The sequence below is a fragment of the Bacteroidota bacterium genome (assembly GCA_018698135.1).
Lineage (GTDB): Bacteria > Bacteroidota > Bacteroidia > CAILMK01 > JAAYUY01 > JABINZ01.
The window spans coordinates 1-57,671 of record JABINZ010000028.1 but is presented as its reverse complement, the minus strand read 5'-3'; the positions used below and the strand labels follow the sequence as shown (position 1 = coordinate 57,671).

Annotated in this window: 57 protein-coding genes (1 of these 57 running past the window's edge); 42 read left to right on the top strand and 15 right to left on the bottom strand. The window is 34.4% G+C overall.

The features are described 5' to 3' along the window. The 3 genes from HOG71_02195 to hypB form a co-directional block, all read right to left on the bottom strand. Positions 1-599, bottom strand: the 5' portion of a protein-coding gene (locus HOG71_02195; protein MBT5989639.1) for a T9SS type A sorting domain-containing protein. 79 nt of this gene lie to the left of the window's left edge; the window shows 599 of its 678 coding nt (coding positions 1-599); it begins with the start codon at positions 597-599; its stop codon lies off the left edge, out of view. A gap of 234 nt (positions 600-833) precedes the next feature. Then, positions 834-1,457, bottom strand: coding sequence for a redox-sensing transcriptional repressor Rex (locus HOG71_02190; GenBank protein MBT5989638.1), 624 nt, complete (start codon positions 1,455-1,457; stop codon positions 834-836). A gap of 110 nt (positions 1,458-1,567) precedes the next feature. Continuing rightward, positions 1,568-2,356 (bottom strand): hydrogenase nickel incorporation protein HypB, encoded by a 789-nt coding sequence (gene hypB / locus HOG71_02185; GenBank protein MBT5989637.1) that lies wholly within the window; start codon positions 2,354-2,356, stop codon positions 1,568-1,570. Between the two features lie 286 nt (positions 2,357-2,642). Here hypB and HOG71_02180 point away from each other — a divergent pair, with 286 nt between their 5' ends. The 8 genes from HOG71_02180 to HOG71_02145 all read left to right on the top strand — a co-directional run bounded on the left by HOG71_02180 (position 2,643) and on the right by HOG71_02145 (position 11,716). Further along, complete coding sequence (locus tag HOG71_02180; GenBank protein ID MBT5989636.1) at positions 2,643-3,353, top strand: Crp/Fnr family transcriptional regulator; 711 nt, start codon at positions 2,643-2,645, stop codon at positions 3,351-3,353. A gap of 242 nt (positions 3,354-3,595) precedes the next feature. Further along, positions 3,596-5,398: a CoB--CoM heterodisulfide reductase iron-sulfur subunit A family protein gene (locus HOG71_02175; GenBank protein MBT5989635.1), complete on the top strand. Its 1,803-nt coding sequence runs from the start codon at positions 3,596-3,598 to the stop codon at positions 5,396-5,398. Further along, positions 5,395-6,585, top strand: a complete 1,191-nt coding sequence (locus HOG71_02170) for a 4Fe-4S dicluster domain-containing protein (GenBank protein MBT5989634.1) — start codon at positions 5,395-5,397, stop codon at positions 6,583-6,585. Before HOG71_02175 ends, HOG71_02170 begins: the two co-directional genes overlap by 4 nt. Before the next feature lie 10 nt (positions 6,586-6,595). Next, positions 6,596-8,320, top strand: a complete 1,725-nt coding sequence (locus tag HOG71_02165) for a CoB--CoM heterodisulfide reductase iron-sulfur subunit A family protein (GenBank protein MBT5989633.1) — start codon at positions 6,596-6,598, stop codon at positions 8,318-8,320. A gap of 28 nt (positions 8,321-8,348) precedes the next feature. Next, positions 8,349-8,774 (top strand): hydrogenase iron-sulfur subunit, encoded by a 426-nt coding sequence (locus HOG71_02160; GenBank protein ID MBT5989632.1) that lies wholly within the window; start codon positions 8,349-8,351, stop codon positions 8,772-8,774. A 9-nt stretch (positions 8,775-8,783) separates the two neighbouring features. Continuing rightward, positions 8,784-9,758, top strand: a complete 975-nt coding sequence (locus HOG71_02155; GenBank protein MBT5989631.1) for an oxidoreductase — start codon at positions 8,784-8,786, stop codon at positions 9,756-9,758. Next, complete coding sequence (locus tag HOG71_02150) at positions 9,752-11,218, top strand: Ni/Fe hydrogenase subunit alpha (GenBank protein ID MBT5989630.1); 1,467 nt, start codon at positions 9,752-9,754, stop codon at positions 11,216-11,218. The genes HOG71_02155 and HOG71_02150 overlap by 7 nt, the downstream gene beginning before the upstream one ends. Before the next feature lie 33 nt (positions 11,219-11,251). Further along, complete coding sequence (locus tag HOG71_02145) at positions 11,252-11,716, top strand: hydrogenase maturation protease (GenBank protein MBT5989629.1); 465 nt, start codon at positions 11,252-11,254, stop codon at positions 11,714-11,716. A gap of 3 nt (positions 11,717-11,719) precedes the next feature. Here HOG71_02145 and HOG71_02140 read toward each other — a convergent pair whose 3' ends face one another. From HOG71_02140 to HOG71_02130, 3 genes are all read right to left on the bottom strand, one after another. Next, complete coding sequence (locus HOG71_02140; protein MBT5989628.1) at positions 11,720-13,336, bottom strand: NAD(P)-dependent oxidoreductase; 1,617 nt, start codon at positions 13,334-13,336, stop codon at positions 11,720-11,722. 11 nt (positions 13,337-13,347) lie between these two features. Continuing rightward, positions 13,348-13,740 carry a hypothetical protein gene (locus HOG71_02135; GenBank protein MBT5989627.1) on the bottom strand — a complete coding sequence of 131 codons (393 nt, stop codon included), beginning with the start codon at positions 13,738-13,740 and terminating at the stop codon, positions 13,348-13,350. A gap of 131 nt (positions 13,741-13,871) precedes the next feature. Next, positions 13,872-14,213, bottom strand: coding sequence for a hydrogenase maturation nickel metallochaperone HypA (locus tag HOG71_02130; GenBank protein MBT5989626.1), 342 nt, complete (start codon positions 14,211-14,213; stop codon positions 13,872-13,874). A 272-nt stretch (positions 14,214-14,485) separates the two neighbouring features. Here HOG71_02130 and HOG71_02125 point away from each other — a divergent pair, with 272 nt between their 5' ends. Together HOG71_02125 and HOG71_02120 are read left to right on the top strand one after the other, a co-directional pair. Continuing rightward, a complete protein-coding gene (locus HOG71_02125; protein ID MBT5989625.1) occupies positions 14,486-14,893 on the top strand; it encodes a hypothetical protein in 408 nt (135 codons plus the stop codon). A 292-nt stretch (positions 14,894-15,185) separates the two neighbouring features. Continuing rightward, positions 15,186-15,551 carry a hypothetical protein gene (locus tag HOG71_02120; GenBank protein ID MBT5989624.1) on the top strand — a complete coding sequence of 122 codons (366 nt, stop codon included), beginning with the start codon at positions 15,186-15,188 and terminating at the stop codon, positions 15,549-15,551. Between the two features lie 21 nt (positions 15,552-15,572). Here HOG71_02120 and hypE read toward each other — a convergent pair whose 3' ends face one another. From hypE to hypF, 4 genes are read right to left on the bottom strand one after another with little or no spacing between them, the layout of a single operon-like run. After that, a complete protein-coding gene (hypE, locus tag HOG71_02115; GenBank protein MBT5989623.1) occupies positions 15,573-16,583 on the bottom strand; it encodes a hydrogenase expression/formation protein HypE in 1,011 nt (336 codons plus the stop codon). A gap of 4 nt (positions 16,584-16,587) precedes the next feature. Next, positions 16,588-17,670 (bottom strand): hydrogenase formation protein HypD, encoded by a 1,083-nt coding sequence (hypD, locus tag HOG71_02110; GenBank protein MBT5989622.1) that lies wholly within the window; start codon positions 17,668-17,670, stop codon positions 16,588-16,590. A gap of 46 nt (positions 17,671-17,716) precedes the next feature. Then, a complete protein-coding gene (locus HOG71_02105) occupies positions 17,717-17,980 on the bottom strand; it encodes a HypC/HybG/HupF family hydrogenase formation chaperone (protein MBT5989621.1) in 264 nt (87 codons plus the stop codon). A 13-nt stretch (positions 17,981-17,993) separates the two neighbouring features. Further along, positions 17,994-20,249 carry a carbamoyltransferase HypF gene (gene hypF / locus HOG71_02100; GenBank protein ID MBT5989620.1) on the bottom strand — a complete coding sequence of 752 codons (2,256 nt, stop codon included), beginning with the start codon at positions 20,247-20,249 and terminating at the stop codon, positions 17,994-17,996. 497 nt (positions 20,250-20,746) lie between these two features. Between hypF and HOG71_02095 the strand changes: the two genes are divergently transcribed. Genes HOG71_02095 through HOG71_02075 form a run of 5 tightly spaced genes read left to right on the top strand, consistent with a single transcriptional unit; the run spans position 20,747 to position 25,822 of the window. Next, positions 20,747-22,549: a hypothetical protein gene (locus HOG71_02095; protein ID MBT5989619.1), complete on the top strand. Its 1,803-nt coding sequence runs from the start codon at positions 20,747-20,749 to the stop codon at positions 22,547-22,549. A 30-nt stretch (positions 22,550-22,579) separates the two neighbouring features. After that, a complete protein-coding gene (locus HOG71_02090; GenBank protein ID MBT5989618.1) occupies positions 22,580-23,278 on the top strand; it encodes a 2Fe-2S iron-sulfur cluster binding domain-containing protein in 699 nt (232 codons plus the stop codon). An 11-nt stretch (positions 23,279-23,289) separates the two neighbouring features. Further along, positions 23,290-23,838, top strand: a complete 549-nt coding sequence (locus tag HOG71_02085; GenBank protein MBT5989617.1) for an NADP oxidoreductase — start codon at positions 23,290-23,292, stop codon at positions 23,836-23,838. Positions 23,839-23,853: 15 nt separating this feature from the next. Further along, entirely contained in the window at positions 23,854-25,305 is a 1,452-nt protein-coding gene (locus tag HOG71_02080; protein ID MBT5989616.1) for a Ni/Fe hydrogenase subunit alpha, read from the top strand. Between the two features lie 7 nt (positions 25,306-25,312). Further along, positions 25,313-25,822 (top strand): hydrogenase maturation protease, encoded by a 510-nt coding sequence (locus HOG71_02075; GenBank protein MBT5989615.1) that lies wholly within the window; start codon positions 25,313-25,315, stop codon positions 25,820-25,822. A gap of 170 nt (positions 25,823-25,992) precedes the next feature. Here the strand turns inward: HOG71_02075 and HOG71_02070 are convergent, their stop codons facing one another. The 4 genes from HOG71_02070 to nikR are packed head-to-tail and all read right to left on the bottom strand — an operon-like array spanning position 25,993 to position 28,153. Further along, on the bottom strand, positions 25,993-26,343 hold the full coding sequence (locus tag HOG71_02070; protein MBT5989614.1) for a hypothetical protein: 351 nt from the start codon (positions 26,341-26,343) through the stop codon (positions 25,993-25,995). A 12-nt stretch (positions 26,344-26,355) separates the two neighbouring features. Continuing rightward, positions 26,356-27,054: a hypothetical protein gene (locus tag HOG71_02065; protein ID MBT5989613.1), complete on the bottom strand. Its 699-nt coding sequence runs from the start codon at positions 27,052-27,054 to the stop codon at positions 26,356-26,358. Beyond that, the gene (locus HOG71_02060; protein ID MBT5989612.1) at positions 27,051-27,743 is read right to left on the bottom strand and encodes a formylmethanofuran dehydrogenase; all 693 of its coding nucleotides are present in this window, start codon (positions 27,741-27,743) and stop codon (positions 27,051-27,053) included. Before HOG71_02060 ends, HOG71_02065 begins: the two co-directional genes overlap by 4 nt. An 11-nt stretch (positions 27,744-27,754) precedes the next feature. Next, entirely contained in the window at positions 27,755-28,153 is a 399-nt protein-coding gene (nikR, locus tag HOG71_02055) for a nickel-responsive transcriptional regulator NikR (GenBank protein MBT5989611.1), read from the bottom strand. 274 nt (positions 28,154-28,427) lie between these two features. Between nikR and HOG71_02050 the strand changes: the two genes are divergently transcribed. From HOG71_02050 to HOG71_01965, 18 genes are all read left to right on the top strand, one after another. Next, positions 28,428-29,708 (top strand): peptidase, encoded by a 1,281-nt coding sequence (locus tag HOG71_02050; GenBank protein ID MBT5989610.1) that lies wholly within the window; start codon positions 28,428-28,430, stop codon positions 29,706-29,708. A gap of 100 nt (positions 29,709-29,808) precedes the next feature. Next, positions 29,809-30,384 (top strand): superoxide dismutase, encoded by a 576-nt coding sequence (locus HOG71_02045; protein MBT5989609.1) that lies wholly within the window; start codon positions 29,809-29,811, stop codon positions 30,382-30,384. Positions 30,385-30,811: 427 nt separating this feature from the next. Then, the gene (locus HOG71_02040; GenBank protein ID MBT5989608.1) at positions 30,812-31,423 is read left to right on the top strand and encodes a superoxide dismutase; all 612 of its coding nucleotides are present in this window, start codon (positions 30,812-30,814) and stop codon (positions 31,421-31,423) included. Positions 31,424-31,612: 189 nt separating this feature from the next. Then, complete coding sequence (locus tag HOG71_02035) at positions 31,613-32,044, top strand: SoxR reducing system RseC family protein (GenBank protein ID MBT5989607.1); 432 nt, start codon at positions 31,613-31,615, stop codon at positions 32,042-32,044. 163 nt (positions 32,045-32,207) lie between these two features. Further along, positions 32,208-33,188, top strand: coding sequence for a Fe-S cluster domain-containing protein (locus HOG71_02030; protein ID MBT5989606.1), 981 nt, complete (start codon positions 32,208-32,210; stop codon positions 33,186-33,188). Positions 33,189-33,210: 22 nt separating this feature from the next. After that, positions 33,211-34,548 (top strand): electron transport complex subunit RsxC, encoded by a 1,338-nt coding sequence (gene rsxC / locus HOG71_02025; GenBank protein MBT5989605.1) that lies wholly within the window; start codon positions 33,211-33,213, stop codon positions 34,546-34,548. After that, a complete protein-coding gene (locus tag HOG71_02020) occupies positions 34,548-35,609 on the top strand; it encodes an RnfABCDGE type electron transport complex subunit D (protein MBT5989604.1) in 1,062 nt (353 codons plus the stop codon). Before rsxC ends, HOG71_02020 begins: the two co-directional genes overlap by 1 nt. A gap of 26 nt (positions 35,610-35,635) precedes the next feature. Further along, a complete protein-coding gene (locus tag HOG71_02015) occupies positions 35,636-36,250 on the top strand; it encodes an RnfABCDGE type electron transport complex subunit G (GenBank protein MBT5989603.1) in 615 nt (204 codons plus the stop codon). Next, positions 36,250-36,855: an electron transport complex subunit E gene (locus tag HOG71_02010; protein ID MBT5989602.1), complete on the top strand. Its 606-nt coding sequence runs from the start codon at positions 36,250-36,252 to the stop codon at positions 36,853-36,855. Before HOG71_02015 ends, HOG71_02010 begins: the two co-directional genes overlap by 1 nt. A 4-nt stretch (positions 36,856-36,859) precedes the next feature. Further along, positions 36,860-37,432 (top strand): electron transport complex protein RnfA, encoded by a 573-nt coding sequence (locus HOG71_02005; GenBank protein MBT5989601.1) that lies wholly within the window; start codon positions 36,860-36,862, stop codon positions 37,430-37,432. A gap of 617 nt (positions 37,433-38,049) precedes the next feature. Beyond that, entirely contained in the window at positions 38,050-39,753 is a 1,704-nt protein-coding gene (locus tag HOG71_02000; GenBank protein MBT5989600.1) for a hypothetical protein, read from the top strand. Between the two features lie 100 nt (positions 39,754-39,853). Further along, positions 39,854-40,723: a 4Fe-4S dicluster domain-containing protein gene (locus HOG71_01995; protein MBT5989599.1), complete on the top strand. Its 870-nt coding sequence runs from the start codon at positions 39,854-39,856 to the stop codon at positions 40,721-40,723. Position 40,724: 1 nt separating this feature from the next. After that, the gene (gene nrfD, locus HOG71_01990; GenBank protein MBT5989598.1) at positions 40,725-41,990 is read left to right on the top strand and encodes a polysulfide reductase NrfD; all 1,266 of its coding nucleotides are present in this window, start codon (positions 40,725-40,727) and stop codon (positions 41,988-41,990) included. Then, the gene (locus HOG71_01985) at positions 41,969-42,679 is read left to right on the top strand and encodes a glycine cleavage system protein H (GenBank protein ID MBT5989597.1); all 711 of its coding nucleotides are present in this window, start codon (positions 41,969-41,971) and stop codon (positions 42,677-42,679) included. The genes nrfD (HOG71_01990) and HOG71_01985 overlap by 22 nt, the downstream gene beginning before the upstream one ends. A gap of 212 nt (positions 42,680-42,891) precedes the next feature. After that, positions 42,892-44,523: a HAMP domain-containing protein gene (locus HOG71_01980; protein ID MBT5989596.1), complete on the top strand. Its 1,632-nt coding sequence runs from the start codon at positions 42,892-42,894 to the stop codon at positions 44,521-44,523. 284 nt (positions 44,524-44,807) lie between these two features. After that, complete coding sequence (locus tag HOG71_01975; protein MBT5989595.1) at positions 44,808-46,292, top strand: HAMP domain-containing protein; 1,485 nt, start codon at positions 44,808-44,810, stop codon at positions 46,290-46,292. A gap of 9 nt (positions 46,293-46,301) precedes the next feature. Next, on the top strand, positions 46,302-47,645 hold the full coding sequence (locus tag HOG71_01970; protein MBT5989594.1) for a sigma-54-dependent Fis family transcriptional regulator: 1,344 nt from the start codon (positions 46,302-46,304) through the stop codon (positions 47,643-47,645). Positions 47,646-47,740: 95 nt separating this feature from the next. Beyond that, positions 47,741-48,268, top strand: a complete 528-nt coding sequence (locus HOG71_01965) for an archaemetzincin family Zn-dependent metalloprotease (protein MBT5989593.1) — start codon at positions 47,741-47,743, stop codon at positions 48,266-48,268. 2 nt (positions 48,269-48,270) lie between these two features. Here HOG71_01965 and HOG71_01960 read toward each other — a convergent pair whose 3' ends face one another. Beyond that, entirely contained in the window at positions 48,271-48,984 is a 714-nt protein-coding gene (locus HOG71_01960; GenBank protein MBT5989592.1) for a Crp/Fnr family transcriptional regulator, read from the bottom strand. A gap of 114 nt (positions 48,985-49,098) precedes the next feature. On the opposite strand from HOG71_01960, the gene HOG71_01955 reads away from it, so the two are divergent. The 9 genes from HOG71_01955 (at position 49,099) to HOG71_01915 (ending at position 57,482) form a co-directional block, all read left to right on the top strand. After that, positions 49,099-49,683 carry a molybdenum cofactor guanylyltransferase gene (locus HOG71_01955; protein MBT5989591.1) on the top strand — a complete coding sequence of 195 codons (585 nt, stop codon included), beginning with the start codon at positions 49,099-49,101 and terminating at the stop codon, positions 49,681-49,683. Positions 49,684-49,873: 190 nt separating this feature from the next. After that, positions 49,874-52,114 carry a molybdopterin-dependent oxidoreductase gene (locus HOG71_01950; protein MBT5989590.1) on the top strand — a complete coding sequence of 747 codons (2,241 nt, stop codon included), beginning with the start codon at positions 49,874-49,876 and terminating at the stop codon, positions 52,112-52,114. Continuing rightward, positions 52,108-52,644: a 4Fe-4S dicluster domain-containing protein gene (locus HOG71_01945; protein ID MBT5989589.1), complete on the top strand. Its 537-nt coding sequence runs from the start codon at positions 52,108-52,110 to the stop codon at positions 52,642-52,644. Before HOG71_01950 ends, HOG71_01945 begins: the two co-directional genes overlap by 7 nt. Positions 52,645-52,744: 100 nt before the next feature. Then, entirely contained in the window at positions 52,745-53,737 is a 993-nt protein-coding gene (gene nrfD / locus HOG71_01940) for a polysulfide reductase NrfD (protein MBT5989588.1), read from the top strand. Between the two features lie 24 nt (positions 53,738-53,761). Beyond that, positions 53,762-54,283: a YeeE/YedE family protein gene (locus tag HOG71_01935; GenBank protein ID MBT5989587.1), complete on the top strand. Its 522-nt coding sequence runs from the start codon at positions 53,762-53,764 to the stop codon at positions 54,281-54,283. 33 nt (positions 54,284-54,316) lie between these two features. Further along, a complete protein-coding gene (locus tag HOG71_01930; GenBank protein MBT5989586.1) occupies positions 54,317-54,907 on the top strand; it encodes a YeeE/YedE family protein in 591 nt (196 codons plus the stop codon). A 10-nt stretch (positions 54,908-54,917) separates the two neighbouring features. Then, positions 54,918-55,541 carry a rhodanese-like domain-containing protein gene (locus HOG71_01925; GenBank protein MBT5989585.1) on the top strand — a complete coding sequence of 208 codons (624 nt, stop codon included), beginning with the start codon at positions 54,918-54,920 and terminating at the stop codon, positions 55,539-55,541. 276 nt (positions 55,542-55,817) lie between these two features. After that, positions 55,818-56,447 (top strand): rhodanese-like domain-containing protein, encoded by a 630-nt coding sequence (locus HOG71_01920; GenBank protein ID MBT5989584.1) that lies wholly within the window; start codon positions 55,818-55,820, stop codon positions 56,445-56,447. Between the two features lie 18 nt (positions 56,448-56,465). Then, positions 56,466-57,482 carry a rhodanese-like domain-containing protein gene (locus tag HOG71_01915; protein MBT5989583.1) on the top strand — a complete coding sequence of 339 codons (1,017 nt, stop codon included), beginning with the start codon at positions 56,466-56,468 and terminating at the stop codon, positions 57,480-57,482. Positions 57,483-57,671 lie beyond the last annotated feature (189 nt).

Sequence of the window (57,671 nt, the reverse complement as noted above, 5' to 3'; positions counted from 1 at the left end):
GATTCAAACGAAACTCGCATCCGATCTGCATTCTGAACATCCTTAGTCAGTAATCGTCTTCCTAAAATATTGTATATTTCAATTGAATGACTTCCTTTCTTTGAAAATTGAATGTTTAAAATATCTCTAACTGGACTGGGATACATATTAAATGATAAGGAAACATTCTGTTTGATTCCAGTTGTTCCATTGCAGCATCCTGCAATAGTAATTCCTTCATTATAAGACCCTTTGGGATAGACGTAAACTTCTACGCATCCAGTACCTGCATTGTTATCGGGATAAAAATGAATATCGAATGAGCCTGAATCCATTCCTGTTAATTCAAATTCCTGACTATCTGCATTAAAATAACAATTGTTTTTATCGCAAATACCAATCGACCAAGTAGCAGGGATGTCAATAGCCTTCACTACCCAGATATAAGTTGTTGTGGTAGCAGTATTGTTGTAAATCCAATTATAAGAAACTAATTCAAATGTAGATGGTAAACCTTTAACATTACTGGTATCGTATTTTGAGGATAGCTTTTGAGCAAAAGCATTATCGACAGATGCAAATAAAAGGAATATTAGGATAAAGACGTAAAATTTCTTCATATGACTTTGTTACTATTGTTTTACAAATATACTACTCATTCAATGTGATTCAAAATTATTTTCAACAACATTGTGAATAATGCAAATAATATTCCATGCTTAATTCAATATACTTGAAAAGAAATTCTGTCAAAAAGGCTTAAAACGATGTATGGACTATGAATAAAGGATTTGGTGGGATTAGCTGATTAAAAACTTATAAAGTTTACTTATGTGAATAAAAGGTGGGAAACACTACTTTTCCTTTACAAAATACGCAACTTTTTCCAGAGAAGTAATGAAGTCGAATTCTTCTAAATAAATATTGTCAGGTACATTCAATGGTGCAGGAGTAAAATTAAGAATTCCCTTTATCCCATTTTCAACCAGCAATTCTTTAACATCATAAGCTGCATTGGCAGGAACTGTAATGATTGCAATTGAAATATCCATTTCTTTTACAACTTGTGGTAATTCATCCAAATGGTGACATTTTACTCCTGTAACACAATTACTTATTTTCTTGTCATCAATATCAAAACTAGCAACAATTTTGAGATACTGCCTTTTTCGTTCCACATATTTGGCAATAGCATTGCCTAAATTTCCCATACCAATTACTGCTGCATATTGACAATCTTCTGGATCAATAGTATTACCAATAGCCTTAATTAAGCGCTTAATATTATAACCTTTACTCGGGCTTCCAGTATAACCCATTAACATGAAGTCTCTACGAACCTGTACTGGAGTCAAATGTAGCAATTTGGCTATTTCATGAGAGAAAATAAACTCTTTGTCTTGGTCAAGCTTATTTAACAATACTCTTCGGCATTGACTTAAACGTTCAACTGTTTTCTCAGGAAGAAGATTTTTCATTTAATTCTGTATTGATAATAATTTAACAGCAATTATTAGCATGCAAATTAATACAAAATTTAAATAAATAGATATTTAAAACTGATATAGATAAAAAAAGCCAATAATAATTATGAATTAGCCTCTTCCTTTAACCATTTGTACCATTTATCAATTCCATCACCTGTTTTAACAGATAGCTCAATAAACTCCATGTTGTGATTTACTTGTAAGGCATATTTCTTTGCTTTTTCTATATCAAAATCAACATAAGGGCTTAAATCAGTTTTATTGATGATACATAATTGTGAACCCTCAAACATGTTTGGATATTTCAAAGGTTTATCTTCTCCTTCTGTAACGCTGATGATCACAACTCTTTTCTTTTCACCCAGATCAAACATTGCAGGGCATACCAAATTGCCAACATTTTCAATAATCAGCATTGAATCCTGTTTAGGGTTCAATTGTTTAATTGCCTTATTGATCATATCAGAATCAAGATGACAGCCATTCCCAGTATTAACCTGAACAACAGGAGCACCAGCCTGTTGTATACGGTTGGCATCATTTAATGTTTGCTGATCACCTTCAATGATATAAAAATCAATTTCGGCACCAAATTCTTTAATCGTTCTCTCCAGCAAGCTTGTTTTTCCTGATCCAGGTGAACTGACTAAATTGAGACAAGAAATGTTCTTAGCTTCGAAAAATCCACGATTTCGTTCTGCTAATAAATCATTTTTTTGTAAAACGTTTTGCTCCAGCTTTATTTCTCGACCACTTTCATCATGGTGATGGTGGTGATCATCGCCATGGTTATGTTGATGATCATGCTCATGATGAGAATGACTATGTTCTGTTCCTGGTTTTGTAATTCTAATACCATCTTCTTGGCCGCATCCGCAATCTCCACACATAATTATATTTTTTTATGAGCAACAAAATTATTTTATTGAAGGCATAAAAACGAATATTTATACTATTCTCTTCAAGAGATAGCTAAACATGATATAAATCAGCATATTAAGTATAAGATATGCAAAAACTGATCTAAGTCATGTTTTTTAATGATTTTTCTACTTAACTTTAACTTCAAGAAATGCCCACATTAGGCAAACTGAATGCATATCAATGCTTTATGAAACCGTAAGCCGATATATTTAGCATTTTAACATTTTTAATGACTAATTCAAATCTGAAAAAATGAAATCAGTATTTGAAAAACCAAGCTGCAAAGAATGTGATGTAAGGTTTAAAACCTATTTTAACATCCTTTCTGATGAGGATTTGCGTGATTTGAGTATTGAGAAAACCTGCACTCTCTACAAAAGAAACCAAACTATTTATCATGAAGGAACCAGTCCCAATGGTCTTTATTGTGTAAATAGTGGCAAAATAAAGAAATTTAGAAACGGGGAAAATGGCAAAGAACAAATAATACAATTTATTGCTCCTGGTCAGCTTTTTGGAATTAAAGCAGTTATAGAAGGTTCAAAATATACCACGACAACTACGGCAATTGAGGATTCATTGGTTTGTTTTATAAATAATAGGAAGATATTTCATTTGATTATGAAATATCCAAATCTAACAAACTATATGCTTATTTCATTAAGTAGAATGTTAGAAGAAGCGGAAACGCGCATGGCTTCTATTGCTTTAAAAACTGTTAGGCAGCGTGTAGCTGAATCGCTTTTGATTCTTGTAAACACCTATAAAAGTGACGATTCAAATACTCAGTTCGAACTTCGTATCTCTCGTGAAGATTTAGCTAATTCGGTGGGTTCAGCAACCGAAACCGTTATTCGAATACTTAAGGAATTCAAAGAAGCAAGATTAATTAGTATTAACGGAAGAAGTATTATCGTTCTTGATTTTTTTGGTTTAATGAAAATTAGCAATATTGATTGCTAAGTTATTGAAAACTACAGCTCTATAAATATTCATTTGGTTTTTCTGATTAATATCAGTTTTTTTTTTGAGACATGTCATTTTTAGACATGTGTTTTGATAGTAAAATTACGTTGGATTTTTAGTGTTAAATCCACTGTTATTTGAGAGAATTAACCTGATACCCTATTTAAGCTCAACCATATACCAATCCTTCCAAATCTCTCCATAACAAAATTGATATAAAATGAACTAAATATAGTTTTATGCGTGTAAAAATTGGTATTTGTTATTATGACTCCAATAGTGAATATGCCAGCTTGTTCAATAATGATGTCATCATCGAATATGCGAAATCCATTCCATCAGTTGAACAGGTATGGATAGGGAAAGTGTTAGAACTAACTGCTTCAGATCTTGCATCCTTATTTAAATCATCAGGTGTTGAAAAAATTGTTATTGCCGGTGATTATCCAGGATTGATTAAGAACAAAATTGACTTGGCGATGAAGTTAGCAGGCTTGGATCATAAAAAACTTGCTCTGGCCAGTTTTTCTGAACATGCTTTATTCAATGGGCAATCTACAGAAATGGCTAAAGCGGTATTACTATGCGCAGTAAATGGTTTGGATTTTCGAGAAGTTGCAAAACCAGGACATAATACTGTAAACAAAGATACTTTAGTAATTGGAGGAGGTATTGCAGGCATTCAGGCTTCATTGGAAATTGCAAATGGAGGTCAAAAGGTTTACTTACTCGAAAAATCAGGAACTATTGGAGGACACATGGCAATGTTCGATAAAACATTCCCAACGCTTGATTGTGCAGCTTGTATTTTAACGCCAAAAATGGTTGATGTCGGTCAACATCCTAATATTGAGCTAATCACTTATTCTGAGTTAAAAGAGGTACAAGGTGATGCTGGTGATTTTAAAGTTAAGATTAACAAAAAGGCAAGAAGAGTTAATATTTCTACATGCATAGGTTGTGGTAATTGTGCCGAAAAATGCCCCCGAAAGGCTGCTAGTGAATTTGATGCAGATACTAGCTTACGAAAAGCTATTTATATTCCATTTCCACAAGCAGTACCAAATAAGTATTTGATTGATGCTGATAATTGCACCTATGTTGAAAATGGGAAATGTGGAGTATGTGTAAAAATTTGTCCAGTTCCGGATTGTATCAATTTAGATGAGAAAGATTCTGAAATTGAGATTAATGTTGGGAATATCATTTTGGCTACCGGATTTAAAGTTTTCGATGCAAAAAAAATCGAACGATATGGATATGGTCAATTTCCCAACGTTCTGACTTCATTGGAATTTGAGAGGTTGATTAATGCTGCTGGACCCACAGAAGGTAATATCACTTATCGTAAGAAAGATAAAAAAGGAAATTGGGTTTTTAAAGAAGGCAATGGTGAACCCCAAAGTGTAGGCATTATTCACTGTGTTGGTAGCAGGGATGAAAACAATAATAAATATTGTTCGAAAGTATGCTGCATGTATTCATTAAAACTTGCTCATTTGGTGAGAGAAAAACTTCCAGATGCAATAATAAATGAATATTACATTGATATGCGCGCATTTGGAAAAGGTTACGAAGAGTTTTATGAGCGTATTAAAACTGAGGGAATTAATATGATCAGAGGCAAAACTGCAACAATAAAGCAAAAAGGTGAAAAGCTTTTGTTGAGAAGTGAGGATATGCTAAACGATCGAATGCTGGAAGATGAATTGGACATGGTAATTCTGGCTGTTGGTTTGGAACCAGCTAACAAAGCTTCTGAATTGGCAAAAATGCTAAAAATTACACAAGACGGTAATGGCTGGTATAATGAATCCAATTCCTTAAGCGATCCTGTGAATACAAACAGTGGTGGAGTTTCCATTGCCGGACTTTGTCAGGGGCCAAAAGATATTCCTGATACAGTAGCACAAGCATCTGCCGCAGCTTCGAGAGTATTGCAAAATATAATCAATAATAAAGTTGAAAAAAGTGTATTCGACCTATCATTTAAAGATATTGAAAATCGTGTCAATGAATTAATCACGGAGGTTAAATCATGAGGTATACTATAAATACAGATTTAAAAAAGGAATTAAAGTCCTATGGAATTAGTGAATGGAACGATTGCTTTCATTGTGGAAATTGTACAGCTATTTGTCCTTTAACAGAAAATGGATTTTTGTTTCCGCGAAAAGGAATTCGACAAATACAAATGGGATTGAAAGATAAGTTAACCATGAATGTAGATCCATGGCTTTGTTATTATTGTGGAGAATGCTCCCAAACTTGTCCACGCGATGCGAATCCGGGAGAATTAATGATGACATTAAGAAGGTATCTGACATCGGTTTATGATTGGACTGGTTTGAGTAAGAAATTCTACACATCTCATAAATGGGAATATGGATTTCTCGGCTTTTTTGCCTTATTGGTTATTGCTCTTTTTGCTGTTTTCCTTCCTCCTGCGAAAGCAATTTTTACAAATCCTGAATCGTTTATTAACGATCAAGGAGGAGTTATGATTAATAGTCTTGTAAACGGTATAACAAATATTGAGTTTTTACACTTTGTTGAAATTGGAGACCTTACAATGGCTATTTTAGTTGCATTGCTGCTTATCTCTAATATATTAAATATGTACAATAAAGTTATTTTAAAGGATAAGAGTATTAGAATACCGCTTTATTCCTACTTTGTGGAAGCCTGGCATTTGCTCTTCAACTTTGTAGCCCAACCAAAGTTCTCAAAATGTGATAAAAAGAATTATTGGATTGGTCATTTACTACTAATGACTAGCTATACAATCATGTTTACTGTAATTGTTGCGTTGCTTCCCAAGTTTCAAATTGAAGAAGTTAAGCCTTGGTATAACTGGCAAAGAATACTTGGTTATTATGCCACATTTGGATTGTTGTTCTTTCTGGTGTATACAGCAATAGGTCGATTTAAAAAGAGTGATGTGAAATTTGAATATTCACATGTATCCGATTGGTTATTTCTTATTCTTTTGGGTTTAACAACAATAACAGGGATTCTTATTCATATTTTTAGATTAACGGGATTACCTGTTGCCACATATTTTACATTTGTTATTCACTTAGCAATACTGGTTCCTATGATAGTTGTGGAAGTACCATTCTCAAAGTGGTCACACTTAGCCTATCGTCCTTTTGCGGCCTATTTTTCACGATTGAAGAAAGCTGCTTACAAGAGAAATCATAAAATTGAAATAGCTCAAGCTGCATAAAAATAGATGTATGGAAGAAATTAGAATAGGTGTATATGTTTGCTGGTGCGGAACCAATATTGCCAAAATGGTTGATGTTGAGAAAGTCTCAGAAGAAATTGCGAGCTTGCCCAATGTAGCACTATCAAAGACTTATAAATATATGTGTTCCGATCCTGGACAAGATTTAATTGTTAAGGATATTAAGGAGAATAAATTGAACCGAATTGTAGTTGCAGCATGTTCACCACGAATACATGAGCTTACTTTTAGAAAAGCACTGGAAAATGCCGGTCTGAATCCTTACATGTTTGAAATGGCCAATATTAGGGAGCAAGTGTCATGGGTACATTTGGATAGGGATGCAGCAACCAAAAAAGCTAAAAGTTTGTTAGCTGCTGCTATAAACAAAGTTCAATTCCATGAAGCTTTGGAGAAGCGATCTGTTGAAATAGATTCAAAAACCATGATTATTGGAGGTGGAGTAGCAGGTATATCTGCTGCTTTAGAGATTGCAAATTCAGGTAGACAGGTATATCTAATTGAAAAATCTGATAAGCTTGGAGGACATGCAAAAAACATTGATCTCACTTTTCCTTATTTTCAAAGTGCTCAGCAAATGCTAGCAATGATGATAAAGAGTGTTGAGAATAATGAGAAAATTGAAGTCTTTTTTAATTCTGAAGTTGACGAAGTATTTGGATATATTGGAAACTTTAAATCAACCATTAATAATCGGGAACTTGAATTTGGAAATGTAATAGTTGCAACAGGATTAAAATCTATAGATCCAACAAATCTAGGTAACTATGCCTACAACCGTCTCCCAGATGTATTGACATCGGTAGAGTTCGAAAAAATGCTTCAAAAAGGAGAAATCCTTACAAAAGAAGGAAAAACTCCTAAAAATATTGCTGTTATTCATTGTGTAGGATCTCGAAATGAGATTACACATGAGTACTGTTCAAGGAATTGTTGCATGACTGCTTTGAAATTCTCTAACCAGATAAAATCGACTTTGCCAGATACAAACGTATTTGAACTTTATTCTGATATGAGAGCTTTCGGAAAAGGATGTGAAGAATTATATACAAAAACATCCAGACAAGGAGTTGTTTTTCTGATGTTCGATCAGAAAGATGAAATGCCAACTGTTGTTAAAGCATCAAAAGGAAGTGATTGTTCCATGTATGTAATTATGGAAGAAAGACTCTCTGGAGAATCTGTTGAAGTACCAGCTGACTTAGTTGTCCTAATGGTTGGTGTTGAAGCACAGGTTGATGCAAAAAAAATAGCCCATGCGGTAGGAATTAGTATGTGTGGAAATGATTTCTACATTGAAAAGCATCCAAAACTTGATCCGGTTGCCACAACAACAGATGGTGTTTATATAGTGGGGGGCTGTCAGGGACCCAAAGACATTCCCGATTCTGTCAGTCAGGCAAAAGCAGCAGCTGCCAGAGTATTGGCAACCATAAATCAGGGAAAAGTATTTGTAGAGGTTACCACCGCAGTAGTAAATGAAGACCAATGTTGTGGTTGCCAAACCTGTGTAAATGTGTGTCCTTATACTGCAATCAGCTATAATGAAGAAAAAAATGTTTCTTATGTAAACGAAATCTTATGTAAAGGATGTGGTACGTGTGGTTCTGCTTGTCCAAGTGGAGCAATTGCCAGCAAACACTTTACAGATAAGCAAATAATGTCTCAGATTGAAGGTTTAATGGAGATGTATATTGCTGAAGAAGCGCTTTAATTGACTATTAATTTGAAAGGAGAGTAAAATGAGTTTTAATCCTAAAATTGTCGCATTTCTTTGCAATTGGTGTTCATATACAGGTGCTGATTTGGCAGGAACATCCAGAATGAAATATGAACCTAATATCAGAATAATCCGAATTATGTGTTCTGGGCGTGTTGATCCTACTTTCGTTTTGAAAGCATTCCGTCAAGGAGCTGATGGTGTGCTGATTTGCGGTTGTCATCCGGGTGATTGCCATTATCATGAAGGCAATTATAAATGCCTCAGAAGATTCACATTATTAGAAAAGTTTATTGATCAAATGGGGATCGAAAAAGATAGAATCAGGTTGGAATGGATTAGTGCTAGTGAAGGAAAAATCTTTTCAGCATTAGCAGACGAATTCACTGAGAATATCAAAGAATTGGGTCCTTGTAAAGTTAAAGAAGTCGTTGAAACATTAGCGTAAATTAGAAAAATGGTAGAAACAAAACCAAAAATAAAAATGGCAGTTTATTGGGGAGCAGCTTGTGGTGGCTGTTGTGTCTCTGTACTTGATGTTCATGAAAAACTGTTTACTGTAGTTGAACATGCAGATTTGGTATTTTGGCCAATTGCATTGGATATTAAATACAAGGATGTTGAAGCAATGCCTGATGGACATATTGATCTATGTTTGTTTAATGGAGCTGTTCGAAATAGCGAAAACGAGCACATGGCTAAATTGTTAAGAGCAAAAACCAAAGTATTGGTAGCCTATGGCAGTTGTTCTCATATGGGAGGAATTCCTGGATTAGCTAATTTTACCAGCAAAGAAGAATTGCTCAAACGTGTATATGAAACGACTGAATCAACTGTTAATCCAGATAACATTCGACCAGAACAAAAACACAAAGTGAAAGAAGGTGTCCTCGAATTACCGGAGTTCTACAATGATGTTCGTACGCTTGATCAGGTTGTTGAAGTAGATTATTACTTACCAGGTTGTCCACCTCAAACAGAACGCTTAGTTGAAGTGTTTTTAGCAATTGTTACAGGAGCTGAATTACCTCCAGCAGGATCAGTAATTGGGGCATTAAATAAGTCTCAATGTGATGAGTGTAAAAGAACGAAAACAGATAATAAAAAAATTAGAGAATTTAAACGCCCGATTGATATAGTAGATGATGGTGAAACTTGCTTCCTTGAACAGGGAGTTATTTGCATGGGGCCAGCTACTCGCGGAGGCTGCGGAGTTAGGTGCATTGAAGGAAATGCCCCCTGTCGGGGTTGTTATGGTCCACCCGAAGATGTACCTGACCCCGGTTCTAAAATGTTAAGTGCTGTAGCCACCATGATTGATGGTGATAAACCAGAAGAAATTGCTGCTGTTGTTGATACAATTGATGATCCTGCCGGAACATTTTATAGATTTAGTTTGCCCGGTTCAATTTTAAGGAGGAAAGTATTATGAAAAGAATTACTATAGATCCTATCACAAGGCTAGAAGGACATGGGAAAATTGAAATTTTCCTGACTGATGAAGGTGATGTCGATAATGTGTATTTTCAGGTTCCTGAATTACGTGGTTTCGAAAAATTCTGTGAAGGAAGACCTGTTGAAGAATTAGCTCAGATTGTAACAAAGATTTGTGGTGTTTGCCCTGGTTGTCATCACATGGCAAGTGGTAAAGCTGCCGATATGGTTTATGGTGTTGAACCAACTGTTACAGCAAAAAAACTGCGCGAATTATTCTATATGTCTCATTTTGTGCATAGTCATATTGCACACTTTTATGCATTGGCTGCACCCGATTTTGTAGTAGGTCCAACTGCCAGTCCGGCTGAAAGAAACATACTTGGTGTAATAGGAAAAGTCGGAGTTGAAATTGGAACAGAGGTTATCAAGCAAAGAAGAATTGCGCAGGAAATCCAGGCATTATTGGGTGGGCATCAAACCCATGTGGTGATGAATATACCGGGTGGAGTTCGTAAAGGCTTAACCGAAGAGCAAAGAGTTGATATTGTTGAAAAAGCAAAAGGTTTTATTGATTTTGCTAAGTTTTCATTGAAGATTTTTGATGATGTTGTTTTAGCCAATAAAGATTATGTAGATATCATAGTTAATGGTCCATATAATTTGAATATTCATTCAATGGGATTGGTAGATGAAAACAACAAAGTCAATTTTTATGATGGAAAGTTAAGAGTTGTAGACACAGTAGGGAAAGAATTGTATAAATATGCTCCAGCCGATTATAGGGATTATGTGGAAGAAAGGGTAGAACCATGGAGTTATTTAAAATTTCCTTATCTCAAGAAAAAAGGATGGAAAGGATTTGTTGATGGACAAGATTCAGGTGTATATCATGCCACACCATTATCTCGTTTGAATGCAGCAGATGGAATGGCAACTCCTTTAGCTCAAGCTGAATATGAAAGAATGTATCATATTTTAGGCGGAAAACCTGTTCATGCAACACTTGCCATGCATTGGGCCAGATTAGTTGAATTACTCTATTCAGCAGAATATGCACTTGAGTTAGCACAAGATCCTGATATTGTTGGCACAAATTTGAGACAAGAATTAACAAAAACTCCAACTGAAGGTGTTGGTACTGTTGAAGCACAACGAGGAACACTAACGCATCATTATTGGACCGATGATAAAGGCATTGTTACCAAGGCCAATATTATTGTTGGAACAACAAATAATAATGCTGCTATTTGCATGTCGTTGAAAAAAGCAGCTCAAGGCTTAATTAAGAAAGGAGAAACAGTTTCTGAAGGAATCTTGAATATGATAGAAATGGCATTTCGTGCTTATGATCCTTGTTTTTCATGTGCTACTCATTTTCAGCCAGGTAAAATGCCGATGAAGGTGAATTTCAGACAACCGGATGGTCATATTATTCGAACAATTCAGCGCAAGTAGTTGTGTAAAAATAGCAACATATTAATTGTAGGAATGGGGAGTGATATCCTAACAGATGATGGTGTGGGTGTGAAAATTGTCGATTATCTTTCCAGCGATCCTTATTTTCAAAATCATCATTACCATACAGAACTGCTCTTTAATCTTGATATGGGGAAAAAACTCTCAGAATATAACACAGTTGTATTTATTGATGGTACTATTCAAAGAACAAATCCTCCTGGATATATTGAAATAAATGAAATCACCAATTTTAAAGAAACACTCCATTTGACCAATATACACGAAATGAAATTTCAGGATTGTTTTACATTTTGGAAAAATATTGGATTTGAAATTCCTGAGAATGTGTTTGTGATTTCTATTGAAGTTGATGTATACTTAGAGTTTGGTTCTGAATTAAGCATTAAGCTTAGAGAATCATTCAATGAAATTTTGAATCAAGTGAAGCAATGGGTGCATCATATAAGTTTGAGAGAAAATCAAGTACTGGTTTAATTCTTATTCATTCTCCTGATAAAACGCACTTAGTTTTTCAATCATTATCGCTCTCATTTTCTGATCTTTTAAAGATCTTAATTTTGTTAATTTCTCAGGAGTTAACTTAATTTCCAGATTCTCATAGGTGTCAGCCATTTCATCAATAGCCATCTGAATACTCAGCTCTATACTATCATAAACTTCTTGTTTCAGTTTGCTTAATTCAGGTATTTGTAACATTTCTTCAACTATGATTTTATTAATGCATAGGAAGAAATCACTTAATTCTTCGAAATCAAAACCAGTTGCAAATCGGTCAACAGCAATATCTCCAATATATTCCAGCATCAAACTTCGGTCACTGCTTCGAACGGTTGCCATTATCAAATGATAAATCTGACTCACATATTGATCAAATTCCACTTTACCTAATGATCTGAAATTGGCAAATTCGGTTTTTTCTTCATCATCAATAATACAGATTCTTACCTTTTTAAGAATATGATCTTGCATTTGAAGCATATGCTCATAAATCTTTAAGCTAGGACGCATTGACCATCTATTCAGGCTGGCTTCATTCTTTGAGTCCCATTCTTGTTTGTGTGATTTCATATTGACTAATAAAAACAAGAGTCGCCTCAAAATGTGATATCGTGGAGTCGTATCCCAATTTAGTTCTTTTCTTGTTTTTGATGCATCGACTTTTAATTGGTCATTTATGTATTTCACCATCCACAATTGTTCGAAAGATGGTGGGGTAATTTTCAGCTTTCCCATCCAAATCCTAACAAGAATTCCAGGATATGCTAAGAATTTTGGAAGAAAAATTGGTCGTCTTTCTTTTCCAAAGTAATCCTTAGTCGATATTTTAAATAAATCAAGATGTGTAGAGCTACCATCTGGACTTGCCACATATGTTGAATCAATTGGCAATTCTTCATGTTTTTTCAGCACTGTTTTCATTAAGCGTGCTAAATCATAAATATGAATGTAACTTACTCCTGAAAATCCTTTACCTGCTAATATTCTGCTGTCATATCCTTTTTTTAACCAAGTACTTAGGAATTTATAAAGAGGAGGATATTCACACCAATCGCTAAAAACAGCCGCAAAACGTATTATAGAAATACTGAAATGAGGTGTGTAAAGTTTTACCAGTTCTTCTCCTTTCTTTTTACTAATCGCATAATCAAAATGTGCATCAGCTTCGGTTTCTTCATTAATTAGTCGATCTTTATTATCAAAACTACAAGCGGCTAAAGAACTTGAAAAAAGGAATCGTTTGATATTCAGCTTTTTGGCTAATTCCAAAACGTTTTTAGTCCCTAAAACATTTGTGCGTTCATATTCTGGGTGGTATTTATAGTTGAAATTATAGTATCCTGCTAAATGCACAATAAAATCAGCACATCCTTTTGCAATAATAAATCCCAATACCTGATTTAAAAATGAAGTATTTGCAATATCCCATTGTACCCAATGAATATTGGGGTGATAACTTATTCCTGATTCATTTTGGGATCTTCGTGCAATGGCAATAACATTGTATTCTTCTTTGATATAATCAATGAAATATTTTCCAACAAAACCAGAAGCACCAGTTACAATTATATTCTTTTGTTTTCTTTGTGAGATCACAAGTTTTGGATTTAGACTTTAGTAAATGAAGTTACTTTTGAAATCAGAAATAGTAAAATTATGCCCATGAGAAGATCGACTATGCCTGAAAGTAAAACACTTAAAATTGATTGGACAAAAAGGTAATATGAGAATAGAAATAAAAAAGCTGTAATCTTCGCAAAAATGGCGAAATTAATCAATAATCTATTCTGTATTGGATTTAAGGCTCCAGCAATATATGCAAAACAAACAATCAAATGAAAAACTCCACCTTGAACTTGGAAGAAGTTTTTATGAACTTCATTGAATCCAAAAATGCTAATAATTTCAGCAGGTAAAATAACGAGTAATAAACCAACGCAAAATGAATGAATAGCAACCAGATAAAGAAAAATTGAAGTAATCCTTTTGTAGTTCAACATATCTCTCTTTTAATATTGATTAACAGTGTTTCTTGTTAAATCTGTTAATTATTAAAGATAAGGAAAATTGGTGATTTTTCAAAGATGATTTTTAATTCAGTGTGTTAAAAATCATAGATTTAGACAAGTGGTTAATCAACAAAAAGAGAATTGATTTTAAGTTCTTTACCTTGAATGGTTTCGCACTGAGTATGATTGCATTTAGGACATATATCAAATATGTTTTCCGTAGCAAATATATGATAGCACTTTAAACATTTTGACTCACCTTCTATTTCATGAATTAATATTTCAGCTTCTTCTAACATCGAGTTTTTAACAGCTTCCTTTAATGCAAAGTCCAAAGCTTCATATACTACTCCCGAAAGTTTTCCAACAGCAAGTTCAATTTTCTTTATTTTAGTAGATCCAGCTTTTTGTGCTTCTTCTTCAGCAATTTCAACAATATTCATGGCAATGGATAGCTCGTGCATAGTCTGTTTTTAATGGTTTCAAAAATACAAAATGCCTGGTTTTTATTTGTATAATTAGAAGCATGATTGTTACATAGCAAACTAGCTAATAATATAATTCAAATTGTTTGAAAAGTCAATAATTTATTGTATCTTTAATTTGTATTTGTAAATTGATTGTACAGTCATTATAAAAGACTGTAATTAATTTATTATTAGTGTTTTAATCATATTATGGATTTGTATTAAAACTAAATTATTTATTACAATAGCAAATCTTTAAAATTAGAAAAATGTCTGAATTATCTTTTGAAGTCAACTGTCCATATTGCAAGAAAAGCTTAATGGATCCTTATAGGCTATTAAACAATAAGCCTAGTATTCGACTTAATATTGAGTTTGAAGGAAATAAAGGATTAATTCGATTATGTAGTATTTATGGCTGTTACGATTTCTTTTCTGATTTAGAAATAAAAGATGGCGATATAGCAAAATTTAGTTGCCCTCACTGTGATGAACATCTTTCCTCCAAAGAATTTTGTTCAATTTGTGAAGCACCTATGACCGATATGAAATTGGCTATCGGGGGAAAGGTAACAATTTGTACACGAAGTGCTTGTAAAAACCATTCCGTAGGCTTTGTTGATCTGACATCAGCACTAAATACATTTTACCATCAGCATCGCTATGGTGAACGTTAATATTTTTTCATTAATTATTTTTATTTACCCATTTAGCACAGATCAAATTCAAAGATTGTGCTGTTAATCATTTCACACAGCTTTAGTGGTTTAGCTTTTTTTCAGGTACTATTTTTTGCTTAATTATGAGCTTAATAGTAATAAAATTAAGTGTTTGTAATCTCAAACTCATCTCTTAAAAGTACTTGAAATTTGAAACATATAGTATATTTGATTGTCTTTAACAAAATTAGAAACTATGCCACAAAGTATTATTTTTGAAGTAAACTGTCCCCATTGTAAAAAATCACTGATGGATCCTTACAACCAGTTGAACAACTTTCCAAGTATAAAACTGGATATTGAAGGGAAAAGTGGAAAAGGGATATTGAGATTATGTTCCATTTATGATTGTTATGATCATCATGTTGGAATCGAAGTAGCAGAAAATGAGATTACTACCTTCAGTTGCCCAAGTTGTAATGAGAATTTGGCTATTGACTTAACATGTGAAGTATGTGATGCTCCTATGGTTCAATTTAAACTTGAAATGGGAGGTAAAGTAAACATTTGTTCTCGGCATGGATGTAAAAATCACAGTGTGTCTTTTGTTGATTTATCATCAGCATTGAACGTTTTTTATGATAAATTCGGATATGGTAATCCCATTGAAGACTAAACTTATTGCCGGGAGTTTGATTTAGCAAATTCTCGGCAATTGTTCTCCTGCCAGCATATCTATAATTCTCTTTCCACCAATTTCAGTTTGAACCCACCCTTTTCTTGGATGTTTGTCAGTTATTTCTCCAATGATAGCAGCATTCTTACCTAATTCATCTTTTCGTATCGTTTCCAATACCTGATCGGCATCATCTTTTCCAAGAACCATTAAAACGATGCCTTCATTAGCCACGTATAAAGGATCAAAACCAATTATTTCACACATCCCACGAACTTCTTCACGAATGGGGATTTCTGATTCAAATAGTTCAATTCCAAATTTATTGGATTCAACGAGTTCACTTAAAACGGTTGCCAGCCCTCCTCTGGTAGCATCGCGCATGAAATGGATGTTGTCAGATATTTCAAGTGCTTTTGATATTAAACTATTCAAGCAAGCACAATCCGATTGAATATTTGCCTTGAACCGGTTCAACTCCCTGGCTTTCAAAATCGACATACCATGATCGCCAATTGTACCATTGATAATAATTTTATCTCCTATTTCAATATTTTTTCCACTACCAATTTCCTTGAATTTGTCTTCAATTTCGCCAACACCAGTCGTATTAATAAAAACTTTATCACATTTTCCTCGATTCACAACTTTGGTATCTCCAGTAACTATATTAATTCCTGCTATTTTAGCCTCATTGGCCATGGAGATGACAATCCTTTCTAAATCCTTATAAGGCAATCCTTCCTCAATTATATAGGAGGCACTCATATATTTTGGTTTAGCACCCGAAACTGCCAAGTCATTTACCGTTCCACAAACCGCCAATTTGCCAATATCGCCACCAGGGAAAAATATAGGATCTACAACAAATGAGTCAGTTGTAAAGGATATACTTTTTGTATTAATTTCAAGAATAGCCGCATCAGTTTGTTGATCCAGAGTCTGATTATTAAAATGTTTGACAAATAAATCCTTGATTAAATCATGGGATAATTGTCCACCGCTTCCGTGACCTAATAATATTTTTTCCATTTATTTATTCTCTATTGTATTTATAATAGGCATGACAAGCACCTTCGGAGGAAACCATACATGCACCAACCGGATCTGAAGGCGTACAACCTTTGCCAAATAATTTGCAATCTTTCGGATTTTTCAATCCTTTCAAAATTTCACCACATAAACAACCTTTGTCTTCCCTTGTTGGCTCAACGTCCACTTGCAAAACACTTTCTGCATCGAAATCGGCATATTTATTCCTGATTTTTAATCCGCTTTTTGGTAGAATTCCCAATCCTCTCCACCAATCGTCTCTGAGTTCAAAAACTTCATCTAAGATTGCCAAAGCTTTCTCATTTCCTGACATTTTAACTGCTCTCCGATATTGTATTTCAACTTTTGGATCATTTTCTTCAACTTGTTTTACTAGCATATAAATGGACTGTAAAAGGTCGACTGGTTCAAAGCCGGAAATAACACAGGCTATTCCAAATTTTTTGGGAAAATCGAGGTAAATATTGTGTCCGGTTATGGTACTAACATGACCCGGGGCAATGTAGCCATCAATTTTAACTCCTTCATCAATTAATGCAGACATAGCAGGAGGCATAACTTTATGGGAGCTAAACAAGAGGAAATTTTTTAGATTTTCATTATAAGCTGTTACTATAGATGCTGCACTTCCGGGAGCGGTAGTTTCAAAACCTATTCCGAGGAAAACTATTTTTTTATCCAAATTACTTCTGGCAATAGCCAACGCATCCAATGGAGAATAAACTATGCGAATATCGGCTCCATTTGCTTTTTCTTTTTCCAAAGATGAGGTTGATCCAGGTATACGAATTAAATCCCCAAAGGTGGTAATAATTACATTTTCCATGCGTGAATAGGCGATGGCTTGATCAATATAACTTCTACTTGAAACACAAACAGGACACCCAGGCCCTGATAGAAGTTTAATGTTTAAAGGTAGGAGGGATGGTATTCCAAATTTTTGAATAGACATTGTATGTCCTCCGCACACTTCCATAAATCTGACTTCCTTTGTCGAAATTTTTTCAATCCTTTTCTGAAGAGATTGAACTATTTCTTTATTTCTATACTCATCAATATATTTCACGCTTTTTTGTTTTTATGCTTATATGGTAAAAATACATGGCGAGAGTTTAGGTAATTCGTTTGCCAGTTTCTTTTTCCTCTTCATCTAAACGTTGATTTAACTCTTCATACTCATCAAAAAGCTTTAGTGTTTCAAGAGCTTCTTTCTCACTGAGCTTCTGAATTGCAAAACCTGTATGTAGCAATACATAATCGCCAACATGAATATCTTCTACTATTTGAAGACTTGCTTCATATTCAGTTCCACCAACTGAAACTGTTGCCATTTCGCCTTTAATTTCCAATACTTTTGCCGGTATACTTAAACACATGATATCTATTTTATCAAATTAATTTTAATTCTCTTTTTTTAGCTGCAATTGCTAATTGCCCTAAAGCGATGCCTCCATCATTTGTAGGGATTTTATTTTGAGTATAAATCTCAAAACCATTTTGGCTTAATTTATTCTCAGTTTTTTCAAGTATGTATTTATTCTGAAAGCTCCCACCAGAAAGTGCCAGCTTATTTAAATTGTATTTTTCTCTAATATCCAAAGCAGTTTCACAAATTATTTCTATAATCGTATTATGAAATTTAGCAGAAATATTGGAAACAGAAACTCCTATATTGATATCCTTAATGATTTCAGAAAATGTTGATTTGAATGAAATAATATCAGTTTTTTCATATGAGTAGGAAGCCTCTTCATTAGTATCAATAACTGATTCCAATTTCATTGGTGCTTCAGCATGGAAATTTGATTCTGGGCAAATATTAAGTAATGCCGATACAGCATCGAATAATCTTCCTGCACTTGAACTAAGCGGACAATTTATTTTCCCCTTTATTAGATCAATAATCATTTCAATCTTCTCATTCCCTGGCGTTTTATAAAAATCAAGATTTAAGTCAAATAAATCTTCTCCAAAATAATGATAAAGATACGAAACTGCGGTTCGCCATGGTTCTTTTGTCGCTTTATCACCTCCCGGGATAGGTATATATTCCAGATGGCTTATTCTTTGGTAATCAGTAAAATCACATACAAAAAACTCTCCTCCCCAAATGTGACCATCATCTCCTAAACCTGTTCCATCAAAACTGATTCCAATAACAGGCTCATCTAATCCATTTTCCGCCATACAAGAAGCAATATGTGCGTGATGATGTTGAACTTGCAGGTAGTTAATGTTTAAGTTTTTCACATATTTTGAAGACAAGTAGTCGGGATGTAAGTCACAAACTGCTAACTGTGGTTTCCATCGGTATAATTTAGAAAACTGATTGATAGTTTCTGTATAGAATTCAAGTGTTTCAAGATTTTGCAAATCACCAATATGCTGACTTAAAATAACTTGTTCCCCTTTGCCAATAGCAAAGCAATTTACTAATTCCGCTCCTGCTGCAAAAATCCCATCGACAGCTAACTTGCTATAGATAGGTGAAGGAACAAATCCTCTTGATCTGCGAATCATTCTGCTTTTTTCGTTTGCTACGAAAAGAACAGAGTCATCTGTACGATTGAAAATATCTCTATTATAGGTTAAAATTGCATCACAGAGATTGCCAAACTGATTTTTCGCTATTTCATTATCAATTACAATTGGTTCGTCAGCAATATTTCCACTTGTTAAAACAATTGCTTTGGTTTTCAATTTTCCAAAAAGCAAATAATGAATGGGCATGTACGCCAGCATAACACCAACTGTACTTAGTCCATTTGAAACCGATGGTGCTAAATTATTTTGTGATGGAAGCAATACAATTGGTTTCTGCCAAGATGTTAATTCTTTTTTTGCAGTAGACGTAAGAACTGAATAGGTGGCAAGTGTTTCTAAATCAGCAAAGAGAACGGCAAATGGTTTTCCCTCTCTGAGTTTTAGCTGTCGGAGTTTAGAAACAGCAAGTTCATTGCTTGCATCACAAGCCAGATGATATCCTCCTTGTCCTTTTATGGCCAATATTTTACCATTGTCTAATAATCGGCTTGCTTTACTAATTATCGTATCAATATCAGAATATTGTTCATTATTAATGTCAAGCTGATAATTAGGTCCACATTGATTACAAGCTACTGGCTGGGCATGGAATCTTCTGTCACGAATATTGATAAATTCTTCTTTACATGTTTGACACATGGGAAAAATATCCATGGTTGTTTTTTCCCTGTCGTATGGTAAATCTTTAATGATCGTAAAGCGCGGACCACAATGAGTACAATTGTTAAATGGGTAATTAATTCTGTGTTTTTGCTTTCGAATATCTTTCAAACATTCATCACATACTGCAATATCAGGACTTATTTCAGTAATTTCATTGGATGTATTTACACTTTTAACAATTTTGAAGTCTACAAAACCACTATACTTTTCGTCCTTATTTGAAATGGAAAAAATATTGGAGGCAAGTGGGGCTTTTTCAGAAATCGATGACAGAAATTGATTCATGTTTTCTTTATCTCCTTCGGCTCTAATAATTACCCCATCGTTTCTATTTTCAACCGTACCCAATATTCCACAACTTTCGGCCAATAAATAAATGAATGGTCGGAATCCAACTCCCTGAACCAATCCTTTTACTTGTATGAGCCTTGAAATCATATTATTTTGTTGTTAATTAATGCAATTTAGAACATTTTTTCTGCTGCAAACTTATGCTTTTGAATGAATATACTAGTTTAGATTTTTGATTTAGAATGATTCTAGAAAATTGTAATTAACTTGGTAGAATTACGAGTCTAAAAAAAATCCAATTAAAGAAATAATGCAGTGATAAATAGTTATTTACAAAAATAGTTTTATAAATATGTGGAAGTATTTTTAAATATGTTGAAAATGCCATAAATCGCAAAATTCAGTTAATCAGCAACTTGTGTTGGGTAATATTTTGTATTTTAGAATTATTATTATTATTTAAAATATTTGGAAGAGAATTTCAAAAGATTTTATGTTTGCTGTGAATCAATTAACAGATTTAAATTGATTAAACTAGTTTGAAATATAATTTGTTTTATGATACGATTAGCAGCCATGTTTCTTTTACAAAAATATTCATGCATATCGAATCATCAAACCTTTAATAAATAAATTGTAGCTATATGAAATCTATTGTTCAACCCATACTTGACAAATACGGAAAGGATAAAACTAGAATCATGGATATTCTCATTGATATCCAAGAGGAAGTTGGTCATATTCCTGAAGAAGCTATTCAAATAATAGCTGAGCAAGTGAAATTGTCAAATGTGGATGTAATGCAAACTATTAGTTTCTATCATTTCTTTACCTGTGTGCCTAAAGGAAAATATTCTATCTACTTGAACGACAGTGCTGTTGCATGTATGTTGGGTAGGGATAAAGTAGCACAGGCATTTGAAGAAACAGCTGGCGGCCAATTTGGTTCAGTAACAGAAGATGGATTAATCGGCTTATTCAATACATCTTGTATAGGCATGAATGATCAGGAGCCTTCCGCAATTATTAATGGGCAAATTTTTACTAAACTCACTCCATTTCGAGCCAAAGAAATTATCAAAGACATGAAGGCTGGAAAACAAATGGATGAAATAGTGAACGAAGGAAATGGAGATGGTCAGAATGCCAATATACTCGTAAACTCCATGGTCATGAATAATATCAGAAAGAAAGGACCTATTCTTTCATCTGATTTTAAAATTGGAGATTCCATTAAAAGAATTACTTCGGTGAATCCAAAGTATGTAATTGATACAATTAAGAAATCGAATATTCGAGGTCGTGGTGGTGCTGGATTTCCGACTGGTTTAAAATGGGAATTTTGCAGCAGAAGTGAGGAAACTGAACGATATGTATTTTGTAATGCAGACGAAGGGGAACCTGGTACTTTCAAGGATAGGGTTATTTTAACCGAGAAAGCATACATGGTCTTTGAAGGAATGGTTATAGCTGGTTATGCAATTGGAGCCAAAACCGGAATTTTATATCTCCGTTATGAATATCGCTATTTGAAAGATTATCTAGAAAATATTCTTTACGATATGCGAAGCCAAGGATTTTTGGGTAAAAACATTGCAGGCAAAAATGGATTCGATTATGATATCCGTATTCAGTTTGGTGCCGGAGCATACGTATGTGGTGAAGAGTCAGCTTTAATTGAATCAGCTGAAGGGAAAAGAGGGGAACCTCGAGACAGACCTCCATTCCCGGTAGAAAAGGGATATTTAGGCAAACCAACTGTTGTAAATAATGTTGAAACACTTTGTGCTGCTGTGTACATCATGACAAAAGGTCCTGATGCATTTAAATCATTTGGTACGAAAGATTCTACTGGTACAAAAATCTTGAGTATTTCCGGTGATTGCACTTATCCTGGAATTTATGAAGTTGAATGGGGATTTAGTGCTGCTGATATGTTGGAAATGGTGGGTGCAGAAAATGTTCAAGCAATTCAAGTAGGTGGACCTTCAGGGACTTTAATTGGGGAAAACGAATTTGAGCGTACAATTTGTTATTCAGATCTTGGAACAGGTGGATCCATGATTATTATTGGTAAGGATAGGAATATATTAGAAGATGTAGTGCTGAATTTCACCGATTTCTTTGTTGAAGAATCATGTGGATCTTGTTCAACTTGTCGCGACATGACCTATATATTGCGTCAGACATTGAAAAAAATCATCGATGGGCAAGGTGTTCCACTTGATATAGAAAACTTGAAAGAATGGAGCAAGTACTTAAAAGCCAGTCGTTGTGGATTAGGCCAAACAGCTGCCAATCCAATTGTTTCGAGTATTAAGAATTTTAGAAGATTTTACGAAGAAAAAGTACAAATAGATAAGGAATTTGATTTCGGCTTTGATTTAGATAGAGCTGTTAGTGAATCATGTAAAGCAGTAAATCGTGTACCTAATCTTCATGAATAATTAATTTTTTGGACGATAAAATCATTAAAAATGAGCAACATAATTAAATTTACTATTGACGGGAAAGAATGTTTGAGCGAGCAAGGCAATTTTATTGTCAAGGCTGCAAGCGAAAATGACATTTATATACCGACTCTTTGTAATATTAAAGGGGTAAAACCAAAAGGAGCTTGTCGTATTTGTACAGTTAAGGTGAATGGCCGTTTAATGACTGCATGCACCACGCCTGTTTCTGACGGAATGGAAATTGAAAATACTATTCCAGAAATTGCAGACTTAAGAAACGCAATTATTGAATCAATGTTTGTTTCAGGAAATCACTTTTGCCCATCATGTGAAAAGAGCGGGAATTGTGAACTTCAGGCATTAGCATACAGATTTACGATGATGGTTCCACGTTTTCCTTTCGTTTTCCCGATTAGAACTATAGACGGTTCCAATCCTAAGATTATCAAAGATCAAAATCGATGCATACTGTGCAAAAGATGTATACGTACGATTAAAGATGAAGAGGGTCGCAGCCTGTTTGCTTATAGACGAAGAGGTCACCATGTGGAAGTTGTTCTGGATAAAGAATTAGGAGCTAATATTTCAGATGAATTAGCCAATCAAGCAATGGAAATTTGTCCGGTTGGATCTATTATTTATAAAGAACAAGGTTTCAAAACACCTATAGGAAAAAGGAAATATGATACAAATCCTATCGGTAGTGAAATTGAAAACAAATAAAGAGGAAAAAAATGATTAAACCTATTGTAGCTACCACATCTTTGGCAGGATGCTTTGGATGTCATATGTCTTTCCTGGATATAGATGAAAGAATCTTGGATCTTATTGAACTTGTTGAGTTTAATAAATCGCCAATTGATGATATTAAAACGTTTACAAAAAAATGTGACATTGGACTTATTGAAGGAGGATGTTGTAATAGCGAGAATGTTCACGTTTTGAAAGAATTTCGGAAGAATTGTAAAATTCTGATTTCGTTTGGGGAATGTGCCATCATGGGCGGATTACCAGCTTTACGAAATGGAATACCTGTGAAAGAATGTATTGATGAGGCCTATCTTAATGGACCAACTGTCAGATTAAACACAGAGAAAATCCTCCCTAATGATGATGAACTTCCCATGATACTGGATAGAGTATATCCTTGTCATGAGTTGGTGAAGATTGATTATTTCCTGCCTGGATGTCCTCCAAGTGCTGACCTTATTTGGAATGCATTGGTTGCATTAGTCACAGGAGATGAGATGAATCTTCCTTACGAAGTTGTAAAATTTGATTAATCTTAATGTAGAAAGATGACAAAGAAAATCACTATAGAACCAGTAACAAGAGTGGAAGGTCACGGAAAGGTTACTATTCACATGGATGAAAATTTAAAAGTAACTCAATCCCGACTTCATATTGTTGAGTTTCGTGGATTTGAGCGCTTTGTTCAAGGAAAACCATATTGGGAAATGCCTGTTTTGGTTCAAAGACTTTGCGGAATTTGTCCTGTTAGTCACCATTTAGCAGCTGCAAAAGCATTGGATGTTATTGTTGGTGCTGGATATGGAGAAGGATTAACTGCCACAGGTGAAAAAATGAGGAGATTAATGCATTATGGACAAATGTTCCAATCGCATTCTTTGCATTTCTTTCATTTAACCTCTCCTGATTTATTATTCGGTTATGATGCAAATCCAGCAGTAAGAAATGTGATTGGTGTTGCTATGGAATTTAAAGATCTGGCAGTGCAAGGAGTAATGATGAGAAAATATGGACAGGAAATCATCAAAGCAACTGCAGGGAAAAAAATTCATGGTACAGGGGCTATTCCTGGTGGAATTAACAAAAACCTTTCACTAGAAGAAAGAGATAATTTCTTGCATGGAGCTGATCCATTGAACATTGATCAAATGATTACATGGGCTCAGGGAGCATTGGATTTCTTCAAAGGATATCACAAAGGCAATGCTGAGTTTATTGATAATTTCTCCTATTTCGATTCAAACCATTTGAGTTTGGTTCGGAAAGATGGTGCTTTAGATCTTTATCATGGTGTAATCAGGGCCGTTGATGCTCAGGGTAATCGCATACTTGATGATGTTGATTATCAGGATTATAATAAGTATATCGAGGAAGAAGTAAGAAATTGGAGTTACATGAAATTCCCTTATCTCAAGCATCTTGGTAAAGAAAAAGGCTGGTACAGAGTGGGTCCATTAGCACGTTTAAATACATGTGACTTTATTCCTTCTCCACTTGCTCAAAAAGAATTTGAAGAGTACAAAGCATATACCAATGGAAAACCCAATAATATGTGTATGCATATGCATTGGGCACGCCTGATTGAAACGCTTCACTCTGCAGAAATGATGAAGGAATTACTGAATGATCCTGATTTACAAGGAAATGATTTAGTAACCAAAGGTGAAAAGATTAAAGAGGGTGTTGGTGTTATTGAAGCTCCACGAGGTACATTATTCCATCATTATAAAATTGATGACAACGATCAAGTGGAAATGGCTAATCTTATTGTATCGACAACAAATAATAATCAACCTATGAATAATGGGGTGAATTTTGTTGCCAATGCCATGATGAATAATCAAACGGAAATTACTGAACCGATGATGAATGCAGTGGAAGTAGTTATCAGAGCTTACGATCCTTGTTTGAGTTGTGCAACACATGCCATGGGTAAAATGCCTTTGGAAATATCACTTTTCAATAAGGATGATATTTTAATTGATCGAAAAATAAAGTAATTCAGCAATGTCTGAACTATTAATTTATGGATATGGAAACCCAGGTCGTCAGGATGATGGTCTGGGTAACTCATTTATTGAAGAATTGGATAAGTGGGTTGAAGCAAACAAACTGTCTCATATTTCTACAGATAGCAACTATCAGCTAAACATTGAAGATGCCGATGCTATTAAGGATAAACAAGTAGTTTTATTTGTTGATGCATCCATTGAAGAAATTGATGACTTTTGTATCTCCAGAGTTGAATCATCCGATTCGACCATAGAATTTACGATGCATGCTGTTTCTACTTCATTTGTATTAGACCTTTGCCAGAAGGTGTATAATAAAAGTCCTAAAACCTATTTGTTACACCTGAAAGGATATGAATGGGATTTTGCAGAAGGCTTAACAGATAAAGCCAAGGCAAATATGGACAAAGCTTTACGCTTGATACAAACTGTTATTCAGGAGAATGATACAAACAAAATCTGCTCTGAATTGGATAAATTGATTGCTGAGAAGCCCTGCCCTTAAAATTATAACATTAATCCTAGAATTCATCATCCTGAACTTGATTCAGGATCTTATTGCCATTTGCCTTGTTGGTGTTGTCACCAACAATATGAAATTAGTTTAACTAGTTTGGTAATATGTTGAGAATGCCAAATTGCGTATTTGGTTAATAAGCATCGTGAGATTCTGAACTACTCAACCTCAAGCCCTTTAACCAAGTCACTCAGGTCAATACCCGTACTTTCAGCTTTCTTTTTAACAATAGCAAGTTGATTATTTAGTTCATCTCCAATATTCTTGCTTTCAATTTTCCAGATATCATGCGCTTTCAGAATCAGCTCCTTGTCGAAACGTATAAATTGATAGGCATCTTTAATATTCCCCAATTTTGAGAGTAAACTTGCGATCTCATGATCTTTATCTTTTATACGAGCTATGAGTTCAATTCGTTGAGAATAGTTTGTGTATAAATCAATTTCTATTTCGAGTGCATTTGCAAATGCACAAATGATTTGTAAATAGGTGTCATCTCTGTCAATCATACGCTGGTTTAATTATAGTCCTAAAAACTGAATGGCAAAACCTGATAGAAATATAATTCCTCCGGCAATGGCATGGGTATATCGCTCTACTTTACCAATATTGAGAAATTTAACTCCTTTTGTGAGTAAAACTACCACAACTAACATGGTCGAAATTGTAACAACAGCAAAAACTGCTGCAACAAAAACCACACCCCAAGTATTGGATTCAGCAGCTGGAAACATAAGCATAGGAATAAGGGGTTCGCAAGGTCCTAAAACAAAAATCAGGAATAATATCCAAGGTGTAATGTTTTTTTTGTGAACATGATCATGCTCTTCTTCATGCGTATGTTCATGGGTATGAAGCTCGCCATCATGTATATGAACATGCTTGTGCGGTTTGTTTTTAATGGCTCTGTATATACCCCAGACCATGTAGGCAAAGCCAAAAACAATAAAGGCCCATGCTGCCAGACTCCCCCTAACCGATTCGAAACCTGTTAATTTATTAATTCCGATTCCTAAGCCAATTCCCAGTGATCCAACAATAATGGAGCTCCCTACATGTCCAACTCCACATAAAGCTGTGATAATTATTGTTTTATACATTTTCCATTGACGAGCCTTGGCCATTACAATAAAAGGTAGATAATGATCTGGACCTAAAATAGTGTGTACAAATCCTAAGGCAGCAGCACTTCCTGCTAAAATTAATATCTCGTTAGTCATTTTTTTTCTGTTATGTTGATAATTCCATTTCCATTCAATTGCATGTACATGCTTGAATTACATATTAAGCAATAATTCCTGTTTTCTATTTTAATTATTCGACTGGCCATTATGGATTCTCCACACCCATCACAAACTATACTTTCATGTGATGGTGCATATGATGGGACTTCCACTTTGACTTCTTCGACTTTGAAGATTTTATCAAATTCTAAATCTAAAACTGCAAACGCAGCTTTTTTTCCATACTTTTTGAATTTTTTTACGTCCTCAGGATTTCTGCTTTGCTCTTTAACGACACTTTTATACTCACCTGAAAATTCTTGAGTAACTTTTTTTATGTATTCTTTTGAATTTACCAGAGTTGAAATGCGAATGCCTTTCCCATCTCTTTTTGCTAAAGTAAAAGCTGTTTTCCCTAAATCTTTAAATACCAGCGCATTATTTCCAAATGTGCATCCAGTCACAAACTGAATGCCGTCTGAAAAACAATTGTTTGTTTCAGTAATGGCCATGAGATCTTCTAAGCCATCAGATTTGCCTATTAGCTGCTTCATTGCAAATTGTCCTGCCATCACGCCTATTGCTAAACCCGGACAGTAATGTCCATGAAGTTTTGCAGCCTGCTTCAATAACTTCGGCAGATTGTCCTTTTCAATTTGTTTTTCTATTTTTTTTCTTGGGCTCATCATTTAGAATTTTAGGCTGAAGTCATTACTAATTCTCCATGTCTGATTCCCTTAATAGCAATCAGTTTGTCAGCCAGTTCCGTGAGTTTTCCTGCTGCTCCTTTAACCGCAATGGTCTCCAAACAGTTATCATGATTTAAATGAACATGCTGAACCGATAAAATCAGATCATGAAAATCGTGTTGAAGGGAAGTGGATTGCGTTTGCAAATCTCTTTTATGATGATCGTAAACAAGAACGATAGCACCAGCAACAATGTCATTGTCTTTCCATTTTTTTTCAACCTCTGTTTTTTGAATCAGTAACCTGATTGCTTGAGACCTATTGGGAAAATGATTCTCGATGACATATTGATCCAACTTGTTTAACAAATCTTCTTCAAGCGAAACACCAAATCTTTTTACTTTCATCGTCATTTATTATTAGTTGTTTGTTACCATTAGTTAGCTTTTCAAAGCCTCTGACCTCATGGTTTTATGAATTTTTATTAGAAAATTTTCACGAATGCCAGATTAATGGTAGCAATAATATTTTAATCGTAACACAAATATACATCTCTGTTATTTAAATAACAACAAAATAATACTTATTTAATAATCTTATTTAGTAGTTAAAAAGTGTTTATAAGATTGTCTTGAAATTGCCTAAAGTTGATTTAATTTTGAAAAAATATCTGTATAATTCATGATTCGACTTAAATTTTTAGCTGTATTATTCTTCCTTTTCATGACGCAACTTTATGGTGATAATTTGCCTGTCTACAGTAGTTTCTTTTCCGATGAGGCTTGTCGAATAAATTTCTATTTAGGTGGTAGCCATGATAGCCAGTTTGTTGAAATAGTTCAAGTACGTAAAATTAAACAATGGGGTGGTTCAAAAACCATCCTTATCGATCCTTTGAATTATGGTAATTATCGGATACGGATTTATGATTTGAAAACTGCAAGTTTAATTTTCCAAAAAGGATTCTCTACCTTGTTTGAAGAGTGGCAGATGACAGCAATAGCGAAAGATACAGTCCAGTTATTCGAGGAATCTGTTTTGTTTCCTTTTCCCAAATTTCCTGTGAATGTTGTTATTCAAGTTCGAAATCCTGATAATTCTTTTACTACTTTAAAAGAGTATAATGTAATACCTGAGGATGGACGAATAAAACAAGATGAGCTTATTATACCATATAAGTATATTATTAAAAATGGTGACTCACATAAAAAAATAGATATCGTTTTTCTTGCAGAAGGATATACAAAAGAGCAGCGATCTAAATTCTTGAAAGATGTTAAATTTCATGCAAAAAAGCTTTTAAAGACTAAACCTTATAAAAAGTATAAAAATGATTTTAATGTTGTGGCTTTAGAAACATGGTCAAATAATACGGGGACTGATTTTCCTCAATATTTTCATATTGAAGATACACACTTTGATTGCGGGTTTAATACTTTTGGTAGCGAGCGATATTTAATGACAAATAGCTATTGGAAAGTTGTTGAAGCAGCTTCTGTTGTTCCCTACGATCAGATAGTTATTCTCGTTAACTCCGATGAATATGGTGGAGGTGGAATCTACAATCACTATGCAAGCTTTACTTCAGATAATAAAATGTCAGACTTTGTTTTAAGTCATGAGTTTGGACATTCATTTGCCGGACTTGCTGATGAATATGTTGGTAATCATCCTTATGCAGAAAAGATGTCGCTGGAGGTAGAACCTTGGCATGCTAACGTTACAACATTACAAGATTTTAGTTCAAAATGGAAGGATATGGTTGATTCACAAACACCTATTCCAACTGTTGCAAATTTGTTTGGAAAAAACGTAATTGGAGCATATGAAGGAGCTGCCTATTTGGAAAAAGGTGTTTACCGTGCGCAGTATAATTGCTCTATGCGATCAGTTATTCGTGATCAATTTTGCCCTGTTTGTTCCAAAGCAATTGTGCAAATGATTAAGCTAAACACATTTTAGTTTTATTTCGGGCATTATTAATATATAGCTTGTTTGTTTATTTTGGAAAATGATTAAATTGCCATAACACTATTTTAGTTACACAATTAAAAATAAATCGATGTCGTTTGAATTACCAAAACTTCCTTATGGGAAAAATGAATTAGCGCCTGTTATCAGTGAAAATACAATTGATTTTCATTATGGTAAACATCATCAGGCATATGTCACTAATCTGAATAAACTGATTGCAGGGACTGAATTTGAAAACATGACTTTGGAAAGTATAATTTTAAAGTCAGATGGAGGCATATTTAACAATGCTGCACAAGTTTGGAATCATACATTTTATTGGGAAGGATTTGCCCCAAATGCTGGTGGAGAACCAACAGGAAAAATTGCTGAGATGATTAATGAAGCTTTTAGTTCCTTCGATGAATTTAAAACTCAATTTGCTACAGCAGGTGCTACTCAATTTGGATCGGGCTGGGCTTGGTTAGTTTTAACTATGGAAGGTAAACTTGAAATTACAAAAACGGCTAATGCTGAAAATCCTATGACAAAAGGTTTAAAACCTTTATTGACCTGTGATGTGTGGGAGCATGCCTATTATTTAGATTATCAAAACCGCAGACCAGATTACATTTCAGAATTCTGGAAATTAGTTGATTGGGATAAGGTAAACAGCAGACTATAATTAAAATTCAAGACCTGTTAGGTTGAACAAAACCTAACAGGTCGAAATATTTTAGCACTTACTACCTTGCGCCCTTTTTGGTGTTATCACCAAAAAAATTATTGAATGAAAGTCTTGCAGTTGAGAACACCAGCAAGGGCGAACAGCACAATAAGAAAACAAAAGCCCTGCACTGGTCGAAGTTTGCAACTTCGACCATTCTAACTCCAACCAAGGCATTCCTCTGAGAATTATTTCCTTGAGTTTTTGAGATAAAACGGTTTAAGTTGCAAACTTAAACCAGAAGTGGTCATCTTATTCTCGTCTCTTGCAAGATTTGATACTCCACACTTTTAATTCTTCACTTCACACTTTCTTTCTGGTACACCCTTTGCATTAACAAGAATGATTCTAAATTAAAAATTTATCAAATTAAACAAATAATAAAATGGCTTTTGAATTACCAAAACTCGATTATGCTTTTGATGCATTAGAACCACATATTGATGCGCGTACCATGGAAATACATCATGGGAAACATCATGCTGCTTATGTTAACAATTTGAATGCAGCATTGGAAGGAACTGATGACATAAATAAAGACATTGAAGACATTATTAAAAATATTTCAAAATATCCGGTAGCAGTTCGCAACAATGGTGGTGGACATTTCAATCATACATTATTCTGGAAAATATTGTCGCCCAAAGGAGGCGGACAACCTACCGGATTATTAAATGATGCAATTATTTCAGAATTTGGATCATTTGACACTTTTAAAGAAAAGTTCAATAAAGCTGCTGCCACACGTTTTGGCTCAGGTTGGGCTTGGTTGTCAGTCGATAACAATAAGAAATTATGTGTATGCTCTTCAGCAAATCAAGATAATCCATTAATGGACACCGCTGATTGCAAAGGAACACCAATTTTAGGATTGGATGTTTGGGAACATGCTTATTATTTAAATTACCAGAACCGCAGACCAGATTATATTTCATCTTTCTGGAATGTTGTGAACTGGAAAGCCGTTTCTGAAAGATATCAGAAGTTGGTAAAATAGTTTAAACGAATAGATTATTTATTTAACGTCATTGCGAGCGAAGCGAAGCAATCTCCTTTTAAGGTGCAGATTCTTTCAATATTCCTTCTTTCGCAATGGCGTTTTTATTATTGCTTTTCAAATGTTATTCCATTCAAAATTTCTCATCTTTGAAGCTTTAAAAGAATAACTCTTCGAATAAGTATAGAAATGTCAGAGCATAAGAATTATATTGAACACGAAGGAATTGTAATTAAAACTACTACTTCACAAGTAGATGTCCAGATTATTGTTAAATCAGGCTGTGCAGGTTGTCATGTCAAAGGTGCTTGTAATTTATCCGACATGGAGGAGAAAGTTATTGAAGTAAAAAATCCTCCAAATGAGTTTAAAATTGGAGAAAAAGTACTTGTAGGTATGGAAAGTGCGATGGGATACAAAGCACTATTTTTAGGTTATTTGTTTCCTTTCATCATAATTCTTTTAACTCTGATTGGCGGCATGTCTGTTTTTCAAGAAGAAGGCATTGCAGCAGGAGTCGCTTTGGCTTTTACAGCTCTTTATTATATGGTCATTTACTTTTTTAAAGATCATTTGAAAAAAGTATTCCGATATCGAATAAATAAAACCTCTTATTTATAGTATTTTACGTTCTCTTCATTAATCTTCAAGTTACTTATTATTAAGACTTAATATAATCAATTATATTAATTTTTGATGATAGCTATTGTTTATATATTTGCGCCCGAAGTAATGTAAATAATCAGTTATTTAACGATAATTTAAAGATAAAGAAGTGAACGATATTATCCTTTATGCTGTTGTCTCTTTAGGCGCAATAGGAGTAATTGCAGCTATTATCCTCTTTTTTGTTGCTCAAAAATTTAAAGTAATTGAAGATCCCCGGATAGACGAAGTTGAAGAAGTGCTTCCTGCTGCAAATTGTGGGGGGTGTGGTTTTGCCGGTTGTCGAAATTTTGCTGAGGAAATAGTTAAGGCTGGCAACATGGAAGGCTTTAACTGTCCGGTTGGTGGAGCTGATCTCATGACAGATGTTGGCAAAGTGTTAGGATTAGAGGCCGAACTCAAAGATCCTGAAATAGCTGTGTTGCGTTGCAATGGCTCTTGCGAGAATTCTCCTCAAAAAGCACAATATGATGGTGTTCAATCTTGTTTTGTGGCGAACGCCTTGTTTTCTGGAGAAGGTGGTTGTGCCTTTGGCTGTCTGGGTTGTGGTGATTGTGTAGAGGCTTGTGATTTTGATGCCATGTATATGGATAAGGAAACAGGTCTTCCAGTTGTGAAAGAAAATTGTATTGCATGTGGAGCTTGTGTGAAAGCTTGCCCAAGAGATATTTTAGAATTAAGAAAGCGCAACAAAAAGGAAAGACGAATTTTTGTATCCTGTGTAAATAAGGAAAAAGGTGGACCAGCCAAAAAGAATTGTTCAGTTGCTTGTATTGGATGTGGCAAATGCCAGAAAGTATGTAAGTTCGATGCAATAACCATTGAGAATAATTTAGCCTATATTGATCCGATAGCCTGCAAGCTTTGTCGGAAATGTGCACCTGAATGTCCTACTAATGCTATTTGGGAAGTTAATTTTCCACCTAAAAAAGAAAGACCTGTTGTTGAAGTAAAAACTGATGCAGCAACTAAATCAGCAGATGTTACTACAGAAAAAGTTGCTCCGCAAAAGATAGAAAAAACAGAAAATGATATTGCCGTTAAAGAATCACCAGATTTGAAGGAAACTAACGATAATAAGGAAAATACTGAATCATAATTCGATTAAGTAAAAGAAAAATATGGTTTTAAAAACATTTAAACTTGGAGGTGTTCATCCACCAGAAAATAAAATTTCAGCTGCTAAGTCAATCGAAATTTTAGCTATACCTGCCAGAGTTTCAATTCCTGTTAGTCAGGTACTTGGAGCTCCTTCAACTCCTATTGTTAAAAAAGGAGATATGGTAAAAGTGGGTCAGTTAATAGCCAAAGGAGAAGCCTTTATTTCTGCCAATGTCCATTCATCTGTTTCTGGTAAAGTTCTGAAAATAGATGATGTTTTGGATAGCAGTGGTTATCGTAAAAGTTCTGTTGTCATTGATGTAGATGGCGATGAATGGATGGATGGCATTGATACATCGGAAGAAATTATTAGGGATATCAGTAGTTTGCAACAGGCTGACATTATTGAAAAAATTAAAGCAGCTGGTATTGTAGGATTAGGAGGCGCAACATTTCCATCCCACGTGAAACTAATGGTTCCAAAAGGTAAAGTGGCTGAGGTTCTTATCATAAATGGAGTTGAGTGCGAACCTTATTTAACGGCTGATCATCGTTTAATGCTCGAGAAAGGCGAGCAATTACTAATTGGAATCCAGATTTTGATGAAAGGTTTGGGGGTAGATAGAGCAATAATTGGTATTGAAAATAATAAAGCAGATGCCATCGATCATTTAAATAATTTGACTGCCAATTACCCAGGTGTTTCAGTTCAACCACTCAAAGTTCAATATCCCCAAGGTGGTGAGAAGCAATTGATCAAAGCCTGTATCAACAGAGAAGTTCCAAGTGGGAAATTGCCAATTGAAGTAGGTGCTGTTGTAAATAATGTAGGAACTGCTTTTGCCGTTTATGAAGCTATTCAAAAAAATAAACCATTAATAGAGCGTATTGTTACTGTAACAGGAAAATCTTTAACTGAAACGGCAAACTTCATGGTTCGTATTGGTACGCCAATTTCAGATCTAATCGAAAAAGTTGGTGGTTTGCCCGAAGACACGGGTAAAGTTATCAGTGGTGGTCCAATGATGGGAAAAGCACTTAACTCTGTTGATGCAGCTGTTGTTAAAGGTACATCTGGAATTCTAATAATAAATAATACTGAGGCAAAACGCAGTCAAGCCGTTAATTGTATTCGTTGCGGGAAATGTACGACTGTTTGCCCCATGGGCTTAGAGCCATTTTATCTTTCTCAAGTAGCCAAAATGGAGAATTTTGACGCTGCCGAAAAAAATAGAATTATGGATTGTATTGAATGTGGTTCATGCATGTTTATTTGCCCTTCATACAGGCCATTACTCGATTATATCCGTTTAGGAAAATCAAAGGTTGGTAAAATAATGAGATCAAGACAAAACTAATGAGCAATAAAATATTAACAGTTTCTCCCTCTCCTCATGTACATGGTAACCAAAGTGTACCGAGGATTATGTGGGGTGTGGTGATTGCCATGATACCAGCCATGCTGGTTTCAGTATATTTCTTTGGATTAGAAGCTCTTCGTGTAACATTAATCGCAGTTGCAGCCAGTATTGTATGTGAATACCTGATTCAGAAATACTTAATTAAAGGGCCTTCAACAATTGGAGATGGTTCTGCAATTATTACAGGTATTTTACTTGCCTTTAATGTACCATCTAATTTGCCTTGGTGGATAATTGTTATAGGAGCAATTGTGGCCATAGGCATGGGTAAAATGTCATTTGGAGGATTGGGAAAAAATCCATTTAATCCAGCTTTAGTCGGACGTGTATTTCTTCTGATATCTTTCCCTGTACATATGACTTCTTGGCCAGTTGCTAAACCATTATTTGGTGGTATGGCTACCGATGCAGTTTCTGGAGCTACCTTTCTTGGTAACATCAAAGAACAAATGGGTGCAATCAAAGAAGGCTTAACTTCTGTCGGAGAGATCATTGCAAAAGGAATCCCTCAATACAATGAAGCAGGTGAATTAGTTTCTCATCAGATTACAGATTATACCCAATTACTATTTGGGCATATGGGAGGTTCGTTAGGTGAAATATCCGTTATTGCACTCCTGATAGGAGCAGTCTTCATGTTATTCCGTAAAATTATAAGCTGGCATATTCCTGTTGCCTATTTAGGCTCTGCAATTATTTTATCTGGCATTTTATGGCTGGTTGATCCTAGCCTTTATTTAAATCCTGTTTATCATTTATTAGCAGGAGGGATGATGTTAGGTGTTTTCTTTATGGCTACCGATATGGTCAGTTCTCCTATGTCCACAAAAGGTCAGTTAGTTTTTGGTATTGGATGTGGGGTTTTAACAATCATTATTCGAGTATTTGGTGCTTATCCAGAAGGAGTTTCATTTGCTATTCTCATTATGAATGCTTTTGTACCATTAATTAACCGTGGTTTTAAACCTGCCAAGTTTGGCGAAACAATTAAAGCTTAATTGGAAACTTATTATATCTAAATAAGATGGCAAGTAAAAAAGAATCAACATTTGTTTCAATGACATTAACATTGTTTATTGTGACAGCTGTAGCAGCCTTCGCCTTGGGTGGAGTATATAATCTCACAAAAGACAAAATTAAAGCATCAAAAGCGCAAAAAGTTACCGATGCAATTACAAAAGTATTACCTGAATTTGATCGGGTTGAATCAACAGGTTTCGTTGAAAAAGGCGAATTGGTCAAGAGTATTTATAAAAGAGATCCGGTTGCAGATACCATTACCTTGTATAAGGCCTATAAAGGAGAAGAATACATTGGTACGGCAGTTAAAACGTATACAACTTTAGGTTTTAGCGGAAAATTTTGGATAATGGTTGGTGTTGATGCTGAAGGAAAAATATATAATACAGCAGTTGTTGAGCATTTTGAGACACCTGGTTTAGGTGATAAAATGGATGAATCTAAGTCTAAGTTCCCATTGCAATTTATTGGAAAAGATCCGAACGTTTTTGCCATAAGCGTGAAAAAGGATGGTGGAGAAGTGGACGCTATTACTGCTGCTACCATTAGCTCACGAGCATTTTGTGATGCTGTTAATCGTGCATTTGATGCTATAAAAAGTGTGGGAGGAAATGAATAATGAGTATGAAAGAAACATTAACAAAAGGTTTTTTTAAGGAGAATCCCGTATTTATTTTATTACTGGGATTATGTCCTACATTAGGTGTTACAACATCAGCAGCAAACGGTCTTGGAATGGGCTTGGCAACAGCTTTTGTGCTTATTATGTCTAACCTGGTGGTCTCTCTTATTAAGAGTCAAATTCCTGACAAAGTCAGAATTCCTGCTTTCATCGTTATCATCGCATCTTTTGTAACGATTGTCGATTTGGTTATGAATGCTTACGTTCCTGCATTACATGCTCAACTGGGTTTATTCATTCCATTAATTGTTGTTAACTGTGTTGTATTGGGAAGGGCTGAGGCTTTTGCATCTAAGAATACAGTCTTTAGTTCCATGATTGATGGATTAGGAATGGGCCTAGGATTTACATTCGCCTTAACATTATTGGGTGCTGTGCGTGAAATTCTTGGATCAAGTGCTCTATTTGGATTCAATATTCCTATCTATCCATTAGATGAAGGAGGAAGTCCAATCACCATGATCGTATTTGTTTTGGCGCCAGGTGCATTTATTGGACTGGGTTATTTAATTAGCATAATGAACAAAATATCTAAATCATAAATAGATGGAAATATTAACAATAATCATACTTGCCGTATTTGTAAATAACATTGTACTGGCTCAGTTTCTTGGGATTTGTCCATTTATTGGTGTTTCTAAGAAAATTGATACGGCTATAGGAATGAGTGGTGCAGTATTATTTGTGATGACTCTTGCAACCATTGTTACTTACATAATTCGATATTATGTTTTGGAGCCTTTTGGATTAGAGTTTCTGCAAACAATTAGTTTTATTCTTGTTATTGCAGCATTGGTTCAAATGGTTGAAATTATCTTGAAAAAAGTAAGCCCTACTTTATTTCAGGCTTTAGGTATTTTCTTACCACTTATCACAACAAATTGTGCAGTACTTGGTGTTGCTATCTTAACGATCAATGGAAATTATAGCCTGATTGGCGGAGTTGTTTATGCAATTGCCAATGCAATCGGATTTGGTCTTGCTCTGATAATTTTTGCTGGAATCAGAGAGCATTTAGATTTAATGGAAGTTCCAAAAGGAATGCGTGGTGTACCGATCTCATTTATTGTAGCAGGTATTTTAGCATTGGCATTTATGGGCTTTGCTGGCATCGTATAAAAATCAATTTCTACATATTGAAGGCTTATTTGATCATATCAAATGAGCCTTTTTTTTGTAAAAAAAGATATTAATAAGTAAAAAATATATCCTTGCAGTTTTAGAAAAATTTCTCTTCTATTTTGATTTTTTTAAACAAGGAAAACACTTTTCTAAAAATAATTTTCACATTCTCAGAATTAATAGAATCGTACTAATATCAGTCTAATCACTAGTTATGGTATTTGTTTATGTTAAGAAATAATATTTGCTATTATCTAAATTGTAGTGTGTATAACTACCTGTAAACTAGTTTTATATCTGATTATTGTTTAAAATTCAGGGTCTTGTTAAAACAACGACACTGTTGAATTAATAAGCAGCTGTTGAAAAAATATACAAAACTATTGTATAGTATGGCGGGTAAGGCTTTCGGGCTAATAAATTACTTAACTGTAAATATATTCATCAATTCTTTTTGTAAATAAATTAAACAAGTGTATTCGTAATGCATAGTAAATCAATGCTTTGAGTTCGTATTTTGTCAATGGCATTGTAGTTGAAATCCAATTTCTAAGAATAGAAAAACAATGGAATAATGCACCTGATTTTATTAACAACATATTAATCTAGAAATAATGAAAAATATAGTCTTTTTATTTATTGGTTTTTTTCTGCTAATCAGTAATCATGTCAGCAGCACAAATGACCTCAAGAATATCTCTGAAATGAAAGGTACAATAGATATTTATTGTACAGCAGATTTATATGCACTTGCATGCCAGTTAACCGATGAATTTTGTATACAGAATCCGGGGATTAAATTTAATGTTATCAAAGAAACTGAAACAACAAAAGATAGAATTTTCAGTGACCGAAACAGCATTATCCTAAGCTCTGATTATAATTATTTTGATCCAAAAGATAAGGATGCTTGGAAAACAATTATTGGTCGACATGTAATTGTACCAATCATCAATGCAGATAACCCATTCATTGAATTATTGAATGAACAAGGCCTTTCTGCTGAAGATATGAAAGCTCTTGTCAATAATCCTGTTGAAAGTACATGGGGATCAATACTTGGTAACGGACACGATGCTCCAATCAATTGCTATATTCTTAAAGATGAATCTATTATTTCAACGGTATTAAGCTTTATGAATACAAGTAAATCATCGTTTAATGCTCAGAAAATTGGTAATAGTAAAAAATTGATTCGCACGGTTCAACATGATCCTTACGCAATTGGTTTTTGTAATTTGACTGATATAATAGATGTAAATAGCCAAAACATTGTCGATCATATCAAACTATTACCCATTGACAAGAATGGAAATGGTCTGCTTGACTACATGGAAGAAATTTACACCGACCTTAATGTCTTCACTCGTGGAGTATGGATTGGTAAATATCCAAAATCATTATTCAACAACCTGTATTCAATATCTCCAGTTAAACCAAAGAATGAGATTGAACTTGCTTTTTTGAAGTGGGTTTTAGTTGATGGCCAAAAGTATTTTTTACCCGCAGGATATACAGATCTCGTTATAAACGAACGAAGTTCTTATGTAGATAAATTGGCGGAGACTAAAATTAATTTAAGTCCAATAACTGAAAAAGCATCAAATTCTACATTAAAGATAATCGTAATTATGGTATTGAATTTAGCTGTGATCCTAATCGTATTGGCTGGATTCAATTTTCTTAGAAATAGAAGTGACGTAGTATCTGTTTCAAAATCCAAATTAGCAGCTGTTTTTACAAAAGAAACAGTATTGGTTCCAGAGGGAATTTTATATGATAGAACGCATACATGGGCCCATAGGGAAAAAGAAGGCTTGGTACAAATGGGCATTGATGATTTTCTGCAACGAATAACGGGGCCAATAACTCGATTAAAACTGAAGAATACAGGAGATAAGGTTAAAAAGGGTGACCAAATTCTTTCACTCATCCAAAACGGCAAGCAGATAAATATTTACGCACCTATTTCTGGAATTATTAAAGAATATAATAAGGAGCTTATCACAAATTCAGCTTTAATAAATTCAAGTCCTTATACAGATGGGTGGGTTTATTTAATTGAGCCAACAAATTGGGAAAGAGAAAATAAGTTTTTTATCATGACAGAAAAATATAATGCATGGTTGAGTAAAGAGTTTTCCAGACTTCGAGATTTTCTTGGTGAAACATTGAATCCAAAATCGAAAGACTACGCACATATCGTACTTCAGGATGGAGGTGAGTTAACCGAAGGAATTCTGGAGAATCTTGGTCCTGAAGTTTGGGAAGATTTTCAAACTTCATTTATCGATACTGCACAAACAAGAACCGTGTAATTTCCTGACAAACCTTTATGTCAGGTATACAAATAGCCCGAGCAAACCATTTAATATTATGTAAAGAATTGAATTTATTAACAATACAAAAATCAAAATAATGGGTATTAATCGAAGAAATTTTTTAAGAACATTGGGAGTTACCGGTGCCACACTTGCATGTGGTAAAGGCTTAACTGCTGAAAAAGAGGACTCGAGTGATATAGAATTTTATGGGATTTTATATGATTCAACACGATGTATGGCTTGTCAGAATTGTGAATACGCCTGTTCTGATCAATATGAATTGCCCTATTCGAAGACTTTTCCAGAAGTAGGTCTTGTTCGAAAAACTGATGAAACAACACGCGTTGTTATTAATAGTTACGAAACTTCAGAAGGAGAACAGTACATCCGACATGCCTGCAATCATTGTAATAGTCCTGCGTGTGCTTCGGCCTGTTTGACAAAAGCCATGTATAAAACTCCTGAGGGCCCTGTAATATGGCAGGAAGATAAGTGTATGGGCTGTCGTTCTTGCATGATAGCTTGTCCTTTTGATGTTCCCAAATTTGAGTACAATAGTCCGAATCCAAAAATTCAGAAGTGCAGGATGTGCTACGAATTAGTAAAAGAAGGAGGAATACCTGCATGCGTAGATTCTTGTTTGTATGATGCTTTGAAATTCGGAAAAAGAAGGGATTTATTGGAAGAGGCTAACAAGCGGATATACACCAACCCTGATCGATATGTTCACAGCATTTATGGAGAACATGAAGTGGGAGGCACGGGTATTCTTTATCTTGCTTCAGCTCCATTCGAGGAGTTGGATCTTAAAACCAATCTAGGTTCAAAAGCATATCCAGAACACAATAAAACATTTCTATCCTCTGTGCCAGCCGTACTAATCTTATGGCCAGCTTTTTTGCTTGGGTTAAATAATTCCCTGGTAGAGAGAAAAAACAAAATAGCAAAAGATAAAATGAACTAACATGAAAAATGAAAAGAAAACAGGTGTTATAAAATTCATGTTACATGAATTGAAACCTAAAGGAAAAATAATAACTCCATTTAATGTTATTTCAGCAATAACAATAATTGCAGCAGCTGTAATTCTTTATATAAGATTTACAAAAGGTTTGGGTGCTGTAATACATGCTTCTCAAGATGCACCTTGGGGCTTATGGATTAATTTTAACGTAATTACGGGAGTAGCCTTTGCTGGAGGAGCTTTTGTTGTTACATTTCTGGTCTATATTCTAGGAATGGAAAAGTATCGCCCAATAGTAAGAGCAACTGTACTTTATGCTTTATTGGCATATGTTTTTTATGCAGGTGCATTATTGTTGGATCTCGGACGCCCCTGGAAAGTTATCAATCCTATAATTGGGAATTCATTTGGATTGAGTGCTGTACTGTTTTTAGTAGCATGGCATTTTATCCTATATATGGGCTCCTTGTTTATTGAATTTTATCCAACTGTCACCGAATGGCTAGGTCTGAAAAAACAAAGAAAAATTGCCGTTTCATTAACTTTAGCTGTTGTGATTTTTGGAATTACACTTTCTACTCTACACCAATCTGGACTAGGTGCTTTATTCCTAATGGCAAAGGCAAAGATTCATCCTTTATGGTATTCCCAGTTCATACCGATATTGTTTTTCATCTCAAGTATTTTTGCCGGATTATCATTGGTCATTATTCTGGAGAGCATAAATCAAAAAGTATTCAAAAATCTGATGTCGTTTGTATTTAAAAGTTCTCATAAGAGCATGTTAACTGGATTAGCAAAAACCTGCTCAATAAGCATGTTCGTTTATTTAGCTATGACATTGTTGGTTTTATTGCATGAGAAAAACGGAATGTATTTAAATACAAGTTGGGGGTATTGGTATTTGCTTGAAATCATTGGATTTGTTGCCTTACCGGCTACTTTATTTATGATTGGTTATAAGCGATTAAATATATTTCTTATTAGAACTGCAGCTATCATGACAGCTCTTGGTATAATTTTAAACAGGCTCAATATTTCCACTTTTTCATACCACTGGTACGAAAACACAATTCACTTTCCTACCTGGATGGAAGTAGTCGTCAGTGCAGCAGTTATTATGGTACAAATATTAGTATTTAGATGGATCGTAAGAAGAATGCCTGTTTATACAGATTCTCCTAGCTGGATAGCAAAGGAAACACATATTGAAACTTTAGAAAAAGGAAACTTAAAAGCAAAAAAATGGAAGGTTTTAGCAAAATAGATATATTTGATACCAAGGGAATCGAATATATATTTGTGATTGGATATTTATTAATTCTCATTGTTTTCTGGAAATTCTCCTCTAAACAAGTAACAAAAAAGATTCAAAAAGTGATTGGAAACCTCTCGGATAAAATTCTTAATATTCCTCAGGGATTATTCTATAATCAAACCCATACATGGTCTTTTCTCGAAAAATCGGGAAATGCAAAAGTTGGCTTGGATGATTTTCTACAACATATTACAGGCAAAATTGAATTTTCGATGCTTAAAAATGTTGGAGAGAAAATAAAAAAGGGGGAATTATTGACGATAATTGAACAAAATGGGAAGCAACTCCGTATTTTTTCACCAATATCAGGTGAGGTAATTAATACGAATTATATGCTTGCTGAAAATCCAGAATTACTTAATGATGATCCGTATGATGCAGGTTGGATTTATCAGATTAAGCCTAAAAATTGGATTGCAGAAACCAGTGGGTATTTTTTGGCTGAAGAAGCAACAAAATGGTCAAGAAAAGAGTTGGATAGGTTTAAGGCATTTGTTATGGGTAGCCCCATGAATAAATATGCTGCAGAACCAGTCTTAATGGTGCTGCAAGATGGAGGTGAGCTTCGTGATAACATCCTGACCGAGCTTCCAAAAGAGGTATGGGATGATTTTCAAGCAGAATTTCTAAATGTTTAACAATTATTTGGATTTTTGTTTCTAATAAGCTGAAACGATAAACAATTCTTTAATGTGTGATAATTGAGGCACATTATACCTTGAAGCCTGTTTTATTTCTACATTAATAAAATGATTAACTTTGTTAAAATGGGGCTTTGGGATAAAGACCCATTTTATACGTATTAGCTCTTGGTTTGGTTTTAGTATAAATCGAATAATGCTTACTGGAATTGATTAGTTTCTTTAGAAAAATATTAAAATTCCGATTAACAATTTATGGGCAGGTAGTTATTACCATAACAATTTTGTCTGTATTTGTCTTCATCTCTTTTGGTATTATTTTCCGATCTGTTAATGAAAAATATTTAGATACCGTAATCAAGCAAAATGGAAATAATATTGGGTCCATTGTAGAAGGAGCTTTGTATCATTCTATGCTTGAAAATGACAGAAGCTCATTGCAAAATACCTTGGATCTAATTAATACATTACCAGGTATTGAAGATGTTAATATTTATGATCATCATTATAATCTGGTTCACTCAACATTTGAATCAGACTCCATCGGTCATAACAACCCTAATTGCAAAGATTGTCATTCCAACATCAAAGACATGTTTCCACAGAAAGAGAAGTCGTTCAGGATATTAAGTTTTGATAGCGAATGTGATATGAGTCAAAAAAATTATGATTATAGACTCCTGCTCATACACTCACCCATATTAAATGAAAAATCATGCTATACCAGTTCATGTCATGCGCATAGTAGAAGTGATGAGGTATTGGGATCGTTCGTCATTCGAATTCCCTTAAATGATTTGGACACAGCAGTTGAGAAGTCTTCATCGGAATTTTTTATTTTGGCTGCTTTTGCTGTTATCCTACTACTATTTTCAATAATTTATATTTCAAGAAGAAAGATAATCATTCCTTTAAATTCGATAGTGCAAGCAAGTAGGGCTGTTTCTAAAGGTGATAAAAGCACCAGACTGGAGATAAAACCCAATACGCTCTATGATTTGAGAATGGTATCAAATGCTTTTAACGAAATGCTTGACAATCTTCAAGCAGCAACCAATGAATTGAAAAACTGGTCACAACAGCTTGAATATAAAGTTCAGCAAAAAACAGAAGAACTTTCAGAAATGCAGCATGAACTTGTTCATGTAGAAAGGATTGCATCATTAGGTAAATTATCATCCTCAGTTGCTCATGAGATTAATAACCCCTTGGCTGGAGTTTTAACCTATACCAAGTTAGTGCAGAAGCAATTAGCTAAACCGGATTTAGATGAAATCACAAAACTATCTATGTCAAAATATTTGAAAGTGATTGAAACTGAAACGAAGCGATGTGGCGAAATAGTAAAGGGCTTACTGGAATTTTCAAGAAAAGATGATTCAGATTTTGAAACCAAACATTTACACAAAATATTAGATGAGTCCTACGCATTAATGTCTCATCAGATGAAAATTGGTAATATTAGTTTTTTAACAGATTTCTCGGCTAAAAATGATTTAATCCACTGCAATAGAAACCAAATAAAGCAGGCATGTCTTGCCTTGTTGTTAAATGCGTCAGAAGCAGTACTCGAAAGTGCTGAAATTCTAATGAAAACAACAAATCCTGATGAAGATAGTATAAAAATAGAAATCAAAGATAATGGAGTAGGCATATCGGCTGAAGATTTAAAGCATGTTTTCGAGCCATTTTTCTCAGCTAAACAAAAAACAAATGGCATAGGATTGGGTCTGGCTATTGTTCATGGCATTGTTAAAAGTCATAATGCTACAATAGGTATTAATTCAGATTTTGGTAAAGGAACAACGATTTCAATAACAATACCCATTAAAAAAGACTAAATGATTTATACAGTAGGCTTCAAATAGATCCAGATTTTAATCAATGAGATATCCATGATATTTCATAACTGAAATTTATTTAACAAAACAATTGATTTAGGAAATTGGCAATGGCTTTGTTTAAATTCTCAATTAATAAAAGGAACATAATAAGTTCGTTTTTCAAAAAATATTTCAACTTTTATTCATCCATATATGGTCAGTCGGTAATTATACTGGCGATATTGGCTGTTTTTTTACTTTTATCCTTTGGTATCATTTTTAGAACTGTGAACAAGGAATACATGGAGAATATCATTCAGCAAAGTGGAAATAATGTGTGCATGTTTGTTGAAGGAGCTTTATATGAGTATATGCTGGAAAATGATAAAACAGCATTAACTAATATGCTCAATATAATTAATGAGATGCCTGGAATACAGGATGTGAATATGTATGATAATCAGGAAAAGCTTGTTTATTCCTCATTTTCTGAAGATGAATCAGGCCACAACGATCCAAATTGCATAAAATGTCACGAAGATATTACGACCATGTTTACACGTGATGAGAAGTCTTTCAGAATTATTAATGTCGAGAGCGAATGCAGTATGAGTCAATTGGATCATAACAGCAGACTCCTTCTGATAAAATCACCTATTTTAAATCAGAAATCTTGTTACACTGCATCTTGTCATGCACATAATAATAATGAAGATGTTTTGGGTTCATTTGTCATTAGGATTCCTTTAGAAGAATTGGATGCTAATTTGAATAGATCCTATATTTTGGCAATAATTACAACTTTTTTCTTGCTAACATTGCTGCTTTTTTTTACAAGAAAAAATATCAAAAATCCGTTAAATGCTATTATAAAAGCAAGTGAAGCCGTTTCCAAGGGCGATAAAAGCACACGCCTGGAAATTAAGTCACATCAATTAAATGATATGAGGATGGTTTCAAAAGCATTTAATGAAATGCTTGACAATCTTCAATCTGCTTCCATTGAGCTGCAGAACTGGTCGCAACAATTAGAGTATAAAGTTCAAAAAAAATCAGAAGAATTATCTGAAATTCAGAATGAATTAATTCATGTGGAACGAATTGCATCTCTAGGCAAATTATCCTCTTCAGTTGCTCACGAAATTAATAATCCTTTGTCGGGTGTACTCACATACACCAAATTGATCTACAAACAATTAAACAAGCTGGATCTTGATGAAACTATTAAATTGCCCATATTAAAATATTTAAAGGTCATTGAAAACGAAACAAAACGCTGTGGAGACATTGTCAAAGGTTTGCTTGAATTCTCAAAAAAAGATCAGCAGGAATATGCTAACAAGCATTTACATGAAATTGTTGCCGATGCTTTCAATTTAATGTCACACCAAATGAAAATATGCGGTATTAGCATGCATACTGATTTTACAGCCAAATTTGATACAATACATTGTAGTGAGAATCAGATAAAACAAGCTTGTGTGGCTATTCTTTTAAATGCCTTAGAAGCTGTTACTGAAAATGGTGAAATTATCATGAAAACATCAAACCTTGATAACGAGAAAATAGTTCTTGAAATCACAGATAATGGTGTTGGTATTGCAGCTGATGATATTCCTCATGTTTTTGAACCATTTTTCTCTGCCAAGCAGAAAACCAGCGGCATTGGACTAGGACTGGCAATTGTACATGGTATTATTAAAAGCCACAATGGTAATTTAGAAGTGGAGTCTGAATTAGGGACGGGAACCACAATATCGATAATATTACCCCTAATAAAAAGTTAAACTAAATATATGGTAGCAAACATTTCAATTTTAATCGTAGACGATGAGGAATCGGTAAGAGATTCATTATTTAACTGGTTCATTGAAGACGGCTATCAGGTGGACCGTGCTGAGAATGCAAAGCAAGCATTATCTATTCTTGAATCGAAGGATTTTGACATTATTCTGGCAGATATTAAAATGCCTGGAATGGATGGTTTGGAAATGCATAGACGTATTAAAGCTTTTAATAAAAACTCCATCGTAATTATTATGACAGCTTTTGCATCTGTTTCAACAGCTGTACAGGCATTGAAAGATGGAGCTTATGATTACATTACAAAACCTTTTGATCCGGATGATCTCTCCCATTTGATCCGGAATGCGGCTAATCAAATTGCCTTGGTTTCAGAAAATGAATCCTTGAAAAGAAAGGTTGTTGCACTGGAAAACGTTGAAGATCTTATTGGTCGAAGCAAACCTATGATTAAGGTGTTAAAAGAAGTTGAACGCGTTGCACAGTCAAATTCTCCAGTCATAATTACCGGAGAAAGTGGTACAGGAAAAGAGCTTATTGCCAGAGCAGTTCATTCCAATTCTCAGCGAAAGTTTTTTCCTTTGGTCAGTGTTCATTGTGGCGCACTTACAGAAAGTTTGTTGGAAAGTGAATTGTTCGGACATGAAAAAGGAGCATTTACTGGTGCTATGTTTAATAGAAAGGGGCGTTTTGAGATGGCAGATGGAGGAACTATTTTTCTGGATGAAATAGCAACTATTTCTACTAAAATGCAAATTGAATTATTGCGGGTGTTAGAAACTAAGAAACTTGTACGAGTTGGCGGAAATAAAGAGATAGAATCTGACTTTAGAGTTATTTGTGCTACAAATAAGGATTTGAAGAAAATGGTTAATAATGGAACTTTTAGAGAGGATCTGTTTTATCGTTTGAATGTTGTTAATATCCATATTCCTCCATTGCGCGATAGAATTGAAGATATTCCTTTACTGGTAGATTATTTTATAACAAAATATTGTACATCAATGAGTAGGGGTATAATATCTATTGATAAAGCTGTGCTTCACCGACTTGAAACTTATCCTTTTCCTGGCAATGTTCGCGAACTTGAAAATATGATTGAGCGAGCAATAGTGGTTGGTAATGGTAAGGAAATTCGTAAAAAAGATTTGCCTTTCGAAGAAGATAGCATTACTAATCACACGGAAAGTTTAGAGGATCTTGAGAAAAAATACATTTTACAAATTCTATCAAAATATGATTGGAATATTTCACGTTCTGCAAAAGTATTAAAAGTTGATAGAGTGACGCTTTATAACAAGATCAAGAAATATGATTTAAAGCGCAAAAAAAAATAAGTGAATCAAACAAATAGGCTGAATTAAGCTAGTTGATATGGTATTATTTTCATATTAATGGCTTTTAACAGAGCAGCTAATTAAGTTCGAAATAATTGAATAAACATAGCATTTTATTGATTACATATGGACATTTCGAGAAGAATTTTCTTGAACAGGTCGCTGTTGATGTATCAAATGAGTTTCAATGTAGGATTGATATCGAGGAAAGTCATATTGAATTGAGTGAATTTTATGATTCGACAAGACGGCAGTATGATGGGAACAAGTTATTGGAAGAAATTGATAGTATGTTTTTATCACCTGATATCAAAAAAATAGGCATATTTCGGGTCGATTTATTTATTCCGATACTCACTTTTATTTTTGGTCAGGCCATACTAAATGGTAATTCAGGAATAGCCTCACTCTATAGGCTTCGAAATGAACATTATGGCATGCCACAAGATGAAGAGTTACTGATAAGTCGACTAAAAAAAATAATTATTCATGAGTTAGGTCATACATTTGGATTATTACATTGCCATAATCCAACCTGTGTGATGCTATCGAGTACGTATGTTGAAGATATAGATCAAAAAACACAAAAGCTCTGCACAAAATGCAAAAAGTTAGTTGATTGATATCAACCGTATTCGCTTATTCGTGCTATATCTTTAAGTTTTAGAATTTTGATTTTTCGGCCTTGTGTCATAAGTAATCCCTCATCAGCAAATGCTGATAGTGTTCGGCTAGCATTTGAAGTTGTCATATTTGAAAGATCGGCCAAATCATTTCTGCCAATCGAAACATCCATATATCCATCTACCAGATTGTCACCATAGGTGTCGTGCAAAATGATTAATGCTTCAGCTAGTCTACCTCTAACATGTTTTTGGGTTAGATTAACAATACGGGTTTTGGCATCACCCAATTCATAAGCTAATCGTCTGATTATTTTAAGGGCTAATTCATTGTCCTTATGAACAACCTCAAAAACCTTCTCCTTATCAATATGGCAAACTCTTGAATCTTCAATTGCAACTGCTGAGGACATGTAATTACCTTCAGCAAACATGGCCCTAAAACCAATGAGCTGAATAGGGCGTGCAAAACGAATAATTTGCTCTTTCCCTCCAATTCCCTCTTTAAAAATTTTAACCTTTCCTTGATTCAAGCAAATTAGCCCAGTTGGTTTCATGCCTTCCTTGAAAATAGTTTCACCTTTCTTGAACTCACAATGAACTTTAGCTGTATTAATAAAGTCTTTGTGCTGAGTTGAAATGTGGGTGAATAGTGAACTATCTTTATTTAGGCATTCATGGCAACTTACATTGTCATTACACGAAAATTTACTCATCTAATTATTAATAATTGTTCACAAAAATAAGAATTCTTGTTGTATAACAATAAAACATCCTCAACTAAAGTTGAATTATATTTTAATGTAATTTTGGAGAAGAAACATTAGTTCATGGGTAAAGTAAATGGGATCATATTATGTGGCGGTAAGAGTAGTCGAATGGGGAAGGATAAGGGGCTTTTGAAGTTTGATGGAAAATCATTAATGGAAAATGCTATTAGTATTCTTAAGCCATATGCTGACCAAATAATTATTTGTTCCAATAATACTAATTACAAGCAATTTAACTATCCAGTCATTCCCGACATAATTAAAGATATAGGACCAGCTGCTGGTATTTTGACTGGATTAAATTATTCGAATACAGACTACAATATTGTGATAAGTTGTGATACACCCTTTGTTGATGCAGCTTTAATTGACCATTTGCTTTTATCGCATAAAAGTAACTTTGATGCTACTATTCCTGTTCATGGCCAACATGTAGAGCCACTCGTTGGTATTTATTCAAAAAATTTCATAAAAACACTGAATAAGTACATCAAACAGAATATATTGAAAATGAATAGAATCTTGAAAGATTCTATCAACATACAGTTTGTCGACATGAAAGACGAATTATTACGTAATAAAAACTTGTTCTTCAACATAAATACACCTTCAGATTTTGATTGTTTCAGGATGATAAAGAACTGAATATGCAGTTTAAAGAGTTTAAAGTGCTTAATTCTCGAAATAAAACACATATATGAATTTGATTCATAATATATAACTATATTTATGTTGTTGAATAACAAGTAAATTATTGATTTTACTATCTCAGACATATATATAATTGCGGATGTTTATATATGTAAATAAAGTACGAATTAGTTAATATTAGTATATGAAAACTAACAGAAGAGATTTTATTAAAATATCTTCAGCCGGAGTTGCAGTTGCAGCAATAACACCACCTTTGGTAAAGTGGGCGTCTGCAAGCGCAAAAAGCAATAGTGAAATTTCAGAAGATGGGTTAAGAAGAACACCCACTTATTGTGAAGTTTGTTTCTGGAAATGTGCCGGTTGGGTTTATACAGATGAAAATAACAACATTAAAAAGATAATCGGACATGAAGACGATCCTCATTGCAATGGGCGCTTATGCCCAAGAGGAACTGGTGGAGTTGGCATGTATTCAGATGAAGACAGGTTGAAAAAACCAATGATCAGAACCAATGTTCGTGGTAAACAAGAGTTTAAAGAAGTTAGCTGGGATGAAGCGCTTGATTATGTTGCTGAAAAAATGCAGAAAATTAAGCGTAAATACGGACCTGAGTGTGTTGCTTTATTTAATCATGGTACAGGAGGAAAACAATTCTCCCACATGCTTAATGCCTATGGTTCAGCGAATGTATCTGCCCCTTCATATGGCCAGTGTCGTGGTCCTCGCGAAGTAGGTTTTGTAGGAACTTTTGGTGAATCAATTGGTTCACCAGAACCCTGTGATATTCGTGATACCAAATGTTTGGTATTAATTGGCTCTCATTTGGGTGAAAATATGCATAACGGACCAGTTCAGGAGATGGCGGAAGCAATTGATCGTGGAGCTTCAATCATTACAGTTGATCCAAGATTTTCAACAGCTGCTAGTAAATCAAAATTCTGGCTCCCTATTAAACCTGCTACCGACAATGCTTTGTTATTGGCTTGGATTCATGTGCTTATCTATGAAGGTTGGTTTGACAAAGAATTTGTTGAGAAATACACCTACGGATTTGAAGATCTGAAGAAACATGTTAAGAATATGACGCCAGAGTGGGCTTATGGTATTACCACCATCAAACCTGATGTTATTCGCAAAACTGCAAAGGAAATGTTTAATGCGTCACCTTCAGTTATTATACATCCTGGCCGTCATGCAACCTGGTATGGTGATGATACACAGCGATCAAGACTAATGGCTATGCTGAATGCATTATTAGGAAGTTGGGGACAAAGAGGTGGCTTTTATAAACCTGAAAAAGTCAAGGTTCCATCTTTCCCTCATCCAGACTACCCAAAACCAACAAAGAGCTGGAGAGACGCCTTTCCAGATAAATATAAACTGGCTGGCTTAGCACTCTCGAATGCAATGTGTGAAGCAACTATTCCTACAGTTGAAAGAGAATGCTCCTTCCGCGCTTGGATAGTGTATGGCACAAACCTTATTAAAACGCTACCAGATAGAAAAACTACACTTAAGGCTATTCAAAGCCTTGACTTGATTGTAGTTATAGATACGATGCCTGCTGAGATTACAGGCTATGCTGATGTCATCTTCCCAGAATGTACCTATTTAGAAAGATACGATTTTGTTAGAGCTTCTCAACACAGAGACCCATATTTAGCTCTGAGAATGCCTGCTGTCCCGCCTAAATATGATTCCAAACCTGGTTGGTGGATTGCAAAAGAGCTAGGGCTGAAACTCGGTTTAGAGGAGTATTTCAAATATGAGTCTATAGAGGAAGTATTGGATTGGCAATTAAAAGAAGCTGGTAGTTCCTTGGAAGAAATGAAGAAGTTGGGTGTGAAAAAATATGATCGTAAATACGATGATTTATTTTTCACAGAAGGTTTGCCAGAAATGATATTTAATACGCCAACTGGGAAAATTGAACTTTACTCAAACCAGTTTGCTGCTGCAGGTTACGATCCACTGCCCAATTACACCAAACATATGGAACCGCCTCAGGGTTTCTATCGTTTAATCTATGGACGTGCACCTATGCATACATTTGGTAGAACAGCAAATAATGAAAACTTAACAGACTTAATGGATGAAAACAGCTGTTGGATTAATCCAAGAGTTGCCAATGAATGGGGCTTGAAAAACGATCAATACATTTGGTTGAAAAACCAGGATGATGTGGTGTCGACTTTCCCAATAAAAGTTCGGGTAACTGAACGGATTCGTTGGGACTCTATTTATATGGTTCATGGATTTGGTCATAACAATAAAAAAATGACAAGAGCACATGGAAAAGGTGCTTCAGACTCTGAATTAATTACACGTGTTATTGTTGATCCAATTATGGGAGGTACAGGTATGAGAGGCAACTTTGTAACATTCTTGGTTAACGATCCTAAGAAGGAGGTAGTATCATGAGATATGCAATGGCAATTGACACCAAAAAGTGTGTCGGATGTAGTGACTGTGTGGTAGCATGCCAAACAGAAAATGAAGTTCCAATAGGATATTGTAGAGATTGGATTGTGGAAGTGACTGATGGAACATATCCTGAATTGGAATTGGAAATCAGATCAGAGCGGTGTAACCATTGCGATAACTCACCTTGCGTTCGTTGTTGCCCAACTGGTGCAAGTCATTATAGCGATGGTGGTAGCGTATTGGTTACACATAATAAATGTATAGGTTGTGGAGCATGCGTTTCTTCCTGCCCTTATGATGCACGTTATTCTCATCCAAAAGGTTATGTTGATAAGTGTACTTTCTGTAATCATCGAGTTAAGAAAGGACAGCAACCCGCTTGTGTTTCTGTTTGTCCGACAAGATGTATGTATTTTGGAGATTTGGAAGATCCAAATAGTGAAGTTTCAAAAATTATGAAACTCAGGAAATACAAAACATTGGCACCCGAAGCAGGTACTAAACCACAAGTGTTTTATTTAATCTAATTGTGCAAAATTGAATGATGAAGCGAGTTCGTGAACAAAAGTATGTTGATAATAAATCGATTCGCGTTTCATATGATCTTTTAAAAATAATTATAGACAGATGAAAGAAGAAATTATAGTAAGTGGACGGATGAATTTGAATATTGATCCAGTACTTCATATCTGGCATTGGCAAATACCCTTGTATCTATTTCTGGGTGGCTTAGCAGCTGGCATCATGTTTTTTGCTGCTCTTTACACAATTCAAGGTAAAGAAAAACAATACCAAACAGCTGTGAAATGGAGTATGTTTCTGGTACCAATATTTATTGTTCTTGGTTTACTTATGCTTTTACTGGATTTAAAACATAAGCTTTACTTCTGGCAGTTATACACAGTTATTCGATTACAATCACCTATGTCGTGGGGAGCCTGGACTTTAATGATTGTGACTCCAATTGCTTTATTGTGGTGCTTAATGTATATCCGCGATTTACTTGATTTGTGGAAAGGTAAATTCAAACTAACAAATGGACTAATCGAATTTGCTTACAAAAAATTAGACCGATATAAGTGGATAGATACGTTTATTGCATTTTTGTATAAGTACCGCAAGGTTATGGCTTGGCTCATGATTTTTTATGCAGTGATTTTAGGTATTTATACGGGTATATTATTGAGTGCATTTAATGCACGACCACTTTGGAATACATCTATCTTGGGTCCATTATTTATGGTTTCTGGTTTTTCAACTGCAGCTGCATTAATCATGTGGATGTCGAAAGACTACAATGAGAAAAAAGCTTTTGGGCGTATAGACTTAATATTGATAGCTACAGAGGTTTTCTTCATCATTCATATGTTTATGGGATTTTTAGCAAGTACAGAAGTGCAAATTGAAGCTGCACGTCTTTTTCTTGGTGGAGAATTTACAGCCGTTTTTTGGGTATTTGTTGTAGGAATTGGATTGGTTATTCCTGCATTATTGGAGTCCTTGAAATTGTATGGATTCAAAATACCCGTTTTCCTTCCAGCATTTATGATCTTATTGGGAGGTCTTATGTTCCGATTTATTATGGTGGAAGCTGGTCAGGTAACTCGTTACCTTTATTAATTTGAAAACAACAAACTATTAATTATGAAAGATAAAAGTAAAACTTACTTAAATCCTTATTTGGCGGGCTTCCTATTAGGTATGACCATGTTGCTCTCCATATTTTTCGCAGGAAGAGGATTGGGTGCTAGTGGTGCAATGAAAAGTGTTGTGGTTACGGCATATGATGCAATTAGCCATAATGCAGTTGCAAATAATCATTTATTTTCAAAATATGTGGTTAATAATGAGCATAGCCCTTTGCGTTCGTGGTTGGTTCTTGAAGTTTTAGGCGTTTTATTAGGAGCCATAATTTCAGGTGCTTTAATGGGCCGTTTTAAACTAAAAATTGAACATTCCCCAAAAATATCATCCAAGCGAAGAATAATATTTGCCATTATTGGTGGAGTACTATTTGGATTTGGAACTCAATTAGGGCGCGGATGTACCAGTGGAGCTGCCTTAAGTGGAATGTCTGTTTTAGCAACAGCCGGTTTCATTTCAATGCTTGCTATTTTTGGAGGAGCGTATATTTTCGCATATTTTTTCAGGAAAAACTGGATTTAATCAAATTTTGTTAAAAACTTTATATTTAATATAATGGGACCTTTAATACCAAATGGCATAATATCTCCTGAATGGAATTTAGTAATTGCATTCATTATTGGGATAAGCTTCGGATTTATTTTAGAACAAGCTGGATTTTCTTCGAGTAGAAAATTAGTAGGTGTGTTTTACGGTTACGACTTTGTTGTTCTCCGTGTCTTTTTTACTGCTGCTTTAACCGCTGCAATAGGACTAACTTTTTTCAATTACTTTGGATGGATAAACTTGTCAGCAATTTATATTAATCCAACTTTTGTTAGTTCAGCCATTATTGGTGGATCAATCATGGGTTTGGGATTCGTTGTGGGCGGATTTTGTCCAGGAACGAGTGTGTGCGCTGCAGCTATTGGAAAAATCGATGCGATGTTATTTATTGGCGGAATCATTTTAGGAATCTTCTTATTTGGAGTTTCTTTTCCGCTGTTTGAGAACTTGTATATGGCAAATGATTTAGGAAAAATATTTGTTTTCGATTCACTTGGAATGTCTCGGGCCGTATTTGTTCTCATATTGGCAGTAGTTGCCTTTGCTGCATTTATCATTACAGCAAGAATAGAAAAGAAGATTAAAAAAGTAGATTACTAGAAAATATACTATGATAACTAGAAGAGCTATAATAATGGTCATTGTTCTGCTTCTTGCAGTTTGGCTTGTATTTTTACCCGAAAAGGATAATAGTATCAAGCAAATTGACCCTGAACAAATTCATTATGAATTAAATCAGAAAACTCGTTTTTTTACAACTGATGAAGTGGCAGATTTGCTAATAAATGAAGATCCATCACTTGCATTAATTGATATTAGATCGGTAGAGGAGTTTAATAAATTCAATTTACCGGGTTCTGTCAATATTCCACTTGAAAATCTTTTAAGCGAAGAATACGAGTCTTATTTTAAGCAAAACTATACAAAGAATGTACTGTATGGTAACGGAACTGTTTTATCTGATCAGGCCTGGATGCTTTTAAGAAGAATTGGTTATGACAATTTGTTTGTAATGCAAGGAGGATTAAACGCTTGGGTAGAGACTATTTTACAGCCTACTCTACCTGAATTAGCAAAAGTTGATGTTGGTGAAATGGATAAGTATTTATTCAGAAAGGCTGCAAGCCAGTATTTTGGACAAGGTGAGCAAGCTTCTGTTGTGGAAGAAAAAGTGATTAAAAAAGTAATAATTCAAAAAAAGCGTGTTGTATCAGAAGTTGCTGGTGGATGTTGAAATTTTGATTTAGCATGGGAGCAATTATTTATGCTGACCAAAAAGACAGAACTGAGACTTTGATTTCTGGAAATAATAACAAGAATGCAGCTGCTTAAAAATAAAGTGAACTGCTTCATAATAAAGTTTAAATACATGAAACGAGCATGAGTATAGGACTAAACACACACCTGTGTACCGAAACACTTCGGTGTGCAGGCACAAGGAAATGACTATATGCGAGTTCCCCGCCTGCATCGGGCAGGCATATGACAACTAAAAAACAATTATAAACAGATGAAAAACAATAAAAAAATCGTTAATAATTTTCTGATCTTAATCATTTTATTTGTGCTGATTATTATTGTTGGATTTCTGACAATGAAAAAACCGGAATATAAATATGAATTGGATCTCGAAACAAGCTTACAAGAAGTTATAAATGATACAACTCTGCTAAGACCTGAAAAAGCAATTTCAATCATTAATAATAAACATAGTCAGTATCGATTCATTGATCTCAGAAACCCAGCCGAATTTACTAAAGGACATTTGGAATCAGCAATAAACATCCCTTTCAAAGATTTATTATCACAAGAGTATGAAAGTATATTAAATCAAGAAGAGTTTGTTAATGTTTTATATGCTGAAACAGAGTTAGAGGCAAAGGAAGCAAAACTCTTATTAAGGCAAATTGGTTACATCAATAATATAGTTATGTTGGGAGGTTATCAATTTGTAACAAACTTTATTATGGATGGGTATAAAACAAAATCTGGTTTATACCCAGATGATAAAACGGCCTATGATTATGCCAAAATTGTTAAGAATACGAAAGGTTATGCGAAAATTGATCAAGAAATAAAACCAAAAAAAGTACTTGTTAAAACCAGAAAGGTTGAAACACAAGTTGCTGGAGGTTGTTAATACTAAAATTACAAACAAATGAAAAGGATAAATAGTTTAATTCTGCTAAGTGTTATTTTTGGTTCACTTATATTGTTTTCTTGCGGAAATAGTAAGGAAGACAAGTCGGAAGTGGAAATCAAGGGTCTGGATATTCCTGAATTTGACATGTTAATGGATCATTTAGAGTATACAGGTGATTTTATTAATAGTACAAAAACACCAAGTTATATTAAAGCTGAAAGCTTGCACGCAATATTGAATACGAACATCAATATTATCGATTTAAGGAAAAAGGAAGATTTTGATAAAGGCCATATTCAGGGAGCGATTAATGTTCCATTGAACAAGCTCATAAAGCTTCTCGAGGAAGATATATATCCTGCGAAAGTCGAAAAAAACATCTTAGTATGTTATACAGGACAGGAGTCCGCTTATGCTGCTTCTGCATTGAGATTACTTGGTTATGCTAATTTTTGGAATCTTAAATACGGTATGAGTTCATGGAATAAAACATTTGCTATAGATAATTGGACTAAGGTATCTTCAAGTAAACATAGTGCAAAATTAGAAGTAACTGGAAATAATAAAGCGGAACCTAAAGCTTTTCCTGAGCTAAAAACCGGTGAACTTTGCTGTATCGATATGCTTGAAAATAGAGTACAGGCCATATTTAATGAGGGATTTGAGCAAGTATGTGTTACAGCTGATCAGGTTTTCTCAAGCCTAGATGATTATTATATTATTAATTACTGGCCTGAAGCACATTATAATATGGGTCATATCCCTGGCGCTATTCAATACCAAGCACGCGAATCACTCAAACGCAGTGTTGACCTGAAAACATTACCTATTGATAAACCCATTTTAGTTTATTGTTATACGGGACAAACTGCAGCCTATATTGTATCGTATTTACGCATTATTGGTTACGATGCATTTAGTTTGAAGAATGGAGCAAATGGTTTCATGGCTGATGTCATGGGAAAGAATAATTTACCGGGTTGGTATCCTTCAAAAATGAACAATTACAATTTTGTTAGTTCAGGAAACTAATTAAGGAACTCAGGTAAATAGTTGTTAAGTGAAATGTCTCGGATTGTTGTAAGAGTAGAAATAATACTTTTTTACAGTCATGAAGAAGAATCATAAGTTTCTATATACATATATGAATAAGTCGAGAAGAGGATGTTTTATTCCTCTTTTATTTTGTTTATTGAATTATGTAAAATACAGTTAATTAGT

Excerpts from the sequence above, each read along its gene's own strand:
- HOG71_01960 (MBT5989592.1), bottom strand. The coding sequence starts at position 48,984 with ATGAGTAAATTTTCGTGTAATGACAATGTAAGTTGCCATGAATGCCTA.
- HOG71_02070 (MBT5989614.1), bottom strand. The coding sequence starts at position 26,343 with ATGATTGACAGAGATGACACCTATTTACAAATCATTTGTGCATTTGCA.
- HOG71_01925 (MBT5989585.1), top strand. The coding sequence starts at position 54,918 with ATGATAACTAGAAGAGCTATAATAATGGTCATTGTTCTGCTTCTTGCA.
- HOG71_02065 (MBT5989613.1), bottom strand. The coding sequence starts at position 27,054 with ATGACTAACGAGATATTAATTTTAGCAGGAAGTGCTGCTGCCTTAGGA.
- HOG71_02180 (MBT5989636.1), top strand. The coding sequence starts at position 2,643 with ATGAAATCAGTATTTGAAAAACCAAGCTGCAAAGAATGTGATGTAAGG.
- HOG71_02130 (MBT5989626.1), bottom strand. The coding sequence starts at position 14,213 with ATGCACGAGCTATCCATTGCCATGAATATTGTTGAAATTGCTGAAGAA.
- HOG71_02020 (MBT5989604.1), top strand. The coding sequence starts at position 34,548 with ATGAGCAATAAAATATTAACAGTTTCTCCCTCTCCTCATGTACATGGT.
- HOG71_01930 (MBT5989586.1), top strand. The coding sequence starts at position 54,317 with ATGGGACCTTTAATACCAAATGGCATAATATCTCCTGAATGGAATTTA.
- HOG71_02155 (MBT5989631.1), top strand. The coding sequence starts at position 8,784 with ATGGTAGAAACAAAACCAAAAATAAAAATGGCAGTTTATTGGGGAGCA.
- HOG71_02005 (MBT5989601.1), top strand. The coding sequence starts at position 36,860 with ATGGAAATATTAACAATAATCATACTTGCCGTATTTGTAAATAACATT.
- rsxC (MBT5989605.1), top strand. The coding sequence starts at position 33,211 with ATGGTTTTAAAAACATTTAAACTTGGAGGTGTTCATCCACCAGAAAAT.
- nrfD (MBT5989598.1), top strand. The coding sequence starts at position 40,725 with ATGAAAAATGAAAAGAAAACAGGTGTTATAAAATTCATGTTACATGAA.
- nrfD (MBT5989588.1), top strand. The coding sequence starts at position 52,745 with ATGAAAGAAGAAATTATAGTAAGTGGACGGATGAATTTGAATATTGAT.
- hypE (MBT5989623.1), bottom strand. The coding sequence starts at position 16,583 with ATGGAAAAAATATTATTAGGTCACGGAAGCGGTGGACAATTATCCCAT.
- HOG71_02015 (MBT5989603.1), top strand. The coding sequence starts at position 35,636 with ATGGCAAGTAAAAAAGAATCAACATTTGTTTCAATGACATTAACATTG.
- HOG71_01915 (MBT5989583.1), top strand. The coding sequence starts at position 56,466 with ATGAAAAGGATAAATAGTTTAATTCTGCTAAGTGTTATTTTTGGTTCA.
- HOG71_01920 (MBT5989584.1), top strand. The coding sequence starts at position 55,818 with ATGAAAAACAATAAAAAAATCGTTAATAATTTTCTGATCTTAATCATT.
- nikR (MBT5989611.1), bottom strand. The coding sequence starts at position 28,153 with ATGAAAGTAAAAAGATTTGGTGTTTCGCTTGAAGAAGATTTGTTAAAC.
- HOG71_01995 (MBT5989599.1), top strand. The coding sequence starts at position 39,854 with ATGGGTATTAATCGAAGAAATTTTTTAAGAACATTGGGAGTTACCGGT.
- HOG71_02090 (MBT5989618.1), top strand. The coding sequence starts at position 22,580 with ATGAGCAACATAATTAAATTTACTATTGACGGGAAAGAATGTTTGAGC.
- HOG71_02135 (MBT5989627.1), bottom strand. The coding sequence starts at position 13,740 with ATGTTGAACTACAAAAGGATTACTTCAATTTTTCTTTATCTGGTTGCT.
- hypB (MBT5989637.1), bottom strand. The coding sequence starts at position 2,356 with ATGTGTGGAGATTGCGGATGCGGCCAAGAAGATGGTATTAGAATTACA.
- HOG71_02190 (MBT5989638.1), bottom strand. The coding sequence starts at position 1,457 with ATGAAAAATCTTCTTCCTGAGAAAACAGTTGAACGTTTAAGTCAATGC.
- HOG71_02085 (MBT5989617.1), top strand. The coding sequence starts at position 23,290 with ATGATTAAACCTATTGTAGCTACCACATCTTTGGCAGGATGCTTTGGA.
- HOG71_01955 (MBT5989591.1), top strand. The coding sequence starts at position 49,099 with ATGGGTAAAGTAAATGGGATCATATTATGTGGCGGTAAGAGTAGTCGA.
- HOG71_02000 (MBT5989600.1), top strand. The coding sequence starts at position 38,050 with ATGAAAAATATAGTCTTTTTATTTATTGGTTTTTTTCTGCTAATCAGT.
- HOG71_02035 (MBT5989607.1), top strand. The coding sequence starts at position 31,613 with ATGTCAGAGCATAAGAATTATATTGAACACGAAGGAATTGTAATTAAA.
- HOG71_02145 (MBT5989629.1), top strand. The coding sequence starts at position 11,252 with ATGGGGAGTGATATCCTAACAGATGATGGTGTGGGTGTGAAAATTGTC.
- HOG71_02160 (MBT5989632.1), top strand. The coding sequence starts at position 8,349 with ATGAGTTTTAATCCTAAAATTGTCGCATTTCTTTGCAATTGGTGTTCA.
- HOG71_02165 (MBT5989633.1), top strand. The coding sequence starts at position 6,596 with ATGGAAGAAATTAGAATAGGTGTATATGTTTGCTGGTGCGGAACCAAT.
- HOG71_01950 (MBT5989590.1), top strand. The coding sequence starts at position 49,874 with ATGAAAACTAACAGAAGAGATTTTATTAAAATATCTTCAGCCGGAGTT.
- HOG71_02060 (MBT5989612.1), bottom strand. The coding sequence starts at position 27,743 with ATGAGCCCAAGAAAAAAAATAGAAAAACAAATTGAAAAGGACAATCTG.
- HOG71_02080 (MBT5989616.1), top strand. The coding sequence starts at position 23,854 with ATGACAAAGAAAATCACTATAGAACCAGTAACAAGAGTGGAAGGTCAC.
- HOG71_02095 (MBT5989619.1), top strand. The coding sequence starts at position 20,747 with ATGAAATCTATTGTTCAACCCATACTTGACAAATACGGAAAGGATAAA.
- HOG71_01935 (MBT5989587.1), top strand. The coding sequence starts at position 53,762 with ATGAAAGATAAAAGTAAAACTTACTTAAATCCTTATTTGGCGGGCTTC.
- HOG71_02040 (MBT5989608.1), top strand. The coding sequence starts at position 30,812 with ATGGCTTTTGAATTACCAAAACTCGATTATGCTTTTGATGCATTAGAA.
- HOG71_02045 (MBT5989609.1), top strand. The coding sequence starts at position 29,809 with ATGTCGTTTGAATTACCAAAACTTCCTTATGGGAAAAATGAATTAGCG.
- HOG71_02010 (MBT5989602.1), top strand. The coding sequence starts at position 36,250 with ATGAGTATGAAAGAAACATTAACAAAAGGTTTTTTTAAGGAGAATCCC.
- HOG71_01975 (MBT5989595.1), top strand. The coding sequence starts at position 44,808 with ATGGAGAATATCATTCAGCAAAGTGGAAATAATGTGTGCATGTTTGTT.
- HOG71_02125 (MBT5989625.1), top strand. The coding sequence starts at position 14,486 with ATGTCTGAATTATCTTTTGAAGTCAACTGTCCATATTGCAAGAAAAGC.
- HOG71_01970 (MBT5989594.1), top strand. The coding sequence starts at position 46,302 with ATGGTAGCAAACATTTCAATTTTAATCGTAGACGATGAGGAATCGGTA.
- HOG71_01985 (MBT5989597.1), top strand. The coding sequence starts at position 41,969 with ATGGAAGGTTTTAGCAAAATAGATATATTTGATACCAAGGGAATCGAA.
- HOG71_02120 (MBT5989624.1), top strand. The coding sequence starts at position 15,186 with ATGGATCCTTACAACCAGTTGAACAACTTTCCAAGTATAAAACTGGAT.
- HOG71_02105 (MBT5989621.1), bottom strand. The coding sequence starts at position 17,980 with ATGTGTTTAAGTATACCGGCAAAAGTATTGGAAATTAAAGGCGAAATG.
- hypF (MBT5989620.1), bottom strand. The coding sequence starts at position 20,249 with ATGATTTCAAGGCTCATACAAGTAAAAGGATTGGTTCAGGGAGTTGGA.
- HOG71_02170 (MBT5989634.1), top strand. The coding sequence starts at position 5,395 with ATGAGGTATACTATAAATACAGATTTAAAAAAGGAATTAAAGTCCTAT.
- HOG71_02175 (MBT5989635.1), top strand. The coding sequence starts at position 3,596 with ATGCGTGTAAAAATTGGTATTTGTTATTATGACTCCAATAGTGAATAT.
- HOG71_02050 (MBT5989610.1), top strand. The coding sequence starts at position 28,428 with ATGATTCGACTTAAATTTTTAGCTGTATTATTCTTCCTTTTCATGACG.
- HOG71_02075 (MBT5989615.1), top strand. The coding sequence starts at position 25,313 with ATGTCTGAACTATTAATTTATGGATATGGAAACCCAGGTCGTCAGGAT.